The sequence below is a fragment of the Enterobacter cloacae complex sp. S2 genome (assembly GCF_015159675.1).
GTDB classification, from domain to species: Bacteria; Pseudomonadota; Gammaproteobacteria; order Enterobacterales; family Enterobacteriaceae; genus Enterobacter; species Enterobacter intestinihominis.
The window spans coordinates 56,960-114,630 of record NZ_JADDTS010000002.1; the positions used below are offsets into that span (position 1 = coordinate 56,960).

The window sequence follows — 57,671 nt, forward strand, 5'->3', positions numbered from 1 at the left end:
TCCTGACGCTGAGCTGCCTGACGCGAATCAAAGACGTTTAAGGCGCGGTGAGCGCTTCCAGCTCAAGCAGATAAGTGATGGCCTGCTGGCGCGTACTGCCGCACATTTCGGCGGTTGGCTGGAGCCCGGAGCACACCTTCGGGCGCAGGGGCGAGCCAAAGATCATGCACAGGTTAGTGTCAGAGAGCTGAACGCAGCGGGTATTGGCAGGCTTGCCCTCCGGCATGCCTGGAATGGGGCTTGAGATGGACGGTGCGGTACAGCACGCGCCACAGTCGGAACGACAATCCATACATGCTCTCTGTTGGTGGCAGATGCCCGCGCAGTCGGGCATTGCGCGCACAGTAACACCTTTTATGTATTGATAGCAAAACCCACGAATTCCGCTTGCCTGAAAGGCCGCGCGCGAGTAATTTGGCGCGATATTTTTTACCTCCCGTAAACAGGATTACTGCAATGCCAAGAGCGAACGAAATTAAGAAAGGTATGGTACTGAATTACAACGGCAAACTGCTGATTGTGAAAGATATCGACATTCAGGCACCCAGCGCCCGTGGCGCAGCAACGCTGTACAAAATGCGTTTCTCCGATGTCCGCACCGGCCTGAAAGTGGAAGAACGTTTTAAAGGCGACGATATCGTTGATACCGTGACCCTCACCCGTCGCTACGTTGATTTCTCCTACATCGATGGCAACGAATACGTGTTCATGGATAAAGAAGATTACACCCCGTATATCTTCACCAAAGATCAGATCGAAGAAGAGCTGCTGTTTATTCCTGAAGGTGGGATGCCGGACATGCAGGTGCTGACCTGGGATGGCGTGCTGCTGGCGCTGGAGCTGCCGCAGACCGTTGATCTGGAAATTGTTGAAACGGCACCGGGCATCAAAGGCGCGTCTGCAAGTGCGCGTAACAAACCGGCTACCCTGACTACCGGTCTGGTCGTACAGGTGCCAGAGTACCTGTCAGCGGGCGAGAAAATCCGTATCCATATCGAAGAAAAACGCTATATGGGTCGTGCTGACTGATCCTGCTTTTCGCCCGGTGGCGCTACGCTTACCGGGCCTACAAAAAACCGGCTCTGATGCCGGTTTTTGTGTTTTTGTAGGCCGGGTAAGGCGCAGCCGCCACCCGGCAACAACCTTTACAGCAGTTCAGGATACTTCGTCATTTTCAGCGCCAGCTCGATACCGCGCACTTCCGCCATCCCTTTCAGACGGCCAATCGCCGAATACCCTGGATTCGTTTTCTTGCGCAGATCGTCCAGCATCTGGTGCCCGTGATCCGGACGGAACGGGATAGGACGTACAACCCCCGCCTGCTTACGACGTACCTCTTCAGAGAGAATGGCATCCACCACCGCAACCATGTTCACGTCGCCGCCAAGATGGGCTGCTTCGTGGAAGGTTTTCGGGTTCTCTTCACGGCAGGTTGCACGCAGGTGGGTGAAATGAATGCGATCGCCGAAGGTTTCGATCATCCGCACCAGATCGTTATCCGCCCGCACGCCATACGAGCCCGTACACATGGTAAAGCCGTTGTAGATGCTGTCCACCGTCTCTTTCAGCCACTGCATATCTTCAATCGTAGACACGATACGCGGCAGGCCGAGGATAGGGCGCGGTGGATCGTCAGGATGAACCGCCAGCCGCACGCCGACTTCTTCTGCCACCGGCACAATAGCGCGCAGGAAGTGCGCCATGTTTTCACGCAGCTGGTTTTTATCGATATCGCCATATTCCGCCAGGCGCGCACGGAACTGATCGAGGGTATAACCCTCTTCCGCACCGGGCAGGCCCGCGATGATATTGCGAACCAGCTTCTCAATGTCCGCTTCACCGGCGGCATTGAACCACGCCAGCGCCTGCTGCTGCTCTTCGGCGGTGTAGTCTGCTTCCGCCCCCGGACGCTTCAGAATGTGCAGTTCGAAAGCCGCAAAAGCGATTTGATCGAAACGCAGCGCCTTCGAACCATCGGCCATTTCATATTCCAGGTCGGTACGCGTCCAGTCCAGGATCGGCATAAAGTTGTAGCAGACGGTATCAATACCACAGGCTGCCAGGTTACGAATGCTCTGCTGATAATTCGCAATCCAGGTATCACACTCACCGGAGTGGGTTTTGATATCTTCGTGAACCGGAATACTTTCCACAACAGACCAGGTTAACCCCTTCTCTGCCAGCTGAGCCTGACGCTTTTGGATTTCCTCTACCGGCCACACCTGACCGTTCGGAATATGATGCAGCGCCGTGACCACACCCGTTGCGCCAGCCTGACGCACATCATCAAGAGAAACCGGATCGTTCGGCCCGTACCAACGCCAGGTTTGTTCCATTGCCCCACCCTCTCAAGTTGTTATACCAATATGTATTACTTCAATGACGACTACCATACATGTTTAATCGAAGTGGTCAATACAGCACGCGGCATTGATTGATCAAACTCACATAACAGGGATATTTACGGCTTACCAATTTAATTTGTTGTCATATAACTTTACACTGGCATTGTTAATTAATGGTTAATCAGGTGTGTATTACATGAAGACTATTGCCTCCACCGCGCTTCCTGCTCATGTCCAGCAGCCCCGCTACGATCGCGAGCAGTTACGCTCCCGCATCGTCCATTTCGGTTTTGGCGCGTTCCACCGGGCGCATCAGGCGTTGTTAACAAACCGGGTACTGAATGCCAAAGGAGGCGACTGGGGAATTTGTGAGATTAGCCTCTTTAGCGGCGATGTCCTTATGGGCCAGCTCCGGGCGCAGGATCATCTGTTTACCGTGCTGGAGAAAGGTGCCGAAGGCAATCAACCCATTATTATCGGTGCGGTAAAAGAGTGCCTGAACGCCAAACTCGACTCGCTGGCAGCCATTATTGAGAAATTCTGCGAACCGCAGGTGGCAATTGTCTCCCTCACCATTACCGAAAAAGGCTACTGTATCGATCCGGCGACGGGAAAACTGGATATGCGGAACAGCCGCATGCTGCACGATCTCGAGCACCCGTCTGAGCCGCATTCCGCGCCGGGTATTCTGGTTGAAGCGCTTCATCGCCGCCGCGAGCGGGGCCTGCCGGCGTTTACCGTGCTCTCCTGCGACAATATTCCCGACAACGGCCACGTGGTGAAAAATGCCGTTCTCGGCATGGCCGGAAAGCGTTCCGCAGAGCTGGCCGCATGGATCGAGGCGCACGTGAGCTTCCCTGGTACCATGGTCGACCGAATCGTGCCCGCCGCCACCGACGCCTCACTCGCGGAAATCACCCAGGAACTTGGCGTTGAGGATCCCTGCGCCATCAGCTGTGAACCGTTCATTCAGTGGGTAGTGGAAGATAACTTTGTCGCCGGGCGTCCGGAGTGGGAGGTGGCAGGCGTACAGATGGTTGAGGATGTCCTGCCCTGGGAGCAGATGAAGCTGCGGATGCTGAACGGCAGCCACTCCTTCCTCGCGTATCTGGGCTACCTTGCCGGCTACGCGCACATAAATGAATGTATGCAGGACGACAGTTTCCGCGAGGCTGCCCGCAGGCTGATGCTGAATGAGCAGGCCCCTACGCTGCGCATCACCAACGTTGATCTGACAGCCTATGCTGACAGCCTGCTTGACCGCTTCGCCAACCCGGCCCTACAGCATCGTACATGGCAAATCGCCATGGACGGCAGCCAGAAGCTGCCTCAGCGCATGCTGGAAGGGATCCGCATGCATCTTGAGCGTAACACCGCCTGGCCATTACTGGCGCTGGAGGTGGCGGGCTGGATGCGCTACGTCAGCGGTACGGACGAACAGGGCAACGCCATTGACGTACGCGATCCGCTGAGCGACAAGTTTCAGGCCATTGTCGCTACCAGCAGCGACGCAGAACGCGTTAGCGCCCTGCTGACGCTAAATGAAATCTTTGGCGACGACCTGCCGCAAAACCCTGTCTTTGTCGAGGCAATCACCAGCGCGTACCAGCGCCTCGTCCGGCTTGGCGCGCGCCAGGCCGTTATCGAAACGTTAAAAATTTAGCGATTATTGCGTTTAAGGCGAACGGTTTTATGCTCCGTTCGCCCTCCCTCTTCTCAATGCCCGATTTTTTCGTCAGGATGATAGATAGTTGTTACTACATCACAATTATTTATCGGAGCGCACGTGACCAAAACCAACCTGATCACCGGTTTTCTAGGCAGCGGTAAAACTACGTCCATTCTGCATTTGCTGGCCAATAAAGACCCGGCGGAAAAGTGGGCCGTGCTGGTCAACGAATTTGGCGAAGTGGGGATCGACGGCGCGTTGCTCGCCGACAGCGGCGCGATGGTGAAAGAGATCCCGGGCGGGTGTATGTGCTGCGTGAATGGTCTGCCGATGCAGGTCGGGCTGAATACGCTGCTGCGTCAGGGCAAGCCGGACCGTCTGCTGATTGAGCCCACCGGGCTGGGGCATCCTAAGCAAATCCTTGATTTACTGACCGCCCCGGTATACGAGCCGTGGCTTGAGCTGCGTGCGACGCTTTGCCTGCTCGACCCCCGCCAGCTGCTGGATGAAAAAGCGATCAATAATGACAATTTCCGCGACCAGCTCGCCTCGGCAGATATTATCGTGGCGAATAAATCCGATCGCGCGACGGCTGAGAGTCAGGCCGCGTTCCAGTCCTGGTGGCAGCAGGCTGGCGGTGGACGTCAGTATGTGCAGACGACCCAGGGCAACATTGATGGCGCCCTGCTCGACCTTCCCCGCCTCAACCAGACGCAACTGCCTGCCAGCGCTGAGCATTCGCATAGCCACGGCGCGAAGCAAGGCCTGGCTGCACTGAGCCTGCCGGAGCATCAGCGCTGGCGTCGCAACCTGAACAGCGGCCAGGGGCATCAGGCCTGCGGGTGGATCTTCGATGCCGATACGGTTTTCGACACCATTGGTATACTGGAATGGGCGAGACTCGCGCCGGTTGAGCGGGTAAAAGGGATCATGCGCACTCCGGATGGTCTGGTGCGCATTAACCGTCAGGGCGAGGATTTCTTTATTGAAACCCAGAACGTCGCCCCACCCGACAGCCGGATAGAGTTAATTAGTGCGGTTAATACCGACTGGAATGCCCTCCAGTCAAGCCTGTTGAAGCTTCGTTTAAGTTTGGGCGGCTAACGTTGCCCCTGATTTCACACATTGCTGAAGACTATGACGACTCGACTTCCTGCTATTTTATTGCTCAACGCTGCCGGCCTGGCGATCTTTTTCTCCTGGTATATCCCGGCGGATCACGGTTTCTGGTTCCCGCTGGATTCCGGGCTGTTCCACTTCTTTAACCAGGCGCTGGCGAAGAGTGAAGCCTTCCTGTGGCTGGTGGCGATCACCAACAACCGCGCGTTTGACGGCTGTTCGCTGCTGGCAATGGGCTGTCTGATGCTCTCCTTCTGGCTGAAGGAAGACAAAACGGGTCGTCGCCGTATTCTGATTATCGGCCTGGTGATGCTGCTGACGGCCGTGATTATCAACCAGCTGGCGCAGCATCTGATGCCGGTTAAACGCGCCAGTCCTTCGCTCTTTTTCCCGAATATTAACCGCGTCAGCGAGCTGCTTCATATTCCAACCAAAGATGCCTCGAAGGACAGTTTCCCGGGCGACCACGGTATGATGCTGCTGATTTTTGCAGGCTTCATGCTGCGCTATTTTGGTAAAAAAGCCTTCACCATCGCCCTGGTTATTGTGGTGGTATTTGCATTCCCGCGGGTGATGATTGGCGCTCACTGGCTGACAGATATCGCCGTAGGCTCCCTCACGGCGGTGTTAATTGGTTTACCGTGGGTGCTGATGACCCCCCTGAGCGATCGCATAATAGACATTTTTGATCGCTATCTTCCTGGCAATTTAAACAAGCTGGAAACAAATAAATAACGAAAATTAACACCATTCATCAGGGATCGTTTTCGATCCCTGCGTCACTTCTTTTCGGCGTCATTCAACGCTGTCATCATCCCGTCATACAATTCGTGATAAAAATGAAGCAATTGCAGGGATTACCGATATGAATGGCGGCATTTTGAGCAATTCCGCGCTGTAACTTTGTGTATCACATTTTCTTATAAAAAAACGGACTTTTTTGCTCGCAATACCCCGTGCAATCGGTTAACCTCGAACTCGTTTTGCCCCACTGAGATAATTATTATCATGGTGAATAATTTTGTGCGTTGAGCCACAGTTTTCACCATAAAGAATTGTCTCATTGTGAACAGATTATTAGTCTCGTCACGGTTGGCATTTTTATAACGATATTTTCGTTAAGGACTTCAAGGGAAAACAAACAAAATGGTCAAATCTCAACCAATCTTGAGATATATCTTGCGGGGGATCCCGGCGATTGCAGTGGCGGTTCTGCTTTCGGCATGTAGTACGACGAACACCGCGAAGAATATGCATCCTGAGACGCGTGTTGTGGGAATGGAAGATTCCTCTTCACTGCAAGCCTCTCAGGATGAATTTGAAAATATGGTACGTAATCTCGACGTTAAGTCGCGTATTATGGATCAGTATGCTGACTGGAAAGGCGTGCGTTACCGTCTGGGCGGCAGCACCAAGAAAGGCATCGATTGTTCCGCGTTCGTACAGCGTACATTCCGTGAGCAGTTTGGGTTAGACCTTCCGCGTTCTACTTATGAACAGCAGGAAATGGGCAAATCCATTTCGCGCACTAAACTGCGCACGGGCGATTTAGTCCTGTTCAGAGCGGGTTCAACCGGTCGACACGTTGGCATCTATATCGGTAACGATCAGTTTGTCCATGCTTCCACCAGCAGTGGTGTGACGATTTCCAGCATGAACGAACCTTACTGGAAGAAGCGCTACAACGAAGCTCGCCGCGTTCTGAGCCGTAGTTAATATTGCTGTCGTATCGTTGGTTATCCCTTGGCTGGCGATACGATAAAAAAAGCACTGCTCCGGCAGTGTTTTTTTTTGCCCGTTACACTGATAACTATCCAGCGGCATTTCAGGAATCACGACATCTATGTTTACCCGCTACTTCTCCAGCAACCGCAAGATTCTGTTTCTCAGTTTCCTTACGGGGTTATTCACTGCCCTGCTCCTGGGAGCATTACAGTTTTACTGGAGTTATCACAAGCGAGACGTCAGATTCGATACCCTTATTACCGATTTAAGCGTCTACATGGAGAGCTATTTTGATGAGCTCAAAATGTCGATTGATACGCTCCAGCCACTCACGCTAAACAGCTGCGAGGAAGTGAGTGCCGCCCTGACCTCCCGGGCGGCCTTTAGCATCAATGTGCGCGCCTTTTTGCTGGTCAGGGATAAAAACGCCTACTGCTCTTCCGCCACCGGCCCGATGAATGTCCCTCTGGAAGCGCTTATTCCTGAACTGCACATCAATAAACAGGTTGATATGGCGCTCCTGCCGGGCACTCCCATGCTGCCGGACAAGCCCGCGATTGCCATCTGGTATCGCAACCCACTGGTGAAGGACGGCGGTGTATTTACCTCCGTTAATCTTAACCTGACTCCTTATCTCCTCTACACCTCAAGACAGGATGAGTTTGCCGGTATTTCCATCATTATTGGCGATTATGCGTTATCAACCCATTCCGGAACGCTGGTCCCTGCACGTGATTTGCCTGATATCCCGGTCCGTACCGCCACGCTGAAAAATGTACCTCTGACCATCCATGTTTATGCGGAAGCCTGGACGACCGATGATGTGCTGTACGCCCTGTTTTTCGGCCTGGTCTGCGGTATCGCGGCGGGCCTGTTGAATTTCTATATTCTTACTATCCGTCTTAATCCGGGGAAAGAGATCCTAACGGCCATCAAACGCGACCAGTTTTACGTGGTCTATCAACCCGTCGTGGATGCGCAGTCGCTCAAAATGACCGGGCTGGAAGTCCTGATGCGCTGGAAGCATCCGGTGATGGGAGAAATTCCACCGGATGCCTTTATTAATTTCGCTGAAGCGCAGAAGCTGATTGTCCCGCTGACGCTGCATCTTTTTGACCTGATTATCCGCGATGCCCCTGTCCTGCAAACGGTGCTCCCGCCTGGGGCCAAGTTTGGGATCAACATCGCGCCCGGGCATCTGCATGCGGAAAGCTTTAAAGAGGATATGCGCGCGTTTGCCGCCGCTCTTCCACCCGATCACTTCCAGATTGTGCTGGAAATAACCGAGCGCGATATGATCAACCACCGCGAGGCTAATCAGCTGTTCGAATGGCTGCACGAAGAAGGTTTCGAAATTGCCATCGATGATTTTGGCACCGGCCACAGCGCGCTGATCTATCTGGAACGCTTCACGATGGATTACCTGAAAATTGACCGTGGCTTCGTGAATGCCATCGGGACTGAAACCGTCACCTCGCCAGTGCTTGACGCGGTGCTGACGCTGGCAGAACGCCTGAATATGTTAACCGTTGCCGAGGGTGTTGAAACGCCGGAGCAGGCGGCGTGGCTGCGCGAGCATGGCGTGAACTATCTTCAGGGCTACTGGATCGGCCGCCCGATGCCGCTGGAGCAGTTCAGGACGTGGCAACCCGACATCACGCTCGGGGAATAATTTCACAATCACGGCGCTGTCCCTTATTATTCTGTTCAACCGAGCCTGCCTGTGAACAAAGGGATCCGCCGCACTATGATTATGCGCGTTGTGTTGACGCTATTGGCGCTGGTGAGCCTGTCGAGCCAGGCGCAGACCATCAAAGAGAGCACGGCCTTTGCCGTCATTGGCGAGCCGAAGTACGCGGTTAACTTTAACCACTACGATTACGTTAACCCCGCCGCCCCGAAAGGCGGAAACGTGACGCTTTCCGCCACGGGAACGTTTGACAACTTTAACCGCTTTGCCCTGCGCGGCGTGGCGGCAGCGCGTACCGAATCCCTCTATGACACGCTGTTCGTCACCTCCGACGACGAGCCCGGCAGCTATTATCCCCTGGTCGCCGAGAACGTGCGATACGCCGATGATTTCAGCTGGGCAGAAATCGCGATTAATCCGCGGGCGCGTTTTCACGACGGTACGCCGGTTAGCGCCCGTGACGTGGCATTCACCTTTCATAAATTTATGACCGAAGGCGTGCCGCAGTTTCGTCTGGTGTACAAGGGCACCACGGTGAAAGCCATCGCCCCGCTGACCGTGCGAATCGAACTCCCTGAGCCGAACAAAGAGAATATGCTGAGCCTGTTCTCCCTGCCCGTCATGCCCGAATCCTTCTGGAAAAATCATAAGCTGAGCGATCCCCTCTCTACCCCGCCGCTGGCCGGAGGGCCGTATCGCATTACCGACTGGCGAATGGGCCAGTACGTGATCTATTCCCGGGTGAAAGATTACTGGGCAGCCACGCTGCCGGTAAACCGGGGCCGCTGGAACTTCGATACAATCCGCTACGACTACTACCTGGATGATAACGTGGCCTTCGAGGCATTTAAGGCGGGCGCGTTTGATTTACGTGTCGAGAACAGCGCCAAAAATTGGGCGACCCGCTATATTGGAAAAAATTTCGCGAAAGGCTATATCGTTAAAGACGAACACAAAAACGAATCCGCGCAGGACACGCGCTGGCTGGCGTTTAATATTCAGCGCCCGGTTTTTTCCGATCGTCGGGTGCGTGAAGCCATTACCCTGGCGTTTGATTTCGAATGGATGAACAAAGCGCTGTTTTACGGAGCCTACAGCCGGGCGAACAGCTATTTCCAGAATACTGAATATGCCGCCCGTGATTATCCCCACGCGGACGAGCTGGTTTTGCTGGCGCCAATGAAAGCGGAGCTCCCGCCGGAGGTGTTCACCCGCGTATTTGAACCGCCCAAGTCCGACGGAAACGGGTTCGACCGGGACAACCTGCTGAAAGCCAGCAACCTGCTGGATGATGCTGGCTGGGTGCTGAAAAATCGGCAACGGGTTAATGTGCAAACCGGTAAACCGCTCAGCTTCGAACTGCTGATTGCCTCCGGCGCAAACGATCAGTGGGTGCTGCCATTCAAGAAGAACCTTGCCCGGCTTGGCGTCACCATGAATATCCGCCAGGTCGATATGGCCCAGTTAACCAACCGCAAGCGCAGTCGCGATTACGACATGATGCAGACCCTGTGGGCCGCGCAGCCGTGGCCGAGTTCAGATCTGCAAATCTCCTGGGCATCGGGGTATATCGACTCCTCGTACAACGCCCCGGGCGTAAAGAGCCCGGTGACTGATGCGCTGATTGCAAAAATTGTCGCCGCTCAGGGCGATAAGAACAAGCTTCTGCCGCTTGGCCGCGCGCTCGATCGGGTCTTAACCTGGAACTATTACATGCTGCCGATGTGGTATATGGGCGAAGATCGCGTGGCCCGCTGGGATAAATTCTCCCTGCCTGCCGTTCGCCCGGTCTACACCCTCGGCTTTGACACCTGGTGGTATGACGTGAATAAAGCCGCAAAACTGCCCGCAGAGCGGCGTTAAGGAGTGACGATGGGCGCTTATCTTATCCGCCGGCTGCTGTTAGTGATCCCGACGCTGTGGGCCATCATTACCATTAACTTTTTTATCGTCCAGATCGCCCCCGGCGGTCCGGTGGACCAGGCAATTGCGGCAATAGAATTTGGTCACGCTGGCGGCATGCCGGGCGGCGGCGGTGAAGGAATGGGGGCCAGCCATGCCCGGACGGGCGTGGGCAACATCAGCGAAAGCCACTACCGGGGCGGTCGCGGACTGGATCCGGAGGTGATCGCCGAGATTACCCATCGCTATGGTTTTGACAAGCCGCTGCACGAGCGTTATTTCAGGATGCTCTGGGATTATGTCCGTTTCGATTTTGGCGACAGCCTGTTTCGCAGCGCCTCGGTGTTAACCCTGATCAAACAAAGCCTGCCGGTTTCCATCACGCTCGGACTGTGGGGGACGCTGATTATTTATCTGGTCTCCATTCCGCTGGGGATCCGAAAAGCGGTCTACAACGGTAGCCGTTTCGATATCTGGAGCAGCACATTCATTATCATCGGCTACGCTATCCCGGCGTTTCTGTTTGCCGTGCTGCTAATTGTCTTTTTCGCTGGCGGCAGTTATTTCGACCTCTTCCCGCTGCGCGGGCTGGTCTCTGCGGATTTCAGCACCCTGCCGTGGTATCAGAAAATCACCGATTACTTCTGGCACATCACGCTTCCGGTGCTGGCAATGGTCATCGGCGGATTTGCGGCGCTTACGATGCTGACCAAAAACGCCTTTCTTGATGAGATCCGCAAACAGTACGTCGTCACCGCGCGCGCCAAAGGCGTCGGTGAAAAGCAGATCATGTGGAAGCACGTTTTTCGTAACGCCATGCTGCTGGTGATTGCCGGTTTCCCCGCCACGTTCATCAGTATGTTTTTTACCGGCTCGCTGCTGATAGAGGTGATGTTCTCGCTCAACGGATTAGGGCTGCTGGGCTATGAGGCCACCGTCTCCCGTGATTATCCGGTGATGTTTGGCACACTCTACATTTTCACCCTGATCGGCCTGCTGCTGAACATCATCAGCGATATCAGCTATACGCTGGTCGATCCCCGTATCGATTTTGAGGGTCGCTGATGTCGCGTTTAAGCCCCGTCAATCAGGCCCGCTGGGCGCGCTTTCGCCACAACCGTCGCGGCTACTGGTCGCTGTGGATCTTCGCCGTCCTGTTCGCCTTAAGTATGTGTTCGGAACTGATTGCCAACGATAAACCCCTGCTGGTGCATTTCAAAGACCGCTGGTATGTACCGGTGCTGGCCACCTACAGCGAAAGCGATTTTGGCGGCCCGTTTGCGACGCCAGCCGAGTACCAGGATCCCTGGTTACGTGAACAGATAGCGCAGCACGGCTGGGCTATCTGGGCGCCGATTCGTTTTGGCGCGAACAGTATTAACTTCGCCACGTCCACCCCCTTCCCTTCGCCGCCTTCCGCGCAAAACTGGCTGGGAACGGACGCCAACGGCGGCGATGTGCTGGCGCGCATTCTCTATGGCACCCGCATCTCGCTCCTGTTTGGGCTGCTGCTGACGCTCTTTAGCAGCGTAATGGGCGTTGTGGCGGGCGCCGTGCAGGGCTATTACGGGGGTAAAATAGATTTATGGGGACAGCGCGTGATTGAAGTCTGGTCCGGTATGCCGACGCTGTTTCTGATTATCCTGCTGTCCAGCGTGGTACAGCCTGGCTTCTGGTGGCTGCTCGGGATCACCGTCCTGTTCGGCTGGATGGCGCTGGTCGGCGTGGTGCGCGCGGAGTTTCTGCGTACGCGGAATTACGACTATATTCGCGCTGCGCAGGCGTTAGGCGTGAGCGATGGCGCAATCATCTTCCGCCACATGCTTCCCAATGCGGTGGTGGCGACCCTCACCTTCCTGCCGTTTATTTTGTGCAGCTCCATTACCACCCTGACGTCGCTTGATTTTCTTGGTTTCGGTTTGCCGCTGGGCTCACCGTCCCTTGGCGAACTGCTGTTGCAGGGCAAAAACAATCTCCAGGCCCCCTGGCTGGGCATCGCCGCATTCCTCTCCGTGGCGGTGCTCCTTTCCCTGCTGATTTTTATTGGCGAAGCCGTGCGCGATGCCTTCGATCCCAACAAGGCGGTATGACATGACCCGGCCTCTTCTGAGCATAGAGAACCTGTCGATTGCGTTTTCAAAACAGGGCGAATCACGCACGGTGGTGACGGATTTATCGTTGCAGATCCAGCGCGGAGAGACGCTGGCGCTGGTCGGGGAATCCGGCTCCGGTAAGAGCGTTTCGGCGCTGTCGGTGCTGCGCCTGCTCCCTTCCCCGCCGGTCAGCTATCCGCAGGGGGATATTCTGTTCCATGGACAATCGCTGCTGAACGCTGACGAGCAAACCCTGCGCGGCATTCGTGGCAACAACATCGCCATGATTTTTCAGGAGCCGATGGTGTCGCTCAACCCACTGCATACCCTGGAAAAACAGCTCTATGAAGTGCTGTCCCTTCATCGGGGAATGCGTAAAGAGGCAGCGCGGGGTGAAATTCTGAACTGCCTTGAACGCACCGGTATCCGTAATGCGGCGAAACGGCTAAACGATTTCCCGCACCAGCTTTCCGGCGGCGAGCGCCAGCGCGTGATGATTGCAATGGCCCTGCTCACGCGCCCCGAACTGCTGATTGCCGATGAACCTACTACCGCGCTGGACGTCACGGTACAGGCACAAATTCTGCAACTGCTGCGCGAACTGCGCGACGAGCTGAACATGAGCCTGCTGTTTATTACGCACAACCTGAGCATCGTGAAAAAGCTCGCTGACGCGGTGGCCGTGATGCAAAACGGCCGCTGCGTGGAACAGAACCGGGCATCCGCCCTGCTGAGCGCGCCTCAGCACCCGTATACACAGCGCCTGCTCGATAGCGAACCCGCTGGCGACCCGGTTCCGCTTAACGCTGACAGCGCGCCGTTGCTGAGGGTTGAGGGGCTGTCGGTGTCATTCCCGATCCGCAAAGGCATTTTGCGTCGCGTGGTCGATCACAATCATGTTCTGAAAGACATGAGCTTCGCTCTGCGTCCAGGCGAATCGCTTGGGCTTGTGGGCGAGTCCGGTTCAGGCAAAAGCACCACCGGCCTGGCGCTGCTGCGCCTGATCGCCTCTCAGGGAAGCATTGTTTTTGACGGCATGCCGCTGCAAAACCTGAATCGCCGGATGATGCTTCCCGTGCGCCCGCGGATGCAGGTGGTATTTCAGGATCCAAACTCTTCGCTTAACCCGCGCCTGAGCGTATTACAGATTATTGAAGAGGGCCTGCGCGTCCACCAGCCGACAATGACGGCGCAACAGCGTGAAATCGACGTGATGCGGGTGATGGCGGAAGTGGGTTTAGATCCCGAGACCCGGCACCGGTATCCGGCTGAGTTTTCCGGCGGACAGCGCCAGCGTATAGCGATTGCCCGCGCGCTGATCCTGAAACCGGAGCTGATCGTGCTGGACGAGCCAACCTCTTCCCTGGACCGCACCGTGCAGGCGCAAATTCTGGCGCTGCTGAAGGGGCTACAGGAAAAGCATCGGCTGGCCTATATCTTTATCAGCCACGATTTACAGGTGGTGCGTGCGCTTTGCCATCAGGTGGTGGTATTGCGGCAGGGAGAAGTCGTTGAGCAGGGAGAGTGCCAGCGCGTATTCACCGCGCCGACGCAGGATTACACACGCCAGCTATTGTCCGCTGACTAGCACTCAGAAAGGATATTGACCGGAGAACGGCTCGGCAATGGCCACGCCGAAGTTTTTCAGCCGACAGGTGGCGGCAAACTCATCCTGGCTGTTAACAAACAGGCACGGCTCACCTTCGCATTCCAGCACGGAGCTGTCCACTTCGATGTCCGTCAGCGCCTGGCTGAGACGTTCCATGACCGGCCACGCATTTTCATCGCTCGGGCTGAGCAGTTTGAGGGCCACCAGACAATTATCCTCCCCGGCAACGCTTTGCGGAATCGGTTCAACTTTCGAACCTGCAAAACCCGTCGACCAGCGATAGCTCTGGGGCAAGCGATGGACAATGGAGAGTTGTAATGTATTCACGTTCAGATCCCCGGAAGCAAATTTACTTCACAATTTATTTACATTTATAGTAACACATCATCGCCAACCTGCACTGTTTAGCGGATTTTATAGGCGTTGCAGGCTCGCGTCGGCGCTATATGTACCCGTTTCTGCGATCTAACTCAACCTTTTTAAATACAATGATGTGACTTTTTACATAAATAGATTTTACATAAAAGAAACAAACACAGGGTAAACGAACGGAGGGTTGGTTGATATGGGTCAACAAAAAGGCCCGTCACGGGCCTTAAGTGGTCATTTATGCGCCGTCTTTCGCGGCCGGCTGGCGTAAAGATAGAAGAGTATGGAGCAGGTCGCGCAGAGGGCAATCGCCCACAGCATCGGCCAGGCGGTATTAAACGTCGCCGTCGAGAGCAGCGCCCCGACTATCGCGCCAATTCCGAAACGGAACGTTCCTGCCAGCGACGAGGCGGTGCCCGCCATATGCGGAAATTCGTCGAGGATCACCGCCATCGCGTTGGATGAAACCATCGACACGCAGCCGACAAACGCCGCCACGCCCACCACCAGCGCCCAGAAACCGACGCCCAGCAACGCGCTCAATACCAGCCAGATAGCCATCACGAACTGGATCCACAGCCCGGCGCGGAACATATTCAGCGCCCCAACCCGCCGGACAAAGCGGCTGTTGATAATGGTCATCACAAACAGGAACACAATATTCAGCGCGAAGTAGTAACCAAAATGCTGGGGTGACACATGGTTCAGTTCGATGTACACAAACGGCCCCGCGCTCAGGAACGAGAACATTCCGGCAAAGCTGAAGCCGCTGGCCAGCATATAGCTGAGCACACGCTTATGGCGAAACAGCGAGGCAAAGTTGCCAAGCGTGGTGCGAATGTGGAACTTCTGACGTCGCTCGACCGGCAGCGTTTCATCGATAAAGACGAAGATCATCACCGAGGCCAGCAGCGCGGCAATCGCCAGGATCCAGAAAATCGCATGCCAGCTGAACCACACCAGGACCGCCCCGCCCACCATGGGGGCGACCAGCGGCGCAATTGTCGTGACCAGCATGACGAACGACATCATGCGTGAGAACTCTTCCTTCGGGTAGACGTCGCGCATCAGCGCGTTAATCACCACGCTTGCCGCAGCCGCCGCCAGGCCATGGAAGAAGCGCATCACAATCAGCTGATCGATACTCTGCGCCAGCGCGCAGGCCACCGCCGCCGCGGCAAATATCAATGTCCCGCCCAGGATAACCGGTTTACGCCCCAGGCTGTCGGCCATTGGGCCATAAAAGAGCTGACCGAGGGCAAAACCAAGAATGTAGGTGCTGAGCGTCATCTGCGCGCTGCCTGCCGGTACGCCAAACTGCGCGGAAATCACCGGCAGCGCGGGCAGATACATATCGATAGACAGCGGCATCAGCATGGCCAGCAGGCCAAGGATAAATACAATTTTAAACGACGAGTGTGGCCTGGTGGTCACAGGGTTCTCCTGAATTTAGCGTGAAGGCAGCCCGACGCTGGCAATCTCTTCTTCCGTCAGCGGGCGATATTCCCCTGGGGCCAGGTCTGGATCGAGTTCAATCGCGCCGATACGTTCACGATGCAGCCCCACAACGTGGTTGCCCACGGCGGCAAACATCCGCTTCACCTGATGGTAGCGGCCTTCACTGATGGTCAGACGGACGTCCGTGGGGGTGAGGATTTCCAGCACCGCCGGTTTGGTCAGATCCTTCTCATTATGCAGCTGAACGCCTTTCGCGAATTGCTCTGCCGTGTCATCCGAGACCGGAGACTCAAGCATCACCCGATAGGTTTTCTCACAGTGATGGCGCGGGGAGGTGATGCGGTGCGACCACTGGCCGTCATCGGTCATCAGCACCAGGCCGGTAGTATCGATATCCAGTCGCCCTGCCGCATGCAGCTTGTGCGCCACAGGTTCGTCGAGGAAATAGAGCACCGTCGGGTGATCCGGATCGTCCGTTGAACAGACGTAACCTTCCGGTTTGTTGAGCATGAAGTAGCGCGGGCCATTCTGCTGGGTCAGCGGGTTGCCGTCATACTCCACCTGGTGCTCAGGCTGGAGTTTAAAAGCGCTGTCTTTCACAATGTCGCCGTCCACGGTTACGCGGCTGGCGCGAATTTCACGCCCGGCAATAGCGCGGCTTACGCCGAGTTGCTGAGCGATAAACTTATCAAGTCGCATGAAATCTTTTTAGCCTTAATGGTGCTGGAAGTCGGACTACGCGTCCGAAAAAGAAGCAGTCAGAAACAGTTCAGTATAATGGTCTGGTTGCGCCACTCAAGGGAAAAAGTTTCGTGGCATACTATATGCGAGTTAACTGAATAGAGAAGCTATGACGTTCACATTACGCCCCTATCAGCAGGAAGCCGTTGATGCCACCCTCGCCTGGTTTCGCAAGCATCGGGAGCCCGCCGCCATCGTTCTCCCGACCGGAGCCGGTAAAAGCCTGGTGATTGCCGAACTGGCGCGCCTGGCCCGCGGACGCGTGCTGGTGCTGGCGCACGTCAAAGAGCTGGTGGCGCAAAACCACGCCAAATATTGCGCGCTCGGCCTGGAGGCCGACATTTTTGCCGCCGGACTGAAGCGCAAAGAGAGCCACGGAAAAGTGGTGTTTGGCAGCGTACAATCCGTTGCGCGCAACCTGGAACTGTTTCGCAGCGAGTTTTCCCTGCTGATTGTCGATGAGTGTCACCGCATCAGCGATGACGACGACAGCCAGTATCAGCAAATCCTCACTCATCTGAAAAAGGTGAATCCTCACCTCCGTCTGCTTGGCCTCACCGCCACGCCGTTTCGTCTGGGCAAGGGCTGGATTTATCAGTTTCATTATCACGGCATGGTGCGTGGCGATGAAAAGGCCCTGTTCCGCGACTGTATCTATGAGCTTCCGCTGCGCTACATGATCAAGCACGGCTACCTGACGCCGCCGGAGCGGCTGGATATGCCCGTCGTGCAGTACGATTTCAGCCGCTTACAGGCGCAGAGCAACGGGCTGTTCAGCGAGGCAGATCTTAACCATGAGCTGAAAAAACAGAAGCGGATCACGCCGCATATCATCAGCCAGATTGAAGAGTTCGCACAAACGCGCAAAGGGGTGATGATTTTTGCTGCCACTGTCGAACACGCGCGCGAAATTACGGGGCTGCTGCCCGCCGACGACGCGGCGTTAATTACCGGTGAAACCCCCGGCCTGGAGCGCGACAGCCTGATTGAGGACTTCAAAGCTCAGCGGTTCCGCTATCTGGTGAATGTCTCCGTACTAACCACCGGCTTTGACGCCCCGCACGTCGACCTGATTGCGATTCTTCGCCCGACGGAATCCGTCAGCCTGTATCAGCAGATTGTTGGCCGCGGGCTGCGTCTGGCGCCGGGCAAAACCGACTGTCTGATCCTTGATTACGCCGGTAACCCGCACGATCTCTATTCGCCGGAAGTCGGCACGCCAAAAGGCAAGAGCGACAACGTGCCCGTTCAGGTTTTTTGCCCTGCCTGCGGGTTTGCCAACACCTTCTGGGGGAAAACCACCGCCGACGGCACGCTGATCGAACATTTTGGCCGCCGCTGTCAGGGCTGGTTTGAAGACGATGAAGGCCATCGCGAACAGTGTGACTTCCGCTTCCGCTTCAAAAACTGCCCGCAGTGCAATGCCGAAAACGACATTGCCGCCCGCCGCTGTCGGGAGTGCGACACGGTCCTAGTCGACCCGGACGACATGCTGAAAGCGGCGCTGAAGCTGAAAGATGCGCTGGTGCTGCGCTGTTCCGGCATGGCCTTACAGCCCGGCGCGGATGAAAAAGGCGAGTGGCTAAAAATTACCTACTACGACGAGGATGGCGCAGACGTCAGCGAGCGGTTCCGGGTCCAGACGCCCGCCCAGCGCACCGCGTTTGAGCAGCTCTTTATCCGCCCGCATACCCGCACGCCTGGCGTGCCGCTGCGCTGGATAACCGTGGCGGATATCGTGCGCCAGCAGGCGTTACTGCGCCATCCTGATTTTGTTGTCGCCCGTAAAAAAGGGCAGTTCTGGCAGGTGCGTGAGAAGGTCTTTGACTATGAAGGACGCTTTCGCCGGGCAAACGAATTGCGCGGTTAACGGGACTTTTCGTTGATGCGCGAGCCATTTGAGTATAAAATGCCGCCCGCTTCACATCCGTGAGGCAGAACACTCACCTGCTGCTGGGTCGCCTGTAGTAGGGTTTTAAATACAGAGAGAAATCAATGTTCACTATCGAAGCAGAAGTACGTAACGTGCAGGGTAAGGGTGCGAGCCGCCGCCTGCGTACCGCAAACAAGTTCCCGGCTATCGTTTACGGTGGCGAAGCTGCTCCAGTTGCTATTGAACTGGATCACGACAAAGTATGGAACATGCAGAACAAAGCTGAATTCTACAGCGAAGTTCTGACCATCGTTGTTGACGGTAAAGAAGAAAAAGTGAAAGTTCAGGCTGTTCAGCGTCACGCGTTCAAGCCAAAACTGACTCACATCGACTTCGTTCGCGCGTAATCGCAAACCTGTCGAGAAAAACCCCGCGTTTGCGGGGTTTTTTTATGGCTGTTACTTACCGCCTGAAGTGCGACGCTGAAGCTGGTCGCGCAGATTCGGCGGTGTGCCTTTAATGGTCAGCGTGTCGGTGGCCGGGTCCCAGAAGATACGTTCCCCGAGCAGCATGGCATCAAAGTTAATGGTTAACCCACCGCCGCTACCGGCAAATTTCGTCAGCTGACGCAGCGTACTGCGATCCGCCGGGAAGCTCTCTTCCAGCTCATAGCCTTTTTCCGCAGTAAATTCCTGGAAGCTGACTTCGCTGACGCCTGCCAGCTCTTTGGACAGCGACTCCAGCTCAATCTCTTCTCCAGCCTGTAGCTGCTCGTTGCAGTAGCTGTAAACCTGCTGACGCACGGTCTGACGCTCAGATTTATCAAGCTGCGCCTCAGCCGTAAAGTCATCCACCGCCTGGAGGAGACCTTTGTTCTGCGCTTTGGCATTCAGCCCTTCGCTGGCGCCGAGGAAGTCCATAAAGAAATCCGCCACTTTGCGGCCCACGCGGCCTTTAAGGAAGGTCAGATAGCGCGTTGATTCCGGGTTGGTTTCCCATTCGGTTAAATCGATACGCGCCACAATATCCGCATGGTTGATATCCAGGTAGTGCGTTGAGCTGATATCCAGCTGCTCGTTCACGCGCATACTGCTTAAGTTATTCAGCACGGTGACCAGCAGATACTCTACCGCCAGATAGCGGTAGTGGCAGAACAGGACGATACCGCCATCGGCGAAGGGATATTTCGCCAGCTCGTCACGCAGACGGCCAGTAGCAGCGCGGCTGAATGCCAGGAAATCCTCTTCGCCCTGACGTTGCAGGCGCAGGCTATCCGCCAGTTCGCTCTCTTCGCTGAACAAGCCATAAGCTTTATTTTTCGCGCTGTAGACGCGATGCAACTCCGCCATCATCTCGACAACGGTAGGCGTTGGTTCCAGTAACGAATCGCGCAGCACCACTTCAAGGGTTTGCTCATCACGCTTGATAAGCTGGTGCAAGGCAATCTGGTTGATTTCCAGACTCATGATAAACTCTCCTTTTAGACCGGGCGGTATTCAACCACCACCAACGCATGTGTGCAACAGAAGATAAAAAAGGGGAAAAAAAGCTGTTGCTACGGTAATATGTCGCCCTTCTCTCAACAAACTGATTTTGATTTATGCCACAACATTCCCGCTACAGTGACGAACACGTTGAACAATTGCTCAGTGAGCTGGTCAACGTACTGGAAAAACATAAAACGCCAACCGATCTCTCCCTGATGGTTTTGGGAAATATGGTTACCAACCTGATCAATACCAGCGTTGCTCCGGCTCAGCGTCAGGCGATCGCCAAATCTTTCGCCCAGGCTTTGCAGTCCTCCGTTAGCGACGACCAGGCACACTAAGGGAAACGAACAACAGTTTATGGTGACGAATCGTCAGCGCTACCGTGAAAAAGTCTCCCAGATGGTCAGCTGGGGGCACTGGTTTGCCCTGTTCAACATTCTGTTGGCGATGGTGCTCGGCTGCCGTTATCTGTTTGTGGCGGACTGGCCAACCACGTTAACCGGGCGCATCTACTCGTGGATGAGCCTTGTTGGTCACTTTAGCTTTCTGGTCTTCGCCACCTATCTGCTGATCCTGTTCCCACTGACGTTTATCGTCATGTCGCAGCGGCTGATGCGCTTCCTGTCCGCCATTCTTGCGACGGCGGGCATGACGCTGTTGCTGATCGACAGCGAAGTCTTTACCCGCTTCCACCTGCACCTGAATCCTGTCGTCTGGGAGCTGGTGATTAACCCGGATCAGAACGAGACCGCGCGCGACTGGCAGCTGATGTTTATCAGCGTGCCGATTATCCTGCTGATCGAAATGCTGTTCGCCACGTGGAGCTGGCAAAAACTCCGCAGTCTGACCCGACGCCGCCATTATGCGAAGCCCGTCGCGGCGCTCTTTTTCGCCTCATTTATCGGTTCGCACCTGATGTATATCTGGGCAGATGCGAACTTCTACCGCCCGATTACCATGCAGCGCGCGAACCTGCCGCTCTCCTATCCGATGACGGCGCGTCGTTTCCTCGAAAAACACGGCCTGCTGGACGCGCAGGAGTATCAGCGTCGTCTGGTCGAACAGGGTAATCCGGAAGCGGTCAGCGTGCAGTATCCCCTGAGCGATCTGAAATATCGCGACATGGGCCGCGGTCAGAACGTGCTGCTGATTACCGTCGATGGCCTGAACTATTCCCGCTATGAGAAGCAGATGCCAGCGCTGGCTGAATTCGCTGAGAACAACATCGTATTCACTCAGCATATGAGCTCCGGTAATTCGACCGACGCGGGTATTTTCGGCCTGTTCTACGGCATTTCACCGAGCTATATGGACGGCGTGCTGTCGGCCCGTATTCCGGCGGCATTGATTACCGGGCTTAATCAGCAGGGCTACCAGCTGGGGCTGTTCGCCTCTGATGGTTTCAACAGCTCGCTGTACCGCCAGGCGCTGCTGTCTGATTTCTCACTGCCCGCCGCGCAGAGCCAGTCTGACGATCGGACCGCTGACCAGTGGATAGACTGGCTGAAGCGCTATGCGCAGGAAGATAACCGCTGGTTCTCCTGGGTTGCGTTTAACGGCACAACGCTTGATGACAGCAATCAGAAAGGCTTCGCGCGCCGCTATAGCCGTGCGGCGGGCGATGTCGATGCGCAGATCGGCCGCGTGCTGACCGCCCTGCGCGACGCGGGCAAGCTGGATAATACGGTCGTGATTATCACGGCGGGGCATGGCGTGCCGCTCGGCGACGAGGCGAAGGGCATGGAGTGGTCGCGTCCGAACCTGCATGTTCCCCTGGTGATCCACTGGCCGGGCACTCCCGCGCAGCGCATCAACATGCTCACCGACCATAAAGACGTCATGACCACGTTAATGCAACGGCTGCTGCACGTCAGCACACCGGCAATTGAGTACTCGCAGGGACAAGACCTCTTTAGCGCCACGCGGCGTCATAACTGGGTCACGGCTGCTGGCGGAAACACGCTGGTGGTGACCACGCCGACGTTGTCCCTGGTGCTGAACAGCAATGGCAATTACCAGACGTATAACCTCGAAGGTGAGAAGCTGAAAGACCAGAAGCCGCAGCTCAGTTTGCTGTTGCAGGTGCTGACAGACGAGAAGCGCTTTATCGCTAACTGATTATTTATGAATCAGTTAGCGTTGCTTGCCCCTTGCATTCAAAAAGGAATCGAGTAGTATTCCTTTTATGCGTCGGCACGTAGCGCAGCCTGGTAGCGCACCGTCATGGGGTGTCGGGGGTCGGAGGTTCAAATCCTCTCGTGCCGACCAAAACTACATAAAAAAACCAGCCGCTTATGGCTGGTTTTTTATTGCCTGTCTCCGCATGCGCAATGCTTAGTGTTTTTCACGCCCACCGAGAAAGAAAATCCCCAGCGGAATCGCCAGCAGGACGGTAAACACCAGGCTGTAAACAAAGATCATCGCCGATTGCAGGACAAACATGCTGGTTGTCCAGGCAGAGAGCGGGATGTTGTACTGCTCAATCACACCGACAATGGTTGCTCGCCCCACGCATGCAGCAGCAATCATAAACACAACCAGTAACGCCAGCAGGAACTTGCGGCCTTCAGGTGTCTTCAGTTTTTCACGTACCATCTCCCCTCCCTTTACAGATGAATAACAGTAATTAACGCGTAAAATAACACGATTGCCGCATCGACTCCAACACAGCATTAAACACCAATAAATGAACATGAAAGCAGTGCATTACTCCATTTAAAATGAAAATATGAGTAAATTGCGCCAACTATTCACGTGCTATATGTTAGTCTTTCCAGGATCGTTTTAACAAAAAGGAATGACAGTGAAAAACGCACCTAAATTTGCCATCGCCCTCATCGCCGCTGCGTGCGCCAGCACTAGTGCTTTCGCCAGCGAAACCCGGAAAGAGCAGCCGCTGGAAAAAGTTGCTCCGTATCCGCAAGCGGACAAAGGGATGAAGCGCCAGGTTATTCAGCTCCCGGCTCAGCAGGATGAAGCAAATTTCAAAGTTGAGCTGTTAATCGGCCAGACACTGGAAGTGGACTGCAACCAGCATCGCCTGGGCGGCCAGCTGGAAAGCAAAACGCTGGAAGGCTGGGGCTATGACTACTATGTCTTCGACAAAGTAACCTCGCCAGTCTCCACCATGATGGCGTGCCCGGACGGCAAGAAAGAGAAGAAATTTATTACCGCGTATCTGGGTGATAACAGTCTGCTGCGCTATAACAGCAAGCTGCCGATCGTCTTATACACGCCGGAAAACGTGGATGTGAAATATCGCGTATGGAAAGCGGATGAGACGGTAGGACAAGCGGTAGTTCGTTAAAAATAAGTCGGGTGGCGCTCTCGCTTACCCGACCTGGAAAGGGTGCGTTCTGGTGCCCTCACCCCAACCCTCTCCCACCGGGAGAGGGAGAAAGCACTAAAAACGGTAACAGATGTTACCGTTTTGCGTTTACCTTACAGCGCGATATCCGCTACCGGCTTGCTTTCCGCCTGAGGTTTCAGCTCTGCCTGTGGCGCAGCATCCGCAGCCTGCGGTTTGACGTATTGCAGTTGCAGAACGCGGCTGGTGTATTCCAGCTCTTGTTCCGTGGCTTCAACGTTACCGTTCAGCTTCGTACCGTAGGATGGAATAATGGTTTTCAGCTTCGCCTGCCATTCCGGGCTGGATACTTTGTCCTTAAACACTTTTTCCATCAGGTGCAGCATGATTGGCGCAGCGGTAGACGCCCCCGGAGATGCCCCCAGCAGCGCGGCAATGGTGCCATCCTTGTCGCTTACCACTTCGGTGCCCAGACGCAGCACGCCGCCCTCTTTCGGATCGCGTTTGATAATCTGCACGCGCTGACCCGCCTGCCACAGACGCCAGTCTTCTTTCTTCGCCTGCGGATAGTACTCTTTCAGCGCCTCGAAGCGTTCTTCATCAGAGAGCATCACCTGGCTAATCAGGTATTTCACCAGATCGAAGTTATCCAGCCCCACGTCCATCATTGGCTTAACGTTTGACGTCGTGGTCGCGCTCAGCAGATCCCACAGGGAACCGTTTTTCAGGAATTTGGTGGAGAATGTGGCGAACGGCCCGAACAGCACTACGCGCTTACCGTCCAGCATGCGGGTGTCGATATGCGGAACGGACATCGGTGGTGCGCCCACAGAGGCCTGACCGTACACTTTAGCCAGATGACGGTTAACCACTTCCGGGTTTTCCGACACCAGGAACTGGCCGCCGACCGGGAAGCCCGCGTAGTCGTCCGCTTCCGGAATACCGGACTCCTGCAACAGTTTCAGCGCCGCGCCGCCCGCACCGATAAACACGAACTTAGCCTTAATCACATGCTCGGCTTCGTTGTTTTTCAGATCGGCAACGGTCACGCTCCAGCTGTTATCCGCGTTGCGCTTGAAACCACGCACTTCGGAGCTGAGTTGCAGGTTAAAGTTCTCTTTTTTCTTCAGAGAGGACACCAGCTGACGGGTGATTTCACCGTAGTTAACGTCAGTACCAATTTCAGTGCGGGTCGCCGCTACTTTCTGGTTCGGATCGCGGCCTTCCATGACCAGCGGCGCCCACTCTTTGATTTGAGCGTGATCTTCAGAGTATTTCATCCCGCGGAAAAGCGTGCTCTGTTGCAGGGCAGCGTAGCGCGCGCGCAGGAAGTTGACGTTTTGATCGCCCCACACAAAGCTCATGTGCGGTACGGTGTTGATGAAGGAGTGCGGATTGTGCAACACACCGCTGTTCACCTGGTGAGACCAGAACTGACGTGAGATCTGGAACGCTTCGTTGATCTCTACCGCCTTCTCGATACTAATGGAACCGTCCTTTTTCTGCGGCGTATAGTTCAGTTCCATGAGTGCCGAGTGCCCCGTCCCGGCGTTGTTCCAGCCGTTAGAGCTTTCCTGTGCCACGCCATCGAGGCGCTCGACCATGGTCATGGACCAGTTCGGCTCCAATTCCTGAAGATACGTTCCCAGCGTGGCGCTCATGATGCCGCCACCAATTAAAAGGACATCCGTTTCCTGCTCTTTTGGTGCGTCAGCCTTCGCCGCCATCGAGACGGCGTTCAGCCCCACGGCCAGAGAAAAGAGCACGGCAGTCATTTTTTTCATCATTTATGCCTTAGTTGAATAGTGCTTGATGCGTGGAAATTACAGGTGAAACACGCTGCGGTGGCACGGTAGCAACTTTTAAATATTGTTTAAAGGTTACGAAATTATTGTAATTGTGAAATTTAATAATGGATTGTTTGTAGGGATTTGGCAGACAGGCTGGCACCCGACGATTTTCCTGGCTATCATGCTGCACTTTGTGATCGCGCGCACGGAAGCCTGCCCCTACCAGCGAATTGTTATGTCATTACCCCACTCGTCTGTACCTCAAGAAGGCCATGTCGCCACTGTTTTACGTTCGCCTCACCGTCTGATGCGCGAAACCCTGGCCGGTGTGATTACCGCGCTGGCGCTGATCCCGGAAGTGATTTCGTTTTCCGTGGTCGCGGGCGTGGATCCGAAAGTGAGCCTTATCGCCTCCGTGGTGCTCTGTTTCGCCCTTTCCCTGCTCGGCGGGCGTCCGGCCATGGTGACGGCGGCGGCAGGTTCCGTCGCGCTGGTGATTGGCCCGATGGTCCATCAACACGGCGTACAGTACATTCTGCCCGCGGTGGTGATGGCAGGCGTGATTCAGATCCTGTTCGGCGCGCTGGGTATGGCGCGGCTGATGCGCTTTATTCCCCAGTCGGTGATGACCGGGTTTGTTAACGCCCTTGGCATTTTGATTTTCTTTGCCCAGGTGCCCCATTTCTGGAGCCGAAGCCCGCTGATTGTGGGCCTGTTCGTGCTGACGCTGCTGATTGTGCTCTGGGTGCCACGCTATATCAAAAGCGTGCCCTCCCCGCTGATTGCCATTGTGCTGCTGACTTTGTTCACCGTCACCAGCGGGCAAATCCTGCCGACGGTAGGGGATGAAGGTTCCATGGGCGGCGGTTTGCCGGGCTTTACGCAACTGCTGGTGCCGCTCAATCTGGAAACCCTGAGCATCATCTGGCCGTGCGCGCTAAGTATCGCTTTCGTTGGCCTGCTGGAATCCTTGTTGACGGCAAAACTGGTGGACGAGCTGACCGCTACCCCCTCCAGTAAGCGCCGCGAGAGCATCGGACTGGGCGTGGGCAATATTATGGCCGGGTTCTACGGCGGCATTGCGGGCTGCGCGATGATTGGGCAGACCATCGTTAACGTGGAGATGGGGAAAGGCAGAAGCCGTATCTCCACCCTTGCGGCGGGCATCGTACTGCTGGTGCTGGTTACGGCGCTCAGCGAGGTGATGGCCAAAATTCCGATGGCGGTACTGGCGGGAATTATGGCTATTGTGGCCGTCAAGACCTTTAGCTGGCATAGCGTTCAGCCCGGAACGCTGAAAAACGCGCCGGTGGCTGAAACCGTCGTGATGCTGGTGACGGTTGTGGCAACGGTTTTCACCGGCAACCTGGCAATTGGCGTGCTGGGCGGGATTGTGATGATGTTCATCCTCCCTGCCCGACTTAAGCAAAAAGCGCGTGCTACAGAAGAAAAATCGTCGCCAGTCCAAGAAAAATAAAGAAACCGCCGGTATCGGTAATGGCAGTGATCATCACGCTCGACCCCACCGCGGGGTCGCGCCCCAGCCGGGTCATGGTCAACGGGATAATCACGCCCATCATCGCCGCCACCAGCAGGTTCAGCACCATCGCCAGCATCATGACCCCGCCCAGCGCCATATCATCGTACAGCCACCAGGTAATGCCGCCCATGATGCCGCCCCAGACCAGGCCGTTAATCAGCGCGACGCCCATCTCCCTGAAAATCAGCCACGAAAAATTACCCGGCTGAATGTTTTCCAGCGCCAGGGCGCGAACGATCATGGTGATAGTCTGATTGCCGGTGTTCCCGCCGATCCCCGCCACAATCGGCATCAGCGACGCCAGGGCCACCAGTTGGGAAATGGTATGTTCAAAGCCGTCAATAACGCGGGACGCCACGAACGCGGTGCATAAATTGATGGCGAGCCACGCCCAGCGGGTTTTGACGGCCTTGCCGACGGAGGCATGAACGTCATCTTCGGCACTGATCCCGCCAAGGGCACGCAGGTCGTTATCGGTCTCTTCATAGACCACGTCAACGATCTCATCGATGGTCAGACGCCCCATCAGCTTGCCCACCGAATCCACCACCGCCGCGCTCACCAGGTCATCACGTTCGAAGGTACGCGCCGCTTTTTCGGCATCGTCTTCCGGCGAGAAGACCATCGGCTCGGTTTCCATGACCTCACTCACCCGCTGCTGAGTGCTGTTAAGCAGGATCGTTTTCAGCTCCAGCTCCCCGAGCAGAGTTTTATCCCGCGAGGTGACGAACAGTTTATCGGTGTTGTCCGGCATACTGCCCAGGCGACGAAGATAGCGCTGCACCGTACCCAGGGTGACGTCCGGGCGCACGGTGATGACGCCAAACTCCATGATCGCGCCGACGCTGTTTTTCTCGTAGTGCATCACCTGACGCACGCGCGCCCGCTCTTCAGCAGGCAGGGAAGCCAGCAGGCGTCCGGTCAGGTTGCGCGGAAGATGCTGAACGAGGTAAATCTGCTCATCGATATCCAGCGTTTGCAGGGCGTCAAGAATGTCCCGGTCGCTCATCTCATCGATAAGGTCATCCCAGACGTTTTCCGAGGCTTCAAGCAATACCTGACCGCGCTCGTGATCCTGCACCAGCCGCCACAGGGCGTGGCGCTCTTCGGAAGGCAATGCCTCCAGGGTGTCCGCCAGGTCCGGGGGCGGTAAATGTGCAACCAGCGCACCTACCTCAGCAATATCGTCGGCCAGCGTGCCGACATCATATTGCTCAGCCAGGGTTAGCTTACCCAATAACGTTGACGTGACCGCTTTATCGGTCGTCAGGAGCCAGATGAGCCGCGCACGCTCCTGGTCACGCTGCCTGGCGCTGTTTTTCTTTAATACCGACATCAATCATAAATCCATTAAATGAGTTGGCGTTAAGCATAGCGCGGGGATATGTAAATAAGAATAAACGGCGGGTCGGGATGGAGAAAAAAACGGCATATATGAAAAATTAGTGTGCCGGGCGCCACCCGGCACAATTGCAATCAGGCCGTACGCGCCACCGCGTCCCGTGACGCCGCATCGCGCTCATCGCCGGTCAGCTCGCTCAGCTTGCCGTCGCGCATCTCCAGCAGACGGTCGGCGTGAATGAAGTAGTGATCGTCATGGCTGATGGCAAAAATGGTTTTTCCCATCGCCTGCATCAGCGGCAGCAGGACCTGATAAAACTCGCGACGGAAGTGCGGGTCCTGATCGGCGGCCCACTCATCCAGCAGGATGATGTCACGCTCCTCGGCCAGGGCCAGCAGCAGCGCCACGCGCTTCTTCTGCCCTTTCGATAGTTTGAGATTCAGGATTTTGCCATCCTGTAGCTCCAGCTTGTGCGACATTTGCAGGTGCGCAAGCCACTTCTCCACCAGCGCCGGATCCGCCTGCTGCCCTTCCGGTCCCAGCAGCCGGTCGAACAGCCAGACGTCGGTAAATACCGCCGAGAAGAGCTTGCGGTAGTCCTCCGGTTTCTCCGCGCTCAGCGCTTTACCATCCAGCAAAATTTCACCCGCCTGCGGCTGGTAGAGGCCCGTCAGCAGCATCGCCAGCGTAGATTTGCCGCTGCCGTTGCCGCCGATAAGGAACAGCAGTTCGCCGCGATGAATGGTCAGGTTTATCGGCCCTACGGAGAAGGCGTTATCCTGATAGCGGAAGGTAACGTTACGCAGCTCCAGCGTTTGCCAGTTCGGGAAGGCCTGCGGGCGCGGGAACTCAGCCTTAAACGGCGCAAGGTCGAATTTCTTCAGCTTGTTGAAGGCCACCTGAGCGCTCAGCAGCGTCGGCAGTGCGCCAACGGCCGACAGCAGCGGCGTGCGTAAAAACAGCAGCGTCAGGGAGTAGGTTGCCGCCACATTGGTATCCGCCCACCCCAGGCTGTTCGCCATCCAGAACACCAGGCCAATCGCGCCAAGCATCATGATGTTGGACCAGTTCACAGCGCTCAGGTGGAACGTATCGGCGCGGATAATGTGATGACGATATTCGTGCGCATCCGGGATATAAAGATGGTTGAAGATATGCTCGGCACGCTCGCGGTTCAGCGTCAGCTCTTTGCGCCCTTCCAGCACCGTCTGATAATCGTTATAGAGCTTGTCTTCCGTTTCGCGCAGCACTGCCATGTGCTTATAGACGCGTGATACCAGCAGGAACCCGCCCCAGATGGTAATAACAATCCACAGCGCCGTTACCGCCAGCATTTTGCTGGAGAGCCAGGCGAGATAGGCTGCCGAGCCAAATGTCAGGATGATCCCCTGCACCAGCTCCGGCAGGCGCACAAAGGCGATGGTAATGGCGCGCACATCGCTGGTCAGCCCCGCCAGCAGAGAGGCACTTCCCAGCTGCTCGATGCGTTCCACCTGAGTATCAAGGATCCGTTTGATGAACTCACTGCGCAGACGGAAAACGAAATGGTGGCCGAGGGCGGTCAGCGCCAGCTGTGACCCGAGCGTGACTGCCATCAGCAGCAGCAGTAAACCCAGAAATTCCGGCAGGACGGAGAGTGACGTGTCTACCATTTCGATCAAACGCACGTTAATGAAGGCAATCAGGCCGATCCCCAGCGCCGCGCTGGCAAGGCTTAACGCCATCACCGCGATAAAAGGCCAGCGATACTGCCGCCAGACAAGAAGAAGTAGTTGCATGCAGAGCAATCCGGACAAGAAAAATCAGCCAGCAGTGTAAACTGCCTTTCACACACATCAAGAATAATTCTTATTTTTATTCTCTGTATGCCGCCTGACGGAACGTGAGGTTGTAGCGAAATGCCCCCGCCACCGGGTGATCGCCAGGTTTAAGCGGCTGAATACCGTGGTAAAAAAGCCGTGATTCACCGCCCCAGACCACCACATCACCATGCTCCAGCATCAGCCGTTTGAGCGGGTCGTTGCGCCGCAGGCCGCCAAACTGAAAGACAGCGGGCAGCCCAAGGGATACCGAGACGATCGGCGCGCGCAGGTCTGGCTCGTCCTTATCCTGATGCAAGGAGAGCTTTGCCCCAACGGCATAGCGGTTGATAAGACAGGCATCGGGTCGAAAATCAGGATAGCCGGCCGCCACGGCGGCGTCATGGCACAGCGCCTGAAACGCCTCCGGCATCGGCGGCCACGGCTGATCCGTCAGCGGATCGTTCGCGGCATATACATAGCCCCGCTCATTCGTCGCCCATCCCAGTTCGCCGCAGTTGGTCATCGCCACGGACATGGTATACCCGCCCGGCGTAACCATATGGCGAAACGGCGAACAAGCGGTAACGGCATCAATACCGTCGAACAGCGCCGCCGCGCGGGAAAGCGCGAAGCGTCTCAGGATCGTCGCCCCCGGCGCGAGCGGCTCGTGCCAGGGTTCAGCATCAGCAAAAAGATCGAGCATTATCCCTCCGGTTTGTTCGCCTCACGTTTCAACAATAGCATCTTACGCGCTGCTCCCCAGCGATAACCCGACAGCGCACCGTCGTTACGCACCACGCGGTGACAGGGGATGACTATCGCCAGTTTGTTGGCACCGCAGGCCCCCGCCACGGCACGTACGGCATTGGGTTTACCAATGGCCTTCGCCACCTGCTGATAGCTTGCCGTTTCACCGCAGGGGATATCCCGCAGCGCCTGCCAGACCTGCTGCTGGAAGGCGGTACCACGGATATCCAGCGGCAGCGTCAGCGGCGTCGCGCGGCTGTCGACAGAGGCAATAACCTGCCGAACACGCCCGGCAAACGCGCCTTCCATCGGTTCACGGACGGCAAGCGGAAACAGTGACAGCAGCTCAGCCGTCAGCCCGGCGTCGTCATCACCCAGCAGTATTGCGCAGATCCCGCGCTCGCTTTCCGCCACCAGACAGCGGCCCAGCGAGCAGTCACTGATGGCATAGCGGACCGCAGCCTCTCCGTTGCGGTACTGTTTTGCCGTCATGCCCAGCGCGCCGTTGGCTTTACGGTAGTAGCTGCTGCCGTCCGGAAAGCCAGCGGCCAGTACGGCGTCGGTGATTTTACCGCCCTGTGCAAGCAGGGTGCGCAGGCGTTGTTCACGCGCGGCCTGCTGCCATGCTTTCGGCGTCATGCCGGTGACGGATTTAAACAAGCGGTGGAAATGGAACGGACTCATGGCAACCTGCTGCGCCAGTGCCTCCAGGTTCAGCGCGGCATCCTGTTCAAGCAGTCGACAGGCCAGCGCAATGTTGGCCTTTTTCTGCGCCATAGGGTCGACCTGGTCCGGCCTACAGCGCTTACAGGGGCGGAAACCCGCCTGCGCGGCCTGGTGAGCATCAGGATAAAAGCAGACATTTTTACGCAGCGCGTGGCGGGCGCGGCAGGACGGACGACAATAAATGCCGGTCGTCTGCACGGCAAAGACAAACTGGTTATCCGCACGCGGATCGCGGGCCAGTACGGCCTGCCAGCGATCCTCATTGGTAAGATAGGTTGTGTTTTTCATTATCGGCTCCTCTTACAAGCATACGCTCAGCTTGCCTGAACGCCACCGAACAAAAACCCGCAACCTTGCTTTTTAATTTTTTTCGCTCACCAGGAAGCTGTTGAACTGCGGCGAACTCCAGGTTTTAAATCCGTCAGCCTCTTTGGTGATCATATAGACGGCCAGCCCTTCCTGACGCACCACCTCTTTGGCCTTCTCCGTGCCGAGCACCATCAATCCGGTATCCCAGGCATCCGCTTCCAGCGCGGTTGGGGCTATCACCGTCACGGACACCAGGTTGTGGGTAATCGGGCGTCCGGTTTGCGGATCAATCACGTGCGAGATACGTTTGCCATCCAGCTCGTAATAGTTGCGGTAGCTTCCGGAGGTGCTTATACCGTGCCCGTTGATGTCGACAATCGCCTGCACCGCGTTCTGCTGATCGGTTGGTTTTTGGATGGCCACTCGCCACGGCCTGCCGCTGGCGTTCATGCCCCGGCTGACGAGCGCGCCCCCGACGGAAACCAGATAACGCGGAATGCCTTCCTGCGCCATCAGGGCCGCGAGATGATCCGCAGCATACCCCTCGCCTACCGTGGAGAGATCGACAAACAGGTCGGGAATATCTTTTTGCAGGTATTGCTGACCGTACTGGGAGATCACCGCCAGATGCTGTAACCCTGTACGGGCGCGGGCGTCGTCGATGGCGGCTTGATCGGGTGTAGTCACCGGCTGCTTGTTGGGGCCAAATCCCCACAGGTTCACCAGCGGCCCCACGGTCACATCCATTGCGCCATTGGTTTTGTAGCCCACGCGCATGGATTCCGTGACGATATCGGCCATCGCTTCGCTCACCGGCCACAGCGAGGTGCTGCTGGAGCGATTGAAACGCATCAGCGCTGAGTCATTTTTATAGGTAGAGAGTAGCTGATCGTCGGCATCCAGCTGCGCCTGAATTTTACCGCGTAATTCTTCAGCGCGGGATTTATCAATATCCATCACGCTGACGCGCCAGAAGGTCCCCATGGTTTTCCCTTCCAGCACCGTCGCGGCGGGTGCGTCGATTTTTGCGGGCTGTGTGGAAGAGTCACACGCGGTCAGGAGTAAAAAAGTCGCCAGAACGCTGGCGCGTAAAAAAGTCATATCCATTAGTTATTATCCTCATGCCAGGGCGGCAAGAGTACACTAAAACAGCGTATTTGTAAGACCCTAAAAAAGCATGAAAAAAGGGGCCTGATGGCCCCTTTGTCGCTGTATGAGCAATTAGAACTGGTAAACCAGACCCAGCGCGACGATATCGTCAGTACCGATACCTGCTGCGCGAGTGAAGTCGTTCTCATCAACCAGGTTGATTTTGTAATCAACGTAGGTGGACATGTTTTTGTTGAAGTAGTAAGTCGCGCCAACATCAACATATTTCAGCAGATCCTGGTCGCCGTAGCCGTTTTCCAGGTCCTTACCTTTAGATTGCAGGTACGCCACGGATGGACGCAGACCGAAGTCGAACTGATACTGCGCAACCACTTCGAAGTTCTGCGCTTTGTTAGCCCAGCCCAGGTCGCCCGCACGGGTCGCGTTGTAAGTCTGAGTATACTGTGCAGCCAGGTAGATGTTGTTCGCGTCGTATTTCAGACCACCGGTGTAGGTCTCTGCGCGATCGCCGTTACCGTAGGCCATGGCGTTCTGGTCATCAGTACGTTTAGAGCTGGTGACCGCCGTACCGAGTGCGAAGCCTTCGCCCAGATCGTAGGTCAGAGAGCCACCGTAGCCATCACCGTTCTGACGCAGTGCCTCACGACCGTTGTTGGTCTGGCCTTCGCCGCTTGGGCTGCCGTTTTTACCCTGGTACTGCAACGCGAAGTTCAGACCATCAACCAGACCGAAGAAGTCCTGGTTACGGTAGGTCGCGAAGCCGTTACCACGCTGCTGCATGAAGTTGTCAGAACCGTAGGTATCGCCGCCGAATTCCGGCAGAACGTCGGTCCAGGAAGTCACATCGTAAACAACGCCGTAGTTACGACCGTAGTCGAATGAACCCGCATCCGCGAATTTCAGACCTGCGAACGCCACACGCGTCCATGAGTTGTTTTCGTTCTCACCAGAGTTACCCTGGATCTGGTATTCCCACTGGCCGTAACCGGTCAGCTGGTCGTTAACCTGAGTTTCGCCTTTGAAGCCCAGACGCATGTAGGTCTGGTCGCCGTCTGCACTGTCGTCATCAGAGAAATAGTGCAGACCATCCACTTTACCGTACAGATCTAATTTGTTGCCGTCTTTGTTATAAATTTCAGCCGCATTTGCTGCGCCTGCCACCAGCAGAGCTGGTACCAGGAGGGACAGTACTTTAACTTTCATTTTATTAACCCTCTGTTATATGCCTTATTATTTACCACTGCTTACTGGTCAACCCTCTTAACCAGTCGGCAAGTTCATTCTCCTCAAAAATGCAGAATAATCCAACAGGAATATGATACGAAAACTTTGAAGATGTTTCACTTTACCATCAACATGTTTCAATTTGTAAATTTGAAGGAACTTTTACAGAGCATAAATAGTTTAAAAATATAGCACGGATAATCAAAACAAAAATATATTCTATTTAATACAAGTGATTAGCTTAAAAAACGGTACAGCACTGAATGACAAAAAAATTCCCTTCAACACCACTAAAATAACTCTCGCTATCATCATTAACTTTATTTATTACCGTCATTCAGTTCTGAATGTCTGTTTATCCCTAATTGAACCGGATGCTTCGCATTCGGTTTTTTTTTACCTTTCTTTACGTCAGCCTACATTTTATGTGCTACCCCTCAGAAATGATAACGACTATTAACTAAATCCAGATTCCGGCTTTCGCTGAATTCTTTTTTATGCTATTGAAATTAATTTCTTGTTTATTCGTGCTATTTTCCTGCCGGTGCGATCGCGTATTTATACATTTCACGGGGTTTTGTACACCTTTCATCCGGGGACGTTGAAGCCGGTTACCCGGATAAAAAGTCAAGGTCATACCGTTAACGACGCTGGAAATTCAGTTATTACCCTTTATACTGCCCTATCCCATTACCGCGCGGCCATTACGGGTTAAACACATCGATGAGTCAGACTGAAACTACCGCCCCGAGCAAATTCTCCCTTCTACCGGGCAGCATCACCCGTTTCTTTCTTCTGTTGATCGTTGTGCTGTTAGTCACAATGGGGGTGATGGTTCAGAGCGCCGTTAATACCTGGCTTAAAGATAAAAGCTATCAAATCGTCGATATCACCCATGCGGTGCATAAGCGCATTGATACGTGGCGCTATGCGACCTGGCAAATCTACGACAATATCGCTGCCGCGCCTGCCACCTCGTCAGGCGAAGGGTTGCAGGAAACGCGCCTTAAGCAGGATGTGTATTACCTTGAAAAACCGCAGCGCAAGACGGAAGCCCTGATTTTCGGCTCGCACGACAGCGCAACGCTTGAGATGACGCAGCGGATCTCCTCCTATCTGGACACCCTGTGGGGCGCCGAGACCGTACCGTGGTCAATGTATTACCTGAACGGTCAGGACAACAGCATGATCCTGATCTCGACCCTGCCGCTTAAGGATCTCTCCTCCGGCTTTAAAGAGACCACCGTTGGCAGTATTGTGGATTCCCGTCGGGCAGAAATGCTGCAACAGGCCAACGCGCTGGACGAGCGAGAAAGTTTCTCGTCGCTTCGCCGTCTTGCCTGGCAGAATGGCCACTACTTTACGCTGCGAACCACCTTTAACCAGCCGGGCCATCTGGCGACCGTGGTTGCCTTCGACCTGCCGATTAACGATCTCATCCCACCGGATATGCCGCTGGACAGTTTCCGTCTGGAGCCAGACAACAGCACCCAAAATATGCGCACGCCGTCGGATAAAGAAGGCGCGGACAGCGTAGCGATCTCCTTTAATGGCTCAAAGATTGAGATTGCCTCATCGCTCAACTCAACCGGTATGCGTCTGGTGTGGCAGGTGCCTTTTGGCACCCTGATGCTTGATACTCTGCAAAACATTCTGCTGCCGCTTTTGCTGAATATTGGCCTGCTGGCGCTGGCGCTGTTTGGCTACAGCACCTTCCGTTTCCAGTCGGGCCGCCAGAGCGACTCGACGTCGGTATCAGCCGGGACCAGCAACGAGTTGCGCATTCTTCGTGCCCTGAATGAAGAGATTATTTCCGTGCTGCCGCTTGGGGTGCTCGTTCACGACCAGGAGGCTAACCGCACGGTAATGAGCAATAAAATTGCCGATCACCTTCTGCCGCATCTTAACCTGCAAAATATTACGGCCATGGCGGACCAGCACCAGGGCGTTATTCAGGCCACCGTTAATAATGAACTGTATGAGATCCGTCAGTTCCGCAGTCAGGTCGCCTCGCGCACGCAAATCTTCATCATTCGCGATCAGGATCGCGAAGTGCTGGTGAATAAAAAGCTCAAGCAGGCGCAAAGGCTGTACGAGAAAAACCAACATGGCCGCGCGGCGTTTATGCAAAATATTGGCGATGCCTTTAAACAACCGTTGAAGTCACTCGCCACGCAGATTGCTGATCTGAGCACGCCGGAAAGCCGACAGCTCAGCAGCCAGGCCGACTCCCTGGTTCGTCTGGTGGACGAAATCCAGCTTGCGAACATGCTGGAGAATGACATCTGGAAGGGCACCCCTACGCTCTTCTCCATTCAGGACCTGATTGATGAGGTGGTGCCGGAAGTCCTGCCGGTGATCAAGCGCAAGGGACTCCAGCTGCTGATCAACAACCATTTACCGGCCAACGACGAACGTCACGGCGATCGCGATGCCCTGCGTCGCATCCTGATGATGTTGATACAGTATGCCGTCACCACGACGCAGATCGGCAAGATCACCCTTGAAGTCAGCACCGATGAGTCCACCGACGATCGTCTGACGTTCCGCATTCTGGATACGGGCGAAGGCGTCACAGTGAGCGAAATTGATAACCTGCACTTCCCGTTCCTGAACGATACCCAGCGCGACCACTACGGTAAGGCGAATGCCCTCACCTTCTGGCTTTGCGATCAGCTGGCGCGTAAGCTGGGCGGTCATCTGAACATTAAGGCCCGCGAATCCCTCGGCACCCGCTACTCTTTACACGTGAAAATGGCGGCGAATCCCCAGGAAGAGGATGAAGAGCGTCTGCTGGACGATGTGGTGGTGATGGTGGATGTGACCTCCAGTGAGATCCGTAATATCGTCGTTCGTCAGCTGGAAAACTGGGGGGCGTCCTGCATTACCCCGGACGAAAGGCTCGCGAGTCAAGAATTTGATCTATTTTTAACTGATAATCCGTCTAATCTTACTGCCTCAGGCTTGCTTTTAAGCGATGATGAGCCAGGCGTGCGGAAAATCGGCCCTGGGCAGCTGCGCGTCAACTTTAATATGAGCAATGCAATGCAGGAAGCTGTATTACAACTGATTGAAGAGAATCTGGCGCAGGAAGAGATCCTGGAGTCACCGTTAGGCGGCGATGAAAATGCCGAACTCCATGCCAGCGGATATTATTCGCTCTTCGTTGATACAGTACCAGATGATGTTAAGCGGTTGTATACTGAGTCCGCTGCGCAGGATTTTGCAGCGCTGGCACAGACAGCACACCGGCTTAAAGGGGTGTTTGCCATGCTTAATCTGGTTCCCGGCAAGCAGTTATGTGAAACGCTGGAACATCTAATTCGTGAGAAAGATGCCTCTGGCATTGAAAAATACATCAGCGACATTGACGCTTACGTCAAGAGCTTGCTGTAGCAAGGTAGCCTTATACATGAACAATATGAACGTAATTATTGCCGATGACCATCCGATTGTACTGTTCGGTATTCGCAAATCACTTGAACTGATCGAGTGGGTGAATGTAGTCGGTGAATTTGAAGATTCCACAGCCCTCATTAACAATTTGCCTAAACTTGATGCGCACGTGCTCATTACCGATCTCTCCATGCCTGGAGATAAGTACGGTGATGGGATCACGCTCATCAAATACATTAAACGCCACTTCCCGGACATTTCGATCATTGTTCTGACCATGAACAATAACCCGGCGATCCTGAGCGCCGTTCTGGATCTCGATATTGAAGGGATTGTGCTGAAACAAGGCGCACCTACCGATCTGCCAAAAGCGCTGGCGGCGCTACAGAAAGGGAAGAAATTCACTCCTGAGAGCGTCTCGCGCCTGCTTGAAAAAATCAGCGCGGGTGGTTATGGCGACAAGCGTCTCTCGCCTAAAGAGAGTGAAGTTCTGCGTCTGTTCGCTGAAGGTTTCCTGGTCACTGAAATCGCCAAAAAGCTGAACCGCAGTATTAAAACCATCAGTAGCCAGAAAAAATCCGCGATGATGAAGCTGGGTGTTGATAACGATATCGCCCTGCTGAACTATCTCTCTTCCGTGACGCTGAGCGCAACGGACAAAGATTGATCTTCGCTGTCTACGCCGGGTGGCGCTCGCGCTTACCCGGCCTACAGCCGCCGGAGAAATAAAAAAGGCCCTTTCGGGCCTTTTTTATTGTCTCGCTTTTCGTACCCGCTCCGCATACACGGACAGTGTCTGCTTCAGTACATCCAGCGTGACCGGCTTCGACAGGCAGCTGTCCATTCCCGATTCCAGACAGCGCTGCTTCTCCTCCGCCAGCGCGTTGGCTGTCACCCCCACCACCGGCAGCGTCAGCCCCAGCTGTCGGATACGCTGCGTCAGACGGTAGCCGTCCATGTTAGGCATGTTCACATCGCTGAGCACAATATCAATATGGTTCTTACTTAAGACATTCAGGGCATCCACGCCATCATTGGCCGTTTTACACTGATAGCCCAGAGAGCCAAGCTGATCTGCGAGCAGACGACGGTTAATCGGATGATCGTCGACGACCAGAATCATCATATCGTCGTTCACCGACGCCAGCTCATCAGGGGAAGCCAGCACGGTGGCGCCGTCGCTGTCCTCAAGCTGCACGCTGTAAATACGCGCCAGCAAGCCCAGCAGCTCGTGCGGTGTCGCCACGCTGTGCACCCATACCCCAGGCGAACGCTCAAGCGGAATACCGATATGACGGCGGCACAACATCACTACGCCGCGCCCCGCCCACGCCTGCTCCGGCTCAACGTCGGTGATCAGCATGTCATCCGCGTCCGGCGTCTGGCCTTCGTAGCGTGAAACCCGCACGCCGCTGCTGGTCAGCATCGAGGTCAGGAAATCATGTAAGGAGGCGTTGTGCACCGCCAGCCAGCAGTGCTTATCGCTCAGCCCGTCGACGGTGGTTTTCGCCGGATAGTGCGCCGAATAGAGCGGAATACGAATGGTGAACTGGCTGCCCATGCCTGGCTCTGTATCGACGGAGATATCTCCATCCATCATACTGATAAGCTTCTCGCAAATCGCCAGACCTAGCCCGGTCCCCTGGAAATTACGCTGGACGCCGGTTCCCACCTGGAAGAACGGATCGAACAGGCGAACGACCTCTTTCGCCGGAATGCCAACACCCGTGTCGCGCACGCGAATGGTCAGGTACTCCCCTGCCCGACAGACGTGCAGCACAATACAGCCGATATCGGTGAATTTGATGGCGTTGCTCAGCAGGTTTGAGATGACCTGTTGCAGACGCATCGGATCGCCATGCAGCGTCAGCGGCACATCCGGCTCGATAAAGCAGTACAGCCCAAGCTGTTTACGCACCACCAGCGGCAGGTAGTTAGCGCAGATATGGTTCATCACTTCGCGCGGGGAGAACTCGCGCGGCTCTATTTTCAACTGCTCGGATTCAATTTTAGAGAAATCGAGAATATCGCTGATGATTTTCAGCAGCAGGCTGGACGAGTTGTTCATGGCCGTCACCAGCCGGTCGACCCCTTTCGGCAGCTCTTTGGTCTGGAGCAGGTCGAGGTTACCGATAATGCCGTACAGCGGCGTTCGCAGCTCATGGCTGACGGTCGCGATGAACATCGATTTCGACTGACTGGCCTGCTCCGCCGCCTGCGCCATATCCTGCAATGACTCTTCCATTTTCACGCGCGCAGAGACGTCCACCAGCACGCAAATGGCCACGTTTTCATTGCGGTAGCGAGAATGGACGAAGCTGATTTGCAGGTTGGTGTGGGTGCTGGTCAGCACATCCACAAAGTTAACCTGCTGACCGCAGATGATCTGCGTTAACCGCTGGCGGTCTTCATGCGTGAGCATGTTCAGGTAGTTATGGGCAAGCTCGTTACTGAGGATATTTGTCCCGTCCTGAGTACGCAGGATGCAGATCCCTACCGGCGCCGAGGCGACAATTTTACGGTTAAACTGCTCATGCTCTTCCAGACGCTGAGCATCCGCTTCCGCAGGAATAAAGATCCGCCGCTCATACATTCTCGCCAGCATAAACAGCGCGACGCCTACCGCGATGTTTAGCAAAATGGCGTTAAGGATCAGGATGCGAATGCGCTCCAGGACCTTGTCCACCGGCAGCGAGTAGACAATGCTCAGCGACGATGGCGGTAAACTTTTCTTCAGCACCAGCTCGCGGAACCCGGAGGTATAGCCAAACCATGACCGCTCCTGCATCCAGCTGGGTTCCACCTTCAGGCGGTTTTCAGGCCCGGTAAGGGAGATGAGCGGATGGCCGTTTTCATCCAGAATGGTCACGCCCATCGGCAGACTGCCCGGCGTGAAGAAGTTTTCCATACGGATGGTTTGTTCAATCCCCAGCAGCGCTTGCAGGCGGTTTCCGAGGTAAACCGGAGTCAGGGCATAGAAATAGCCGACGCCCATGCGCGGCCCCTGGCTTATCCAGAAGATGTTGTTCCCGCGCTCTTCCTGAGGCGCATTGCGGTATTTCACTATACGCTCATGCAGACTTTTCAGCGCGTCTTCGCGTTCGACGGGCATATCCCGCAGGCCGAAATCCGCCATGCAGAGATTTTCGTTGCCAATCAGGTAGACACGGTTCAGATCGTAGGCGGCCGAGAAATTATCGCGCCAGTAGCGCATAAACCATGAGAGGGACTCCAGTGAACCACGCCAGGCTTTGCTCATGGCGGAACAATCGGAGTCCGGGAAGAGCGGTTCGAAATCAGGTACTTCGGTTTTTTCATCCCGACCGCGGATAGCAAGAATGCCGTTCTCCGCCGTGAGTCGATTCTCAGCAATATACTTAAGCTCTTTCATCACGTCAGACGTGCGCTGGATATAGCGCTGAGCCTGATCCGAGCTTAAGTTAAACTCCTGGCGGATCTCCGCTTCTTTCTGGTGTAACGCGTTAACGATGTAAAACACCGAGAGCAGTGCCACCAGCAACCATAGCAGTAGCGCAAGCGCCCGAAACAGATAGCGAGAGACTTTTAACGTGGTACGAAAGGAGACGAGGTATTTCAAAGGGGCGAGGCTCCGCCGTCGGGGTCAAAAAGAATGTGGTTAAGGTAGCGGTAAACGCGGCTTGTCGCAATGTTCACTTGTCTGCTTGCGCAAAACAAAAGGGCCGGAAACCGGCCCTTTATGCGTCAGGAGACGTTACTCGTCAGCGTCATCCGCTACTTCATCATCGGTGTCCGCTTCCGGGGCGATTTCATCATCCCCTTCCGCAACGCTGCCGTCGATAGAGTCGAGCTCTTCGTCATCCACCGGCTCAGCAACGCGTTGCAGACCGACGACGTTTTCATCTTCCGCAGTGCGGATGAGGATAACGCCCTGGGTGTTACGACCCACCACGCTGATCTCAGACACGCGGGTACGCACCAGCGTACCGGCATCGGTGATCATCATGATCTGGTCCGCGTCGTCCACCTGCACCGCGCCAACAACGGAACCGTTGCGCTCGGTCACTTTGATGGAGATAACGCCCTGCGTGCCGCGAGACTTGGTCGGGTATTCGCTTTCCGCCGTACGTTTACCATAGCCGTTCTGGGTGACGGTCAGGATTGCGCCTTCGCCACGAGGAACGATCAGGGAAACCACGCTGTCTTCACCCGCCAGCTTGATACCACGCACGCCGGTCGCCGTACGACCCATTGCGCGCACGGCGTTCTCTTTAAAGCGCACCACTTTACCGGCGGCAGAGAACAGCATAACTTCATCAGAACCGGAGGTCAGATCCACGCCGATCAGCTCATCGCCTTCGTTCAGGTTCACCGCGATGATCCCGGCAGAACGTGGACGGCTGAACTCGGTCAGCGCGGTTTTCTTCACGGTACCGCTCGCGGTCGCCATAAAGACGTTCACGCCCTCTTCGTACTCGCGTACCGGCAGAATAGCGGTGATACGTTCGTTCGCTTCCAGCGGCAGCAGGTTGACGATAGGACGACCCCGCGCGCCACGGCTCGCTTCCGGCAGCTGATAGACTTTCATCCAGTACAGACGGCCCCGGCTGGAGAAGCAGAGGATCGTGTCGTGGGTGTTGGCCACCAGCAGACGGTCAATGAAGTCTTCTTCTTTAATACGCGCCGCAGATTTGCCTTTACCGCCACGACGCTGTGCTTCGTAGTCGGTCAACGGCTGATACTTCACGTAGCCCTGGTGAGACAGCGTCACTACCACGTCTTCGCGGTTGATCAGATCTTCAATGTTGATATCAGAGCTATTGGCTGTGATTTCGGTGCGACGCTCGTCGCCGAACTGATCGCGAACCAGCTCCAGCTCTTCACGGATCACTTCCATCAGGCGCTCTGCGCTACCCAGGATATGCAGCAGCTCGGCAATCTGCTCCAGCAGCTCTTTGTACTCGTCGAGCAGTTTTTCATGCTCAAGGCCGGTCAGTTTCTGCAAACGCAGATCCAGAATCGCCTGGGCCTGCTGTTCAGTCAGGTAGTACTGACCGTCACGCACGCCGAATTCCGGTTCCAGCCACTCAGGACGCGCAGCGTCATCACCGGCACGTTCCAGCATTGCCGCCACGTTGCCCAGATCCCATGGACGCGCAACCAGCGACGCCTTCGCTTCTGCCGGCGTCGGCGCACGGCGGATCAGCTCGATGATCGGGTCGATGTTCGCCAGCGCAACGGCCAGTGCTTCAAGGATATGGGCACGGTCGCGCGCTTTGCGCAGTTCGAAGATGGTACGACGGGTCACCACTTCACGGCGGTGACGCACGAACGCGCTCAGGATCTCTTTCAGGTTCATGATCTTCGGCTGGCCATGGTGCAGCGCAACCATGTTGATACCGAAGGAGACCTGAAGCTGAGTCTGGGAGTAAAGGTTGTTCAGCACAACTTCACCCACCGCGTCGCGCTTGATTTCAATCACGATGCGCATACCGTCTTTATCAGACTCGTCACGCAGCGCGCTGATGCCTTCAACGCGTTTTTCTTTTACCAGCTCGGCGATTTTTTCAATCAGTCGCGCTTTGTTCACCTGATACGGGATCTCGTGAACAATAATGGTTTCACGGCCGGTTTTAGCGTCCGCTTCCACTTCGGCGCGGGCACGGATGTAAATCTTGCCGCGACCGGTGCGGTACGCTTCTTCAATACCGCGACGGCCATTGATGATTGCCGCCGTCGGGAAGTCCGGGCCCGGGATGTGTTCCATCAGCCCTTCAATGCTGATGTCTTCATCGTCAATGTAGGCCAGGCAGCCGTTGATCACTTCCGTGATATTGTGCGGTGGAATGTTGGTTGCCATACCGACGGCGATACCGGACGAACCGTTCACCAGCAGGTTTGGGATCTTCGTTGGCATAACGTCAGGAATTTTTTCCGTGCCGTCGTAGTTATCAACGAAATCAACCGTCTCTTTTTCCAGGTCAGCCATCAGCTCATGGGCAATCTTCGCCAGACGGATTTCCGTATAACGCATTGCCGCGGCGGAGTCGCCGTCGATAGAACCAAAGTTACCCTGACCATCTACCAGCATGTAACGCAGCGAGAAGGGCTGCGCCATACGGACAATGGTGTCGTACACCGCGGAATCACCATGAGGATGGTATTTACCGATTACGTCACCAACGACACGGGCAGATTTTTTGTAGGCTTTATTCCAGTCATTGCCCAATACGTTCATGGCGTATAGTACGCGACGGTGTACCGGCTTCAGGCCATCGCGGACGTCCGGCAGCGCACGGCCAACAATGACCGACATCGCATAGTCCAGATAGGAGCTTTTCAGCTCTTCCTCGATGTTAACCGGTGTAATTTCTCTCGCAAGGTCGCTCATCTAACCGCTATCCCTCTACTGTATCCCGGATTCAAAGGTCGCAAATTATAACACAGCCGCGGTGATACAGGTAAACCTATACGCTTTATTCACAGGGATTGCCTGATATACTCATTTGTCTTGCTAAATAAGGAGTAAAAGCGCCCATGAATGCCGAAAAATCCCCGGTGGCTCACAACGTTGACCACGAAGAGATTGCCAAATTTGAAGCGGTGGCGTCCCGCTGGTGGGATCTCGAAGGTGAGTTCAAACCTCTGCATCGTATTAACCCGCTGCGTCTGGGCTATATCGCGGAGCGTTCCGGCGGTCTGTTCGGTAAGAAAGTGCTCGACGTCGGCTGCGGCGGCGGCATCCTGGCGGAAAGTATGGCGCGTGAAGGGGCCACCGTCACCGGTCTGGACATGGGCTTCGAACCTCTACAGGTTGCGCGTCTTCATGCGCTGGAGTCCGGCGTACAGGTAGAATATGTCCAGGAAACCGTGGAAGAGCACGCGGCAAAACATGCGCACCAGTATGACGTGGTGACCTGCATGGAGATGCTGGAGCACGTTCCCGATCCGCAGTCGGTGGTCAGCGCCTGTGCAAAACTGGTGAAACCGGGTGGACAGGTCTTCTTCTCGACCATCAACCGCAACGGCAAAGCCTGGCTGATGGCCGTGGTAGGCGCGGAATACGTGCTGCGCATGGTGCCGAAAGGGACGCACGACGTGAAGAAGTTCATCAAGCCTGCCGAACTGCTGGGCTGGGTTGACCAGACATGGCTTAAGGAGCAGCACATGACGGGTCTGCACTACAATCCGCTGACGGATAAATTCAAACTTGCCCCAGGTGTGGATGTTAACTATATGTTGCACACAACCGCCAAAAACGACTAACGTCATCCGTTATTCTTATAATGATTGCGCGACATCATGTTGCGCAATTCTGACCTCCCGTTGAAGAAATCAGCACTCGATCAAATTTTGAATTTTTTTTCTTAATTATTGACATCTCTTCCAGGCCTTACGGCACGAGGACTTAGCCTTTTTTACCCTTTCACAACCTCAATTTAACGTCAAAATCAACCCTTGTGCTGAAAAGATTCGATACTAGAATACTCACCATATAGCGTTCTTCTTATCGCAAAACCCCTATATGTAGTATTTATCCACAGAGTTAGTCACAAGACGGTTCTGTGGATAAGCGGGGGATATTTTTTTATTTCACGGACAGGTAAAAACCCACATGAATCAGAGTCTGCTGGTGACAAAGCGCGACGGTACCACCGAGCGTATCAATCTGGACAAAATCCATCGAGTTCTCGACTGGGCAGCAGAAGGACTGAACAACGTATCTATCTCCCAGGTTGAACTGCGTTCTCACATTCAGTTCTACGACGGCATCAAAACGTCTGATATCCACGAAACCATTATCAAAGCCGCGGCAGATCTGATCTCCCGCGACGCACCGGATTATCAGTACCTCGCTGCGCGTCTGGCGATTTTCCACCTGCGTAAAAAAGCCTACGGCCAGTTCGAGCCGCCGAAGCTTTACGATCACGTAGTGAAAATGGTCGAGCTGGGCAAATACGACACGCATCTGCTGGAAGACTATACGGAAGAAGAGTTCGAGCAGATGAACGGGTTTATCGATCACTGGCGCGACATGAACTTCTCCTACGCGGCGGTGAAGCAGCTCGAAGGTAAATACCTGGTTCAGAACCGTGTGACGGGCGAAATCTACGAGAGCGCCCAGTTCCTCTATATTCTGGTGGCCGCCTGCCTGTTCTCTAATTACCCGCGTGAAACCCGTCTGGACTACGTGAAGCGTTTCTACGATGCGGTCTCTACGTTCAAGATTTCTCTGCCTACGCCAATCATGTCTGGCGTGCGTACCCCTACCCGTCAGTTCAGCTCCTGCGTACTGATCGAGTGTGGTGACAGCCTGGATTCCATCAACGCGACCTCCAGCGCCATCGTGAAATACGTCTCCCAGCGTGCCGGTATCGGCATCAACGCCGGCCGTATCCGTGCACTGGGCAGCCCGATCCGCGGCGGTGAAGCGTTCCACACCGGCTGTATTCCGTTCTACAAGCACTTCCAGACGGCAGTAAAATCCTGCTCTCAGGGCGGCGTGCGTGGTGGTGCAGCGACCCTGTTCTACCCGATGTGGCACCTGGAAGTGGAAAGCCTGCTGGTTCTGAAAAACAACCGCGGCGTGGAAGGCAACCGCGTGCGTCACATGGACTACGGCGTGCAGATCAACAAGCTGATGTACACCCGTCTGCTGAAAGGGGAAGACATCACCCTGTTCAGCCCGTCCGACGTCCCGGGTCTGTACGACGCGTTCTTCGCCGATCAGGACGAGTTCGAGCGTCTGTACACCAAATATGAAAAAGACGACAGCATCCGCAAGCAGCGCGTGAAAGCGGTCGATCTGTTCTCCCTGATGATGCAGGAACGTGCCTCTACCGGTCGTATCTACATCCAGAACGTTGACCACTGCAACACCCACAGCCCGTTCGATCCGGTGGTTGCACCAGTGCGCCAGTCCAACCTGTGCCTGGAGATCGCCCTGCCGACCAAACCGCTGGAAGACGTGAACGACGAAAACGGTGAAATCGCGCTCTGTACGCTGTCCGCATTCAACCTGGGTGCGATTAAGAGCCTGGACGAGCTGGAAGAGCTGGCGGTGCTGGCGGTTCGTGCGCTCGACGCCCTGCTGGATTACCAGGATTACCCAATCCCGGCGGCAAAACGCGGCGCAATGGGCCGTCGCACTTTAGGTATCGGCGTGATCAACTTCGCCTACTGGCTGGCGAAAAACGGCAAGCGTTACTCCGACGGCAGCGCCAACAATCTGACGCACCAGACGTTCGAAGCGATTCAGTACTACCTGATGAAAGCCTCTAACGAGCTGGCGAAAGAGCAAGGCGCGTGCCCGTGGTTCAACGAAACCACCTACGCGAAAGGCATTCTGCCGATCGACACCTACAAAAAAGACCTGGATGCGATCGTCAGCGAGCCGCTGCACCTCGACTGGGAAGGCCTGCGCGAGTCCATTAAAACTCACGGCCTGCGTAACTCCACGCTCTCTGCCCTGATGCCGTCCGAGACCTCTTCGCAGATCTCCAACGCCACCAACGGTATTGAGCCACCGCGCGGCCACGTCAGCATCAAAGCGTCGAAAGACGGCGTGCTGCGTCAGGTGGTGCCGGATTACGAAACGCTGGGTGACAACTACGAGCTGCTGTGGGAAATGCCAAACAACGACGGCTATCTGCAACTGGTGGGTATCATGCAGAAGTTTATCGACCAGTCGATCTCTGCCAATACCAACTACGACCCAACGCGCTTCCCGTCTGGCAAGGTTCCGATGCAGCAACTGCTGAAGGACCTGCTCACCGCCTACAAATTTGGCGTGAAAACGCTGTACTATCACAACACCCGTGATGGTGCGGAAGACGCCCAGGACGACCTGGTGCCGTCAATTCAGGACGATGGCTGCGAAAGCGGCGCATGTAAGATCTAAGCACTTCGCCGGGTGGCGCTACGCTTACCCGGCCTACGGTTTTGTAGGCCCGGCAAACGCAGTGCCGCCGGGCAATAAAATCTCAACAGGACTCACCGCAATGGCATATACCACCTTTTCACAGACGAAAAACGACCAGCTCAAAGAGCCGATGTTCTTCGGCCAGCCGGTCAACGTGGCACGCTACGATCAGCAAAAATATGACATCTTCGAAAAGCTGATTGAAAAGCAACTCTCCTTCTTCTGGCGTCCGGAAGAAGTTGACGTTTCCCGCGACCGTATCGATTTCCAGGCGCTGCCGGAACACGAAAAGCACATCTTCCTCAGCAACCTGAAGTACCAGACGCTGCTGGACTCCATTCAGGGCCGTAGTCCGAACGTGGCGCTGCTGCCGCTGATCTCGATTCCTGAGCTGGAAACCTGGGTAGAAACCTGGGCGTTCTCCGAGACGATCCACTCCCGCTCTTACACCCACATCATCCGCAACATCGTGAACGATCCGGCGGTGGTGTTTGACGATATCGTCACCAACGAGCAGATCCAGAAGCGCGCGGAAGGCATTGCGCACTACTACGACGAGCTGATCGAGATGACCAGCTACTGGCATCTGCTGGGCGAAGGCACGCATAACGTGAACGGCAAAACCATTACCGTAAACCTGCGGGCCCTGAAAAAGCAGCTGTACCTGTGCCTGATGAGCGTTAACGCGCTGGAAGCGATCCGCTTCTACGTGAGCTTCGCCTGCTCCTTCGCCTTTGCCGAGCGCAAGCTGATGGAAGGCAACGCCAAAATCATCCGCCTGATCGCCCGTGACGAAGCCCTGCATCTGACCGGGACTCAGCACATGCTGAACCTGCTGCGCAGCGGCGCGGACGACCCGGAAATGGCAGCGATTGCCGAAGAGTGCAAGCAGGAATGCTACGATCTGTTCGTGCTGGCCGCCCAGCAGGAGAAAGAGTGGGCAGACTACCTGTTCCGCGACGGCTCCATGATTGGCCTGAACAAAGACATTCTGTGCCAGTACGTGGAGTACATCACTAACATCCGCATGCAGGCTGTGGGTCTCGATCTGCCATTCCAGACGCGCTCTAACCCGATTCCGTGGATCAACACCTGGCTGGTGTCCGATAACGTGCAGGTTGCGCCGCAGGAAGTGGAAGTGAGTTCTTATCTGGTCGGTCAGATTGATTCTGAAGTCAACACCGACGACCTGAGCGATTTCCAGCTCTGATGAGCCGCGTAACGCTGAGCCTTTCTGGTACAGAGGTGTTGTGCCAGGAAGAGCACCCTTCTCTGCTGGTGGCGCTTGAAGCGCATCAGGTAGAAGTAGAGTACCAGTGTCGTGAAGGCTACTGCGGCTCCTGCCGCTGCCGTCTGGTCGCAGGCCAGGTAGACTGGCTGACCGAACCGCTGGCCTTTATCAGCGAAGGGGAAATTTTGCCCTGCTGCTGCCGGGCAAAAGGCGATATTGAGATCGAGATGTAATTATGTCGGGTGGCGCTTCGCTGACCCGACCTACAAAACCGCAGTTCGTAGGCCGGGTAAGGCGCAGCCGCCACCCGGCAATTTCAGCGTTTATCCTTCAAAAAGCTCACCGCTTTATCCGGGAAATCCGTAAACAACCCGTCCACATCCGCCTGGTTATACAGCACGTCGTAAAGCTGATTCACGTCCGTCGCATACTCCGGCAGCTGGTCTGCGCGTACGGTATACGGATGCACCTGCATCTTGCTCGCATGCGCCTCTTTCACCATCGCCGTCAGCTTCACGTGACCCGGCGTTGAGCCTTCCGCCACCAGCATGTGGTAATCCGGCCCGATGCCGTCGGCGTACTGCGCAATCTGCTTCATCGCGCCCGGCTTAAACATCCAGTCGTAGCTGTAGTTCACCCACTTCCCGTCCGGCTGTTTTTCCTGGGTTTCATTCCAGTCGGTATACGCAATCAGCTGCACCAGATTGAGATCCATCCCCATTTTCGGCTCCAGCTCGGTTTTGATGCGCTTCAGTTCCGCGGCGTCGAAACATTGCAGGAAAACCTTATCCTGCTTGCTGGTGTAGCCGTACTTTTTCAGTACCTCCAGCGTCTTCGCGGCAATGTCCTTCCCTTCCTGATGGTGGAACCACGGCGCTTTGATTTCCGGGTAGATACCGATATTTTTTCCTGTCGAGTGGTTCAGCCCCTGAACAAACTCGATCTCCTCTTCGAAGGTGTGAATACGGAAGTCAGACTTACCCATCGGGAAACGTCCCGGATAGACCTGCACCTTCTTACCGTTTTCAATCTCGAAGCCCTCGGTAAACTTCAGTGAGCGGATCTCCGCCAACGTGAAGTCGATGGCGTAGTAGCGACCATCTTTACGGGCGCGATCCGGGAAACGCTCCGCCACGTCCGTGACGCGGTCAAGATAGTGGTCATGCAGAACGACCAGCTGGTCGTCCTTCGTCATCACCAGATCCTGCTCCAGATAATCCGCGCCCTGGGCATAGGCCATCGCTTTTGCCGGCAGCGTATGCTCCGGCAGATAACCGCTGGCGCCACGGTGGGCGATCACGATCTTATCCGCCGCCAGCGCGGAGCCTGTCATCAGGCCCGCCAGCAGCAGGCCTGTCGCTAACTGAGTTAATTTCATCGCAATGCTCCTTATTGACGACGCGCCAGCACTTCGGCGTGGTGACGTTTTTCACCAATCATCACAACAACCAGCAGCAGAACAGCCAGCACGCTGCCGCCAATCATCACCATAAAGCCGCCGTCCCAGCCGAAGAAGTCGACGGTGTAACCGACGATGGCACTTGCCGCCACTGAACCGCCGAGGTAGCCAAACAGACCGGTAAAGCCTGCCGCCGTGCCTGCCGCTTTCTTCGGCGCCAGCTCCAGGGCATGCAGACCAATCAGCATAACCGGACCATAAATCAGGAAGCCGATGACGATCATACAGGCCATATCCACACCCGGATTACCCGGCGGGTTTAGCCAGTAAACGACCGTCGCGATGGTGACCAGCGTCATAAAGAACACGCCCGTCGCCCCACGGTTGCCCTTAAAGACTTTGTCCGACATCCAGCCACAGATCAGCGTGCCGGGAATGCCCGCGTATTCATACAGGAAATAGGCCCAGGAGGATTTATCCAGCGCGAAGTGCTTCACCTCTTTCAGGTAAGTCGGGGACCAGTCGAGGATACCGTAACGCAGCAGGTAGACAAATACGTTCGCCACCGCGATGTACCACAGCAGCTTGTTTGGCAGCACATACTTCATGAAGATCTGCTTTGCCGTCAGCTCTTCTTCGTGCTTCTCGCTGTAATCATCCGGGTAGTCGTTTTTGTACTCTTCAATCGGCGGCAGGCCGCAGGACTGTGGGGTGTCGCGCATCAGAGCGAAGGCGATAATCGCCACCAGAATGGCGCCAAAGGCTGGCATATAGAGCGCGGCATGCCAGTCGTTGAACCAGGCCATCCCCAGCAGGAACAGCAGCGGCGGAAGCCCGCCCCCGACGTTATGTGCGCAGTTCCACACAGATACAATTCCACCACGCTCTTTCTGTGACCACCAGTGAACCATGGTGCGTCCGCATGGCGGCCATCCCATCCCCTGGAACCAGCCGCAGAGGAACAGCAGCACGAACATGATGGCAATGCTGGAGGTCGCCCACGGCACAAAGCCCATGAACAGCATCACCGCGGCCGCTAGGATCAGGCCGGCGGGCAGGAACACGCGCGGATTCGAGCGATCCGACACCGACCCCATAATGAACTTCGAAAAACCGTACGCGATGGAGATCCCCGACAGCGCAAATCCCAGATCGCCGCGTGAGAAGCCCTGCTCCACCAGGTACGGCATGGCGAGCGCAAAGTTTTTACGTACCAGATAGTACGCCGCATACCCGAAGAAGATCCCGAGGAAGATTTGCCAACGCAGACGGCGGTAGAGAGGATCAATCTCTGCCTCTGGCAGTCGCGCCCGATGTGGCGCAGGTTTAAAGATACTGAGCATAACAGCCTCCGTGGCCTTTCAAAAAATGACCGGGCATCTCGCGCCCGGCTACAGAGGCGGCGATGTTAAGAAATCACGGTGAATGTTACTGTGAATCAACGCACAGATTGTTACAGAAATATGACAGAATGCGCAAAAAAGCGCATGAAATCACGTTTCACTTTCGAATTTCGCGCGTTTATGTTCGAAATCAAACAAACCACACGATCAATGTGGCTAAATGCTAAAAAACGAACATAGAGGAAAGGCAATGACAATTCACGATCCAAGCTTCAGCGATGTGATTATCATTGGCGGTGGCGCGACGGGTGCCGGCATCGCACGCGACTGCGCCCTGCGGGGATTGAGCGTCACGCTTCTGGAACGCCACGATATCGCCACCGGCGCGACGGGACGTAATCACGGTCTGTTGCACAGCGGCGCCCGCTATGCGGTCACTGACGCTGAGTCAGCACGCGAGTGTATCGCTGAAAACCAGATCCTCAGGCGCATCGCCCGCCACTGCGTTGAACCGACCAACGGTCTTTTTATCACCCTTCCCGAAGATGATCTCGGCTTTCAGCAAACCTTTATCACCGCCTGCACGGCGGCAGGCATTCAGGCCGAGGCGATCGATCCTGCGCAGGCGCGCCGTCTTGAACCCTCGGTAAACCCGGCGTTACTGGGCGCGGTAAAAGTACCGGACGGAACCGTTGATCCTTTCCGCCTGACCGCCGCCAATATGCTCGACGCGCGGGAACATGGCGCCCAGATCCTGACCGGGCATCACGTCACCGGGCTTATTCGTGAAGGTAATACCGTGCGCGGAGTGCGCGTGTTTGATGCGCAGTACAACGAACACCGCGAGCTGTATGCCGCCGTCGTGGTCAACGCGGCGGGGATCTGGGGCCAGCGCATCGCGGAATACGCGGACCTGTCGGTGCGCATGTTCCCGGCGAAAGGCTCGCTGCTGATCCTCGACCACCGCATCAATAACCATGTCATCAACCGCTGCCGTAAACCGTCTGACGCCGATATCCTCGTGCCGGGGGACACCATTTCGTTAATCGGCACGACCTCAATGCATGTGGACTACAGCGAAATTGATTACAACCGCGTCACCGCTGAAGAGGTGGATATCCTGCTGCGCGAAGGGGAAAAGCTGGCCCCGGTGATGGCGCAGACGCGTATTCTGCGTGCCTACGCGGGCGTGCGTCCCCTCGTCGCCAGCGATAACGATCCGAGCGGGCGTAACGTCAGCCGCGGCATCGTGCTGCTCGATCACGCCGAACGCGACGGCATGGACGGGTTTATCACCATTACTGGCGGCAAGCTGATGACCTATCGGCTGATGGCCCAGTGGGCCACCGATGCCATCTGCCGTAAGCTCGGCAACACCGCACCGTGCGTGACGGCGGAACAGGCTCTGCCCGGCTCGCAACAATCGACAGAAAAAACGCTGCACAAAATCATTTCACTTCCTGCCCCGCTTCGCGGTTCAGCGATTTACCGCCACGGCGACCGCACCCCAACCTGGCTCGGTGAAGGGCGACTCAGCCGCAGCCTGGTGTGCGAATGCGAAGCCGTGACCGCAGGCGAGGTGCAGTATGCCGTGGAAAACCTGACGGTGAACAACATGCTCGATTTACGCCGCCGCACGCGCGTCGGGATGGGCACCTGTCAGGGGGAGCTGTGCGCCTGCCGTGCCGCCGGGCTGCTGCAACGTTTTCACGCCACCACGTCAACCCAGTCGCTTGCCCAGCTCAGCGATTTTTTAAACGAGCGCTGGAAAGGCATTCAGCCCGTCGCCTGGGGCGATGCCCTGCGCGAAAGCGAGTTTACCCGCTGGGTCTATCAGGGGCTTTGCGGTCTGGAGAAGGAGCACAACCATGAAATTTGATACCGTGATTGTGGGTGGGGGACTGGCGGGCCTGCTGTGCGGCCTCAAACTGACGCAGCGGGGTCTGCGCTGCGCCATTGTCACTCGCGGTCAGAGTGCCCTGCACTTCTCTTCCGGCTCGCTGGATTTACTGGGCGCGCTATCGTTCGCCGATCTGCCGCCTGAACATCCCTACCGCCTGACGGGCGCAGAGAATATGGCCCGCTTTGCCTGCGAAACCGAACACCTGCTCACCACCTGCGGCGCACGCATGCAGGGTGACGCCGAGCAAAATCATCAGCGCGTCACGCCGCTCGGCACCCTGCGCGCCGCCTGGCTTAGCCCGGAAGAGGTGCCTGTCGCCCCCATCGCTGCCGAGCGCGTGCGGGTGGTGGGGATCAGCGGCTTCCTCGATTTCCAGCCGCATCTGGCCGCCGCGTCTCTCAGACAGCAGGGTGTTCAGGTGGATACGGCGGAGATTGATCTCCCCGAACTCGACGTGCTGCGCGAAAACCCCAGCGAGTTTCGTGCGATGAACATTGCCCGCCTGCTGGATAATGAAAGTTACTGGCCGCAGCTGTACGCGGCGCTTCAACCGCTCGGCGAGACCTGCGACGCCCTGTTTATGCCCGCCTGTTTTGGCTTAACGGACAACCGGCTCTGGCGCTGGCTCTCGGCGCGCCTGCCCTGTACGCTCGGTTTACTGCCGACGCTCCCCCCTTCCGTGCCCGGCATTCGTCTGCACACCCAGCTTCAGCGTCAGTTTGTTGCCCAGGGTGGCGTCTGGATGGCAGGCGACGAGGTGAAAAAAATCATCCTGGCTGAGGGCGCGGTAAGCGAAATCTGGACCCGCAACCACGGCGACATCCCGCTTCGCGCACGCTTTACGGTGCTGGCAAGCGGCAGTTTCTTCAGTAACGGTCTGCTGAGCAGCCGGGATGGCGTGCGTGAGGCGATCCTCGGTCTGGACGTCCGGCAAAGCGCTTCCCGCGCGGACTGGTATCAAAGCGATTTCTTCACCCCGCAGCCCTGGCAGCAGTTCGGCGTGATCGTCGACAGCCAACTGCGCCCGCGGCTGGGCGGGGAACCGGTTGAAAATCTTTACGCCATCGGCTCGGTTCTGGGCGGGTACGATCCCGTGGCGCAGGGCTGCGGTGGCGGCGTCTGCGCCGTCACTGCGCTGCATGTCGCGGAGCAGATTCTCCAGCGCAGGGAGGGAGCACAATGAACGACACCCGATTTGAAAGCTGTATCAAATGCACGGTCTGCACCACGGTTTGCCCGGTCAGCGGCGTCGATCCGCGCTATCCCGGCCCGAAACAGGCCGGTCCCGACGGGGAGCGTCTGCGCCTGAAGGATGGCGCGCTCTACGACGAGGCGCTGAAATACTGCATCAACTGCAAACGCTGCGAAGTTGCGTGCCCGTCGGACGTGAAAATAGGCGATATCATCCAGCGCGCCCGCGCCCGCTACAGTACGCAAAAACCGACGCTGCGTGACGCGATACTGAGCCACACCGACCTGATGGGTAGCCTCTCGACGCCTTTCGCGCCGGTCGTCAATGCCGCCACCGCCCTGAAGCCGGTGCGCAGGCTGCTGGATGCGACGCTCAAAATCGACCATCACCGCAGTCTGCCGAAATATTCTCACGGCACCTTCCGCCGCTGGTTTAAATCCGTGGCGGCAGAACAGGCGCAGTTCTCTGAGCAGGTCGCCTTCTTCCACGGCTGCTACGTGAACTACAACCATCCGCAGCTGGGGAAAGACCTGCTGAAAGTCCTGAACGCCATGGGAACGGGCGTTCAGCTGCTGAGCAAAGAAAAGTGCTGCGGCGTTCCGCTGATTGCCAACGGCTTCATCGACAAAGCGCGCAAGCAGGCGAGCAGCAACGTCACCTCTTTACGTGAGGCGATCGTCGACAAAGGGATACCGGTACTGGCGACGTCGTCAACCTGTACCTTCACGCTGCGCGATGAATATCCGCATCTGCTGGAGGTGGATAACACCGGCCTGCGCGAGCACATTGAGCTGGCGACCCGTTTTCTCTGGCGCAAACTGGACAGCGGGCAGACGTTACCGCTGGGCAAATTGCCGCTGAAGGTGGTGTATCACACGCCATGTCATATGGAGAAGATGGGCTGGTCGATCTATACGCTTGAGCTGCTGCGGCTGATCCCCGGGCTGGAGCTGACGGTGCTGGACTCACGCTGCTGCGGCATCGCAGGCACGTACGGCTTCAAGCGTGAAAACTACCCAACGTCACAGGCCATTGGCGCGCCGCTGTTCCGGCAGATTGAAGAGAGCGGCGCAGATATCGTGGTGACGGACTGCGAAACCTGCAAGTGGCAGATCGAGATGTCCACCAGCAAACGCTGTGAACATCCCATTACCTTGCTGGCAAAAGCGCTGGCGTAACCGTTGCCGGGGATACGGCCCCGGCACACTCTCACTCCACGAACAGCGATTCGACGACGTTGATCCAGCCGTGCTCGCTGGCGACCTCTTTCCCGTTCAGCCAGCGGCGCAGCATGTTCAGCGCCATCATCGCGCACACCTCCTGACGCACGGCCAGGCTGTGGCGGGTAATGCTCATCCTGACCCGCAGGGCGTGCGTCCCTTCCGGCGTTGCCAGGGCAAAGTTGAGGTGCTCCTCATCCAGCCCGCCCACAAACAGCGCCAGCCCGGCGAAATGCTTCACTCTGCGCTCGGACGCCCAGCGCGCCGTCTGCGCCAGCGTCTCCTGCTGGAACGGCACCACTTCACTGGCCAGCAGCGGCGCACCCGCCCGGGTAAGCTGAAGCGCCAGAAGCCCACCGGTAAACTGCTCGCTTAACGTCACGCTCAACTGGCGGGACTGCAAATGCCCTGCGATCTGCGCCGGCAGCCCTTCCGTTCCTTCGAAAATCAGGCTTTCCCCGGCGACGCGCTGCACTTCCGGCCACAGCGCCAGCATGGCGGCTTTCTCTGACGCCGGTCCGGTCAGCTTCAGTTCAATAATCGGCATGGAGGAGCGATAGCCCATCGACACGCCAGGAGGCAGTTGCAGGTGATCGAGGCTCTGGGCCAGATCGCTTTCCGAGCGACCAAAGGTGGTCAGACGCAGGCACAGCGGCGGTTCAGGCAGCGTAAAGCGCGCGCGCAGGCGCGGCAGGATCTGCTGCTCGACCATCACTTTAAATTCCGACGGCACGCCCGGGGTGAAGAACATCAGGCAGCGGTTCAGCTGAACGGCAAACCCGCAGGCGGTGCCGACCGGGTTATCAATCAGTTCCGCGCTGGCGGGAATTTCAGCCTGCTTGCGGTTGCTGGGGGCCATCACGCGGCCACGCCCGGAGAAAAAGCGCTCCATCTGTGCCAGCCACGCCTCGTGCAGAACCAGGCCTTCGCCTTTGGCCGTGGCGGCGGCCAGCGCGCTGAGATCGTCGCTGGTGGGTCCCAGCCCGCCGTTCACAATCAGCACGTCGCAGCGTTCGCTGCGCTCGCGCAGAACGTTGACCAGCGACTCAAGATTGTCACCTACGGTGTTGCGGCGCGTTAACGGTAATCCTTGCTCAAAGAAGAGATCGGCGAGCCAGGCGGCATTGGTATCAATGATTTGCCCATGCAGCACTTCGTCGCCAGTGGATAACATTTCCACATTTATCATTGTGTTCTCCCATTTCAATGGTCAAAACACTATAGCGCAATCGAAGACCGGGGGAAGAGAGAAACTGGCGCGACTGAACGCCGCGCCGAGAGGATTAGAAACCGGCGCTCACGCCAATGTACGGGCCGTCTGCCAGGGCGTTGTCGCGGTTGCCGTCTTTACCGGCCAGGTTCAGATAGCGATAGCCCGCTTCGATGGTGATCGGACGCATGATGGTCCAGCGCGCGCCGGCATTAGCTTCCTGATAGCTGTCGATACCGCTGGAGAGGGAATCCGGGGAGTAGTAGTACTCACCGAACAGGCCAAAGCTGTCGCCAATTTTCCACTGCAAGCCGCCACCCACTGCCGCCGCGTAGCCTTCGTCGCCGTCGTTCGGGTTGGTGTAAATGCCTTTACCGCCGACGGTCGCCAGGAAGGGACCCAACGGCACGTTGAAGCCGAGGCCCAGGCTTGCCGCATCCCCATCGTCGTCGTTGTGCGTCCAGCCGCCGGTCATTGCCAGGCCTGCGCTATCCGTGCCAAGACCAAAGCCCAGATGGGTATAATCTTGTCCCGCCGAGCCGTTGAAGGAAATTGCGTTTGCCGCTGCTGAAACAAACATCAGGCCGCTTAAGCCCATTAATGCCACTTTTTTCATTGTCGTGATCCCGCACAATTTATTCAGAGATGTCCAAAAACCGCGAGATTTTAACCTGACTGCCTGTGTGATCAATGGACTCCGCGTGCGGCGGGCAATTAGTTTGTAACGATTTGATAATATCGGCATTTATACCTGCATCAGAAAGCGCATTTTCACGCTCAGCCCACCCAGATTTTCACTGGGCATCAGCTGAAGATGGCTGCGGTGCAGGCGGGCAATATCGTTAGCCAGCGCCAGGCCAATGCCGGACCCGGCGGCATCGCCCACGTTATCCAAC

Annotated in this window: 47 protein-coding genes and 1 tRNA gene (2 of these 48 running past the window's edge); 27 read left to right on the forward strand and 21 right to left on the reverse strand. The window is 56.1% G+C overall.

Going from position 1 to position 57,671, the window contains the following annotated elements:
• A protein-coding gene (gene setB / locus IPZ49_RS00945) for a sugar efflux transporter SetB (RefSeq protein ID WP_015572310.1) crosses the window boundary here: on the forward strand, window positions 1-41 show its 3' end. It extends 1,141 nt beyond the left edge of the window; only the last 41 of its 1,182 coding nucleotides appear in the window; its start codon lies off the left edge, out of view; its stop codon occupies window positions 39-41.
• On the opposite strand, the gene IPZ49_RS00950 is transcribed toward setB, so the two are convergent.
• Complete coding sequence (locus tag IPZ49_RS00950) at window positions 38-292, reverse strand: YkgJ family cysteine cluster protein (RefSeq protein WP_003859353.1); 255 nt, start codon at window positions 290-292, stop codon at window positions 38-40. The genes setB and IPZ49_RS00950 overlap by 4 nt on opposite strands.
• A 164-nt stretch (window positions 293-456) precedes the next feature.
• On the opposite strand from IPZ49_RS00950, the gene yeiP reads away from it, so the two are divergent.
• Window positions 457-1,029 (forward strand): elongation factor P-like protein YeiP, encoded by a 573-nt coding sequence (yeiP, locus tag IPZ49_RS00955; protein WP_003859355.1) that lies wholly within the window; start codon window positions 457-459, stop codon window positions 1,027-1,029.
• Window positions 1,030-1,145: 116 nt separating this feature from the next.
• Here the strand turns inward: yeiP and uxuA are convergent, their stop codons facing one another.
• On the reverse strand, window positions 1,146-2,336 hold the full coding sequence (uxuA, locus tag IPZ49_RS00960) for a mannonate dehydratase (RefSeq protein ID WP_058689090.1): 1,191 nt from the start codon (window positions 2,334-2,336) through the stop codon (window positions 1,146-1,148).
• A gap of 205 nt (window positions 2,337-2,541) precedes the next feature.
• Between uxuA and IPZ49_RS00965 the strand changes: the two genes are divergently transcribed.
• The 9 genes from IPZ49_RS00965 to yejF all read left to right on the forward strand — a co-directional run bounded on the left by IPZ49_RS00965 (window position 2,542) and on the right by yejF (window position 14,131).
• A complete protein-coding gene (locus tag IPZ49_RS00965) occupies window positions 2,542-4,008 on the forward strand; it encodes a mannitol dehydrogenase family protein (protein WP_193762828.1) in 1,467 nt (488 codons plus the stop codon).
• 123 nt (window positions 4,009-4,131) lie between these two features.
• On the forward strand, window positions 4,132-5,118 hold the full coding sequence (locus tag IPZ49_RS00970; RefSeq protein ID WP_017383393.1) for a GTP-binding protein: 987 nt from the start codon (window positions 4,132-4,134) through the stop codon (window positions 5,116-5,118).
• A gap of 21 nt (window positions 5,119-5,139) precedes the next feature.
• The gene (locus tag IPZ49_RS00975) at window positions 5,140-5,868 is read left to right on the forward strand and encodes a phosphatase PAP2 family protein (protein ID WP_063932864.1); all 729 of its coding nucleotides are present in this window, start codon (window positions 5,140-5,142) and stop codon (window positions 5,866-5,868) included.
• 411 nt (window positions 5,869-6,279) lie between these two features.
• Window positions 6,280-6,849: a bifunctional murein DD-endopeptidase/murein LD-carboxypeptidase gene (gene mepS / locus IPZ49_RS00980; RefSeq protein WP_003859364.1), complete on the forward strand. Its 570-nt coding sequence runs from the start codon at window positions 6,280-6,282 to the stop codon at window positions 6,847-6,849.
• A gap of 127 nt (window positions 6,850-6,976) precedes the next feature.
• Window positions 6,977-8,530, forward strand: a complete 1,554-nt coding sequence (locus IPZ49_RS00985; RefSeq protein ID WP_033487356.1) for a cyclic di-GMP phosphodiesterase — start codon at window positions 6,977-6,979, stop codon at window positions 8,528-8,530.
• A gap of 75 nt (window positions 8,531-8,605) precedes the next feature.
• Entirely contained in the window at window positions 8,606-10,411 is a 1,806-nt protein-coding gene (locus IPZ49_RS00990) for an extracellular solute-binding protein (RefSeq protein ID WP_058689092.1), read from the forward strand.
• A gap of 9 nt (window positions 10,412-10,420) precedes the next feature.
• Window positions 10,421-11,515: a microcin C ABC transporter permease YejB gene (locus IPZ49_RS00995; RefSeq protein ID WP_058689093.1), complete on the forward strand. Its 1,095-nt coding sequence runs from the start codon at window positions 10,421-10,423 to the stop codon at window positions 11,513-11,515.
• Window positions 11,515-12,540 carry a microcin C ABC transporter permease gene (locus IPZ49_RS01000; protein ID WP_017693033.1) on the forward strand — a complete coding sequence of 342 codons (1,026 nt, stop codon included), beginning with the start codon at window positions 11,515-11,517 and terminating at the stop codon, window positions 12,538-12,540. The genes IPZ49_RS00995 and IPZ49_RS01000 overlap by 1 nt, the downstream gene beginning before the upstream one ends.
• Before the next feature lies 1 nt (window position 12,541).
• Complete coding sequence (yejF, locus tag IPZ49_RS01005; protein ID WP_032669467.1) at window positions 12,542-14,131, forward strand: microcin C ABC transporter ATP-binding protein YejF; 1,590 nt, start codon at window positions 12,542-12,544, stop codon at window positions 14,129-14,131.
• A 3-nt stretch (window positions 14,132-14,134) separates the two neighbouring features.
• On the opposite strand, the gene IPZ49_RS01010 is transcribed toward yejF, so the two are convergent.
• The 3 genes from IPZ49_RS01010 to rsuA form a co-directional block, all read right to left on the reverse strand.
• A complete protein-coding gene (locus IPZ49_RS01010; RefSeq protein ID WP_003859372.1) occupies window positions 14,135-14,479 on the reverse strand; it encodes a YejG family protein in 345 nt (114 codons plus the stop codon).
• 276 nt (window positions 14,480-14,755) lie between these two features.
• Complete coding sequence (locus IPZ49_RS01015; RefSeq protein ID WP_017383400.1) at window positions 14,756-15,955, reverse strand: Bcr/CflA family multidrug efflux MFS transporter; 1,200 nt, start codon at window positions 15,953-15,955, stop codon at window positions 14,756-14,758.
• 15 nt (window positions 15,956-15,970) lie between these two features.
• Window positions 15,971-16,678 carry a 16S rRNA pseudouridine(516) synthase RsuA gene (rsuA, locus tag IPZ49_RS01020; RefSeq protein WP_017383401.1) on the reverse strand — a complete coding sequence of 236 codons (708 nt, stop codon included), beginning with the start codon at window positions 16,676-16,678 and terminating at the stop codon, window positions 15,971-15,973.
• A 151-nt stretch (window positions 16,679-16,829) separates the two neighbouring features.
• Between rsuA and IPZ49_RS01025 the strand changes: the two genes are divergently transcribed.
• Together IPZ49_RS01025 and rplY are read left to right on the forward strand one after the other, a co-directional pair.
• On the forward strand, window positions 16,830-18,590 hold the full coding sequence (locus tag IPZ49_RS01025; protein ID WP_015572299.1) for a DEAD/DEAH box helicase: 1,761 nt from the start codon (window positions 16,830-16,832) through the stop codon (window positions 18,588-18,590).
• A gap of 125 nt (window positions 18,591-18,715) precedes the next feature.
• The gene (rplY, locus tag IPZ49_RS01030; RefSeq protein ID WP_015572298.1) at window positions 18,716-19,000 is read left to right on the forward strand and encodes a 50S ribosomal protein L25; all 285 of its coding nucleotides are present in this window, start codon (window positions 18,716-18,718) and stop codon (window positions 18,998-19,000) included.
• Window positions 19,001-19,051: 51 nt separating this feature from the next.
• Here the strand turns inward: rplY and yejK are convergent, their stop codons facing one another.
• Window positions 19,052-20,059: a nucleoid-associated protein YejK gene (gene yejK, locus IPZ49_RS01035; RefSeq protein ID WP_017693031.1), complete on the reverse strand. Its 1,008-nt coding sequence runs from the start codon at window positions 20,057-20,059 to the stop codon at window positions 19,052-19,054.
• Window positions 20,060-20,193: 134 nt separating this feature from the next.
• On the opposite strand from yejK, the gene IPZ49_RS01040 reads away from it, so the two are divergent.
• From IPZ49_RS01040 to IPZ49_RS01050, 3 genes are all read left to right on the forward strand, one after another.
• Entirely contained in the window at window positions 20,194-20,421 is a 228-nt protein-coding gene (locus IPZ49_RS01040) for a YejL family protein (protein ID WP_001135586.1), read from the forward strand.
• A gap of 19 nt (window positions 20,422-20,440) precedes the next feature.
• Complete coding sequence (gene yejM / locus IPZ49_RS01045) at window positions 20,441-22,201, forward strand: LPS biosynthesis-modulating metalloenzyme YejM (protein WP_017383404.1); 1,761 nt, start codon at window positions 20,441-20,443, stop codon at window positions 22,199-22,201.
• A 73-nt stretch (window positions 22,202-22,274) separates the two neighbouring features.
• Window positions 22,275-22,351: transfer RNA gene (locus IPZ49_RS01050), tRNA-Pro, on the forward strand.
• A gap of 66 nt (window positions 22,352-22,417) precedes the next feature.
• On the opposite strand, the gene IPZ49_RS01055 is transcribed toward IPZ49_RS01050, so the two are convergent.
• Window positions 22,418-22,678 (reverse strand): DUF2534 family protein, encoded by a 261-nt coding sequence (locus IPZ49_RS01055; protein ID WP_006811332.1) that lies wholly within the window; start codon window positions 22,676-22,678, stop codon window positions 22,418-22,420.
• Between the two features lie 202 nt (window positions 22,679-22,880).
• Between IPZ49_RS01055 and eco the strand changes: the two genes are divergently transcribed.
• Window positions 22,881-23,390, forward strand: a complete 510-nt coding sequence (eco, locus tag IPZ49_RS01060) for a serine protease inhibitor ecotin (RefSeq protein WP_063932863.1) — start codon at window positions 22,881-22,883, stop codon at window positions 23,388-23,390.
• 134 nt (window positions 23,391-23,524) lie between these two features.
• On the opposite strand, the gene mqo is transcribed toward eco, so the two are convergent.
• Window positions 23,525-25,174: a malate dehydrogenase (quinone) gene (gene mqo, locus IPZ49_RS01065; protein WP_058689096.1), complete on the reverse strand. Its 1,650-nt coding sequence runs from the start codon at window positions 25,172-25,174 to the stop codon at window positions 23,525-23,527.
• Window positions 25,175-25,361: 187 nt separating this feature from the next.
• On the opposite strand from mqo, the gene IPZ49_RS01070 reads away from it, so the two are divergent.
• Window positions 25,362-26,657, forward strand: a complete 1,296-nt coding sequence (locus IPZ49_RS01070) for a SulP family inorganic anion transporter (protein WP_047732810.1) — start codon at window positions 25,362-25,364, stop codon at window positions 26,655-26,657.
• On the opposite strand, the gene mgtE is transcribed toward IPZ49_RS01070, so the two are convergent.
• The 6 genes from mgtE to IPZ49_RS01100 all read right to left on the reverse strand — a co-directional run bounded on the left by mgtE (window position 26,620) and on the right by IPZ49_RS01100 (window position 33,959).
• Complete coding sequence (gene mgtE, locus IPZ49_RS01075; protein WP_006811337.1) at window positions 26,620-28,056, reverse strand: magnesium transporter; 1,437 nt, start codon at window positions 28,054-28,056, stop codon at window positions 26,620-26,622. The genes IPZ49_RS01070 and mgtE overlap by 38 nt on opposite strands.
• Before the next feature lie 140 nt (window positions 28,057-28,196).
• Complete coding sequence (locus IPZ49_RS01080; protein WP_017383408.1) at window positions 28,197-29,840, reverse strand: multidrug ABC transporter permease/ATP-binding protein; 1,644 nt, start codon at window positions 29,838-29,840, stop codon at window positions 28,197-28,199.
• Between the two features lie 76 nt (window positions 29,841-29,916).
• The gene (gene alkB / locus IPZ49_RS01085) at window positions 29,917-30,567 is read right to left on the reverse strand and encodes a DNA oxidative demethylase AlkB (protein ID WP_003859395.1); all 651 of its coding nucleotides are present in this window, start codon (window positions 30,565-30,567) and stop codon (window positions 29,917-29,919) included.
• Window positions 30,567-31,625: a bifunctional DNA-binding transcriptional regulator/O6-methylguanine-DNA methyltransferase Ada gene (ada, locus tag IPZ49_RS01090; RefSeq protein ID WP_063932862.1), complete on the reverse strand. Its 1,059-nt coding sequence runs from the start codon at window positions 31,623-31,625 to the stop codon at window positions 30,567-30,569. Before ada ends, alkB begins: the two co-directional genes overlap by 1 nt.
• A 72-nt stretch (window positions 31,626-31,697) precedes the next feature.
• Entirely contained in the window at window positions 31,698-32,753 is a 1,056-nt protein-coding gene (gene apbE, locus IPZ49_RS01095; protein WP_015572290.1) for an FAD:protein FMN transferase ApbE, read from the reverse strand.
• A 114-nt stretch (window positions 32,754-32,867) separates the two neighbouring features.
• Window positions 32,868-33,959 (reverse strand): porin OmpC, encoded by a 1,092-nt coding sequence (locus IPZ49_RS01100; RefSeq protein ID WP_017693024.1) that lies wholly within the window; start codon window positions 33,957-33,959, stop codon window positions 32,868-32,870.
• Window positions 33,960-34,703: 744 nt separating this feature from the next.
• Here IPZ49_RS01100 and rcsD point away from each other — a divergent pair.
• Together rcsD and rcsB are read left to right on the forward strand one after the other, a co-directional pair.
• Window positions 34,704-37,376: a phosphotransferase RcsD gene (gene rcsD / locus IPZ49_RS01105; protein WP_017383411.1), complete on the forward strand. Its 2,673-nt coding sequence runs from the start codon at window positions 34,704-34,706 to the stop codon at window positions 37,374-37,376.
• 16 nt (window positions 37,377-37,392) lie between these two features.
• The gene (rcsB, locus tag IPZ49_RS01110) at window positions 37,393-38,043 is read left to right on the forward strand and encodes a response regulator transcription factor RcsB (RefSeq protein ID WP_193762829.1); all 651 of its coding nucleotides are present in this window, start codon (window positions 37,393-37,395) and stop codon (window positions 38,041-38,043) included.
• Between the two features lie 84 nt (window positions 38,044-38,127).
• Here rcsB and rcsC read toward each other — a convergent pair whose 3' ends face one another.
• Window positions 38,128-40,974 (reverse strand): two-component system sensor histidine kinase RcsC, encoded by a 2,847-nt coding sequence (rcsC, locus tag IPZ49_RS01115; protein ID WP_193762830.1) that lies wholly within the window; start codon window positions 40,972-40,974, stop codon window positions 38,128-38,130.
• Between the two features lie 135 nt (window positions 40,975-41,109).
• Window positions 41,110-43,746 (reverse strand): DNA topoisomerase (ATP-hydrolyzing) subunit A, encoded by a 2,637-nt coding sequence (gyrA, locus tag IPZ49_RS01120; protein ID WP_017693022.1) that lies wholly within the window; start codon window positions 43,744-43,746, stop codon window positions 41,110-41,112.
• Window positions 43,747-43,892: 146 nt separating this feature from the next.
• On the opposite strand from gyrA, the gene ubiG reads away from it, so the two are divergent.
• The 4 genes from ubiG to yfaE all read left to right on the forward strand — a co-directional run bounded on the left by ubiG (window position 43,893) and on the right by yfaE (window position 48,741).
• Window positions 43,893-44,621 (forward strand): bifunctional 2-polyprenyl-6-hydroxyphenol methylase/3-demethylubiquinol 3-O-methyltransferase UbiG, encoded by a 729-nt coding sequence (ubiG, locus tag IPZ49_RS01125; RefSeq protein WP_006811346.1) that lies wholly within the window; start codon window positions 43,893-43,895, stop codon window positions 44,619-44,621.
• Between the two features lie 349 nt (window positions 44,622-44,970).
• Window positions 44,971-47,256, forward strand: a complete 2,286-nt coding sequence (nrdA, locus tag IPZ49_RS01130; protein ID WP_023295072.1) for a class 1a ribonucleoside-diphosphate reductase subunit alpha — start codon at window positions 44,971-44,973, stop codon at window positions 47,254-47,256.
• 100 nt (window positions 47,257-47,356) lie between these two features.
• Window positions 47,357-48,487, forward strand: a complete 1,131-nt coding sequence (gene nrdB / locus IPZ49_RS01135; RefSeq protein ID WP_026080618.1) for a class Ia ribonucleoside-diphosphate reductase subunit beta — start codon at window positions 47,357-47,359, stop codon at window positions 48,485-48,487.
• A complete protein-coding gene (gene yfaE, locus IPZ49_RS01140) occupies window positions 48,487-48,741 on the forward strand; it encodes a class I ribonucleotide reductase maintenance protein YfaE (protein ID WP_003859419.1) in 255 nt (84 codons plus the stop codon). The genes nrdB and yfaE overlap by 1 nt, the downstream gene beginning before the upstream one ends.
• Window positions 48,742-48,824: 83 nt before the next feature.
• On the opposite strand, the gene glpQ is transcribed toward yfaE, so the two are convergent.
• Window positions 48,825-49,886, reverse strand: coding sequence for a glycerophosphodiester phosphodiesterase (gene glpQ / locus IPZ49_RS01145; RefSeq protein ID WP_017693020.1), 1,062 nt, complete (start codon window positions 49,884-49,886; stop codon window positions 48,825-48,827).
• Between the two features lie 11 nt (window positions 49,887-49,897).
• A complete protein-coding gene (glpT, locus tag IPZ49_RS01150) occupies window positions 49,898-51,250 on the reverse strand; it encodes a glycerol-3-phosphate transporter (protein WP_003859423.1) in 1,353 nt (450 codons plus the stop codon).
• Between the two features lie 250 nt (window positions 51,251-51,500).
• On the opposite strand from glpT, the gene glpA reads away from it, so the two are divergent.
• From glpA to glpC, 3 genes are read left to right on the forward strand one after another with little or no spacing between them, the layout of a single operon-like run.
• On the forward strand, window positions 51,501-53,129 hold the full coding sequence (gene glpA, locus IPZ49_RS01155) for an anaerobic glycerol-3-phosphate dehydrogenase subunit A (RefSeq protein ID WP_058689099.1): 1,629 nt from the start codon (window positions 51,501-51,503) through the stop codon (window positions 53,127-53,129).
• Entirely contained in the window at window positions 53,119-54,336 is a 1,218-nt protein-coding gene (gene glpB / locus IPZ49_RS01160) for a glycerol-3-phosphate dehydrogenase subunit GlpB (RefSeq protein ID WP_058689100.1), read from the forward strand. Before glpA ends, glpB begins: the two co-directional genes overlap by 11 nt.
• Complete coding sequence (gene glpC / locus IPZ49_RS01165; RefSeq protein ID WP_045141706.1) at window positions 54,333-55,523, forward strand: anaerobic glycerol-3-phosphate dehydrogenase subunit GlpC; 1,191 nt, start codon at window positions 54,333-54,335, stop codon at window positions 55,521-55,523. Before glpB ends, glpC begins: the two co-directional genes overlap by 4 nt.
• A gap of 31 nt (window positions 55,524-55,554) precedes the next feature.
• On the opposite strand, the gene IPZ49_RS01170 is transcribed toward glpC, so the two are convergent.
• From IPZ49_RS01170 to IPZ49_RS01180, 3 genes are all read right to left on the reverse strand, one after another.
• Entirely contained in the window at window positions 55,555-56,754 is a 1,200-nt protein-coding gene (locus tag IPZ49_RS01170) for a nicotinamide mononucleotide deamidase-related protein YfaY (protein WP_017383418.1), read from the reverse strand.
• A 94-nt stretch (window positions 56,755-56,848) separates the two neighbouring features.
• Complete coding sequence (locus IPZ49_RS01175) at window positions 56,849-57,391, reverse strand: YfaZ family outer membrane protein (RefSeq protein ID WP_017383419.1); 543 nt, start codon at window positions 57,389-57,391, stop codon at window positions 56,849-56,851.
• A 129-nt stretch (window positions 57,392-57,520) separates the two neighbouring features.
• Window positions 57,521-57,671, reverse strand: the final stretch of a protein-coding gene (locus IPZ49_RS01180; RefSeq protein WP_023304141.1) for a sensor histidine kinase. The gene runs 1,259 nt beyond the window's last position; 151 of the gene's 1,410 nt are visible here — the last part of the coding sequence; its start codon lies off the right edge, out of view; the stop codon is at window positions 57,521-57,523.

Bases quoted from the DNA above. Each gene is read 5' to 3' on its own strand.
- IPZ49_RS00950 (WP_003859353.1), bottom strand. From the start codon at position 292: ATGGATTGTCGTTCCGACTGTGGCGCGTGCTGTACCGCACCGTCCATC.
- yeiP (WP_003859355.1), top strand. From the start codon at position 457: ATGCCAAGAGCGAACGAAATTAAGAAAGGTATGGTACTGAATTACAAC.
- uxuA (WP_058689090.1), bottom strand. From the start codon at position 2,336: ATGGAACAAACCTGGCGTTGGTACGGGCCGAACGATCCGGTTTCTCTT.
- IPZ49_RS00965 (WP_193762828.1), top strand. From the start codon at position 2,542: ATGAAGACTATTGCCTCCACCGCGCTTCCTGCTCATGTCCAGCAGCCC.
- mepS (WP_003859364.1), top strand. From the start codon at position 6,280: ATGGTCAAATCTCAACCAATCTTGAGATATATCTTGCGGGGGATCCCG.
- IPZ49_RS00985 (WP_033487356.1), top strand. From the start codon at position 6,977: ATGTTTACCCGCTACTTCTCCAGCAACCGCAAGATTCTGTTTCTCAGT.
- IPZ49_RS00990 (WP_058689092.1), top strand. From the start codon at position 8,606: ATGATTATGCGCGTTGTGTTGACGCTATTGGCGCTGGTGAGCCTGTCG.
- IPZ49_RS00995 (WP_058689093.1), top strand. From the start codon at position 10,421: ATGGGCGCTTATCTTATCCGCCGGCTGCTGTTAGTGATCCCGACGCTG.
- IPZ49_RS01000 (WP_017693033.1), top strand. From the start codon at position 11,515: ATGTCGCGTTTAAGCCCCGTCAATCAGGCCCGCTGGGCGCGCTTTCGC.
- yejF (WP_032669467.1), top strand. From the start codon at position 12,542: ATGACCCGGCCTCTTCTGAGCATAGAGAACCTGTCGATTGCGTTTTCA.
- rsuA (WP_017383401.1), bottom strand. From the start codon at position 16,678: ATGCGACTTGATAAGTTTATCGCTCAGCAACTCGGCGTAAGCCGCGCT.
- IPZ49_RS01025 (WP_015572299.1), top strand. From the start codon at position 16,830: ATGACGTTCACATTACGCCCCTATCAGCAGGAAGCCGTTGATGCCACC.
- rplY (WP_015572298.1), top strand. From the start codon at position 18,716: ATGTTCACTATCGAAGCAGAAGTACGTAACGTGCAGGGTAAGGGTGCG.
- yejK (WP_017693031.1), bottom strand. From the start codon at position 20,059: ATGAGTCTGGAAATCAACCAGATTGCCTTGCACCAGCTTATCAAGCGT.
- IPZ49_RS01040 (WP_001135586.1), top strand. From the start codon at position 20,194: ATGCCACAACATTCCCGCTACAGTGACGAACACGTTGAACAATTGCTC.
- yejM (WP_017383404.1), top strand. From the start codon at position 20,441: ATGGTGACGAATCGTCAGCGCTACCGTGAAAAAGTCTCCCAGATGGTC.
- IPZ49_RS01055 (WP_006811332.1), bottom strand. From the start codon at position 22,678: ATGGTACGTGAAAAACTGAAGACACCTGAAGGCCGCAAGTTCCTGCTG.
- eco (WP_063932863.1), top strand. From the start codon at position 22,881: ATGACAGTGAAAAACGCACCTAAATTTGCCATCGCCCTCATCGCCGCT.
- mqo (WP_058689096.1), bottom strand. From the start codon at position 25,174: ATGAAAAAAATGACTGCCGTGCTCTTTTCTCTGGCCGTGGGGCTGAAC.
- IPZ49_RS01070 (WP_047732810.1), top strand. From the start codon at position 25,362: ATGCTGCACTTTGTGATCGCGCGCACGGAAGCCTGCCCCTACCAGCGA.
- mgtE (WP_006811337.1), bottom strand. From the start codon at position 28,056: ATGTCGGTATTAAAGAAAAACAGCGCCAGGCAGCGTGACCAGGAGCGT.
- IPZ49_RS01080 (WP_017383408.1), bottom strand. From the start codon at position 29,840: ATGCAACTACTTCTTCTTGTCTGGCGGCAGTATCGCTGGCCTTTTATC.
- alkB (WP_003859395.1), bottom strand. From the start codon at position 30,567: ATGCTCGATCTTTTTGCTGATGCTGAACCCTGGCACGAGCCGCTCGCG.
- ada (WP_063932862.1), bottom strand. From the start codon at position 31,625: ATGAAAAACACAACCTATCTTACCAATGAGGATCGCTGGCAGGCCGTA.
- apbE (WP_015572290.1), bottom strand. From the start codon at position 32,753: ATGGATATGACTTTTTTACGCGCCAGCGTTCTGGCGACTTTTTTACTC.
- IPZ49_RS01100 (WP_017693024.1), bottom strand. From the start codon at position 33,959: ATGAAAGTTAAAGTACTGTCCCTCCTGGTACCAGCTCTGCTGGTGGCA.
- rcsD (WP_017383411.1), top strand. From the start codon at position 34,704: ATGAGTCAGACTGAAACTACCGCCCCGAGCAAATTCTCCCTTCTACCG.
- rcsB (WP_193762829.1), top strand. From the start codon at position 37,393: ATGAACAATATGAACGTAATTATTGCCGATGACCATCCGATTGTACTG.
- gyrA (WP_017693022.1), bottom strand. From the start codon at position 43,746: ATGAGCGACCTTGCGAGAGAAATTACACCGGTTAACATCGAGGAAGAG.
- ubiG (WP_006811346.1), top strand. From the start codon at position 43,893: ATGAATGCCGAAAAATCCCCGGTGGCTCACAACGTTGACCACGAAGAG.
- nrdA (WP_023295072.1), top strand. From the start codon at position 44,971: ATGAATCAGAGTCTGCTGGTGACAAAGCGCGACGGTACCACCGAGCGT.
- nrdB (WP_026080618.1), top strand. From the start codon at position 47,357: ATGGCATATACCACCTTTTCACAGACGAAAAACGACCAGCTCAAAGAG.
- yfaE (WP_003859419.1), top strand. From the start codon at position 48,487: ATGAGCCGCGTAACGCTGAGCCTTTCTGGTACAGAGGTGTTGTGCCAG.
- glpQ (WP_017693020.1), bottom strand. From the start codon at position 49,886: ATGAAATTAACTCAGTTAGCGACAGGCCTGCTGCTGGCGGGCCTGATG.
- glpT (WP_003859423.1), bottom strand. From the start codon at position 51,250: ATGCTCAGTATCTTTAAACCTGCGCCACATCGGGCGCGACTGCCAGAG.
- glpA (WP_058689099.1), top strand. From the start codon at position 51,501: ATGACAATTCACGATCCAAGCTTCAGCGATGTGATTATCATTGGCGGT.
- glpB (WP_058689100.1), top strand. From the start codon at position 53,119: ATGAAATTTGATACCGTGATTGTGGGTGGGGGACTGGCGGGCCTGCTG.
- glpC (WP_045141706.1), top strand. From the start codon at position 54,333: ATGAACGACACCCGATTTGAAAGCTGTATCAAATGCACGGTCTGCACC.
- IPZ49_RS01170 (WP_017383418.1), bottom strand. From the start codon at position 56,754: ATGATAAATGTGGAAATGTTATCCACTGGCGACGAAGTGCTGCATGGG.
- IPZ49_RS01175 (WP_017383419.1), bottom strand. From the start codon at position 57,391: ATGAAAAAAGTGGCATTAATGGGCTTAAGCGGCCTGATGTTTGTTTCA.